At 70.1% G+C, this 55351-nt stretch carries 55 protein-coding genes, 1 rRNA gene, 1 pseudogene and 1 riboswitch (1 of these 58 cut by a window edge); of the genes and pseudogenes, 35 read left to right on the forward strand and 22 right to left on the reverse strand.

All coding sequences use genetic code 11. From position 1 onward, the window contains the following. The 11 genes from rrf to ABZ027_RS33225 all read left to right on the forward strand — a co-directional run. A 5S ribosomal RNA gene (gene rrf, locus ABZ027_RS33175) occupies positions 1-95 on the forward strand; the annotation flags it as partial. Positions 96-205: 110 nt separating this feature from the next. Beyond that, positions 206-814 (forward strand): CDP-alcohol phosphatidyltransferase family protein, encoded by a 609-nt coding sequence (locus ABZ027_RS33180; protein ID WP_356774845.1) that lies wholly within the window; start codon positions 206-208, stop codon positions 812-814. A 115-nt stretch (positions 815-929) separates the two neighbouring features. After that, positions 930-3425 carry a mannose-1-phosphate guanyltransferase gene (locus ABZ027_RS33185; protein WP_356774847.1) on the forward strand — a complete coding sequence of 832 codons (2496 nt, stop codon included), beginning with the start codon at positions 930-932 and terminating at the stop codon, positions 3423-3425. 167 nt (positions 3426-3592) lie between these two features. Continuing rightward, the gene (locus ABZ027_RS33190) at positions 3593-4429 is read left to right on the forward strand and encodes a DUF881 domain-containing protein (RefSeq protein ID WP_356774972.1); all 837 of its coding nucleotides are present in this window, start codon (positions 3593-3595) and stop codon (positions 4427-4429) included. Next, on the forward strand, positions 4426-4758 hold the full coding sequence (locus ABZ027_RS33195) for a small basic family protein (RefSeq protein WP_003988855.1): 333 nt from the start codon (positions 4426-4428) through the stop codon (positions 4756-4758). Before ABZ027_RS33190 ends, ABZ027_RS33195 begins: the two co-directional genes overlap by 4 nt. A 5-nt stretch (positions 4759-4763) precedes the next feature. Beyond that, entirely contained in the window at positions 4764-5600 is an 837-nt protein-coding gene (locus ABZ027_RS33200; protein WP_356774849.1) for a DUF881 domain-containing protein, read from the forward strand. A gap of 61 nt (positions 5601-5661) precedes the next feature. Then, positions 5662-6621, forward strand: a complete 960-nt coding sequence (locus ABZ027_RS33205; protein ID WP_356774851.1) for an FHA domain-containing protein — start codon at positions 5662-5664, stop codon at positions 6619-6621. A gap of 43 nt (positions 6622-6664) precedes the next feature. Continuing rightward, entirely contained in the window at positions 6665-7402 is a 738-nt protein-coding gene (locus tag ABZ027_RS33210) for a MerR family transcriptional regulator (RefSeq protein WP_356774853.1), read from the forward strand. An 85-nt stretch (positions 7403-7487) separates the two neighbouring features. Next, entirely contained in the window at positions 7488-7961 is a 474-nt protein-coding gene (locus ABZ027_RS33215) for a bifunctional nuclease family protein (protein WP_004002801.1), read from the forward strand. A gap of 258 nt (positions 7962-8219) precedes the next feature. Continuing rightward, on the forward strand, positions 8220-8864 hold the full coding sequence (locus tag ABZ027_RS33220) for a MerR family transcriptional regulator (RefSeq protein WP_356774855.1): 645 nt from the start codon (positions 8220-8222) through the stop codon (positions 8862-8864). 57 nt (positions 8865-8921) lie between these two features. After that, the gene (locus ABZ027_RS33225; RefSeq protein ID WP_356774857.1) at positions 8922-10319 is read left to right on the forward strand and encodes a DNA polymerase IV; all 1398 of its coding nucleotides are present in this window, start codon (positions 8922-8924) and stop codon (positions 10317-10319) included. 255 nt (positions 10320-10574) lie between these two features. Here ABZ027_RS33225 and ABZ027_RS33230 read toward each other — a convergent pair whose 3' ends face one another. After that, positions 10575-10949, reverse strand: coding sequence for a PRC-barrel domain-containing protein (locus ABZ027_RS33230; RefSeq protein ID WP_356774859.1), 375 nt, complete (start codon positions 10947-10949; stop codon positions 10575-10577). Between the two features lie 114 nt (positions 10950-11063). Next, positions 11064-11160, forward strand: a riboswitch (glycine riboswitch). A 176-nt stretch (positions 11161-11336) separates the two neighbouring features. Here ABZ027_RS33230 and gcvP point away from each other — a divergent pair. Beyond that, positions 11337-14222, forward strand: coding sequence for an aminomethyl-transferring glycine dehydrogenase (gene gcvP, locus ABZ027_RS33235; protein ID WP_356774861.1), 2886 nt, complete (start codon positions 11337-11339; stop codon positions 14220-14222). 120 nt (positions 14223-14342) lie between these two features. On the opposite strand, the gene ABZ027_RS33240 is transcribed toward gcvP, so the two are convergent. The 5 genes from ABZ027_RS33240 to ABZ027_RS33260 form a co-directional block, all read right to left on the reverse strand. After that, positions 14343-14762 (reverse strand): TOBE domain-containing protein, encoded by a 420-nt coding sequence (locus ABZ027_RS33240; RefSeq protein WP_356774863.1) that lies wholly within the window; start codon positions 14760-14762, stop codon positions 14343-14345. Between the two features lie 65 nt (positions 14763-14827). Next, positions 14828-15913: an ABC transporter ATP-binding protein gene (locus ABZ027_RS33245; RefSeq protein ID WP_356774865.1), complete on the reverse strand. Its 1086-nt coding sequence runs from the start codon at positions 15911-15913 to the stop codon at positions 14828-14830. A 147-nt stretch (positions 15914-16060) separates the two neighbouring features. Continuing rightward, on the reverse strand, positions 16061-16825 hold the full coding sequence (modB, locus tag ABZ027_RS33250; RefSeq protein ID WP_356774973.1) for a molybdate ABC transporter permease subunit: 765 nt from the start codon (positions 16823-16825) through the stop codon (positions 16061-16063). 83 nt (positions 16826-16908) lie between these two features. Continuing rightward, the gene (modA, locus tag ABZ027_RS33255; protein WP_356774867.1) at positions 16909-17733 is read right to left on the reverse strand and encodes a molybdate ABC transporter substrate-binding protein; all 825 of its coding nucleotides are present in this window, start codon (positions 17731-17733) and stop codon (positions 16909-16911) included. 174 nt (positions 17734-17907) lie between these two features. Further along, a complete protein-coding gene (locus ABZ027_RS33260; RefSeq protein WP_356774869.1) occupies positions 17908-18303 on the reverse strand; it encodes a helix-turn-helix transcriptional regulator in 396 nt (131 codons plus the stop codon). A gap of 101 nt (positions 18304-18404) precedes the next feature. Between ABZ027_RS33260 and ABZ027_RS33265 the strand changes: the two genes are divergently transcribed. Continuing rightward, on the forward strand, positions 18405-19013 hold the full coding sequence (locus ABZ027_RS33265; protein ID WP_356774871.1) for a DUF1707 domain-containing protein: 609 nt from the start codon (positions 18405-18407) through the stop codon (positions 19011-19013). Between the two features lie 42 nt (positions 19014-19055). Here ABZ027_RS33265 and ABZ027_RS33270 read toward each other — a convergent pair whose 3' ends face one another. Further along, positions 19056-21008, reverse strand: coding sequence for an amino acid transporter (locus tag ABZ027_RS33270; protein WP_356774873.1), 1953 nt, complete (start codon positions 21006-21008; stop codon positions 19056-19058). A gap of 609 nt (positions 21009-21617) precedes the next feature. Here ABZ027_RS33270 and ABZ027_RS33275 point away from each other — a divergent pair. From ABZ027_RS33275 to ABZ027_RS33290, 4 genes are all read left to right on the forward strand, one after another. Continuing rightward, positions 21618-22910, forward strand: a complete 1293-nt coding sequence (locus ABZ027_RS33275) for an extracellular solute-binding protein (protein WP_356774875.1) — start codon at positions 21618-21620, stop codon at positions 22908-22910. Between the two features lie 6 nt (positions 22911-22916). Further along, complete coding sequence (locus ABZ027_RS33280) at positions 22917-23915, forward strand: sugar ABC transporter permease (RefSeq protein WP_356774877.1); 999 nt, start codon at positions 22917-22919, stop codon at positions 23913-23915. A 113-nt stretch (positions 23916-24028) separates the two neighbouring features. Continuing rightward, entirely contained in the window at positions 24029-24793 is a 765-nt protein-coding gene (locus tag ABZ027_RS33285) for a carbohydrate ABC transporter permease (protein ID WP_356774975.1), read from the forward strand. Positions 24794-24882: 89 nt separating this feature from the next. After that, positions 24883-25965 (forward strand): endo-1,4-beta-xylanase, encoded by a 1083-nt coding sequence (locus tag ABZ027_RS33290; RefSeq protein WP_356774879.1) that lies wholly within the window; start codon positions 24883-24885, stop codon positions 25963-25965. Positions 25966-26030: 65 nt separating this feature from the next. Here ABZ027_RS33290 and ABZ027_RS33295 read toward each other — a convergent pair whose 3' ends face one another. The 3 genes from ABZ027_RS33295 to ABZ027_RS33305 form a co-directional block, all read right to left on the reverse strand. Further along, entirely contained in the window at positions 26031-27080 is a 1050-nt protein-coding gene (locus ABZ027_RS33295; RefSeq protein ID WP_356774881.1) for a LacI family DNA-binding transcriptional regulator, read from the reverse strand. 262 nt (positions 27081-27342) lie between these two features. Then, positions 27343-27546: a DUF5999 family protein gene (locus tag ABZ027_RS33300; RefSeq protein WP_356774883.1), complete on the reverse strand. Its 204-nt coding sequence runs from the start codon at positions 27544-27546 to the stop codon at positions 27343-27345. A 415-nt stretch (positions 27547-27961) separates the two neighbouring features. Then, complete coding sequence (locus ABZ027_RS33305; RefSeq protein ID WP_356774885.1) at positions 27962-28546, reverse strand: hypothetical protein; 585 nt, start codon at positions 28544-28546, stop codon at positions 27962-27964. A 559-nt stretch (positions 28547-29105) separates the two neighbouring features. Between ABZ027_RS33305 and ABZ027_RS33310 the strand changes: the two genes are divergently transcribed. Beyond that, on the forward strand, positions 29106-30623 hold the full coding sequence (locus ABZ027_RS33310; protein ID WP_356774887.1) for a glutamate-cysteine ligase family protein: 1518 nt from the start codon (positions 29106-29108) through the stop codon (positions 30621-30623). A gap of 382 nt (positions 30624-31005) precedes the next feature. Further along, positions 31006-31806, forward strand: coding sequence for a type II CAAX endopeptidase family protein (locus ABZ027_RS33315; protein ID WP_356774977.1), 801 nt, complete (start codon positions 31006-31008; stop codon positions 31804-31806). Between the two features lie 5 nt (positions 31807-31811). Here ABZ027_RS33315 and ABZ027_RS33320 read toward each other — a convergent pair whose 3' ends face one another. Then, positions 31812-32621 carry a PhzF family phenazine biosynthesis protein gene (locus ABZ027_RS33320; protein ID WP_356774889.1) on the reverse strand — a complete coding sequence of 270 codons (810 nt, stop codon included), beginning with the start codon at positions 32619-32621 and terminating at the stop codon, positions 31812-31814. Positions 32622-32838: 217 nt separating this feature from the next. Between ABZ027_RS33320 and ABZ027_RS33325 the strand changes: the two genes are divergently transcribed. Next, complete coding sequence (locus ABZ027_RS33325) at positions 32839-33474, forward strand: PadR family transcriptional regulator (protein WP_356774891.1); 636 nt, start codon at positions 32839-32841, stop codon at positions 33472-33474. Positions 33475-33548: 74 nt separating this feature from the next. Here ABZ027_RS33325 and ABZ027_RS33330 read toward each other — a convergent pair whose 3' ends face one another. Further along, the gene (locus ABZ027_RS33330) at positions 33549-33977 is read right to left on the reverse strand and encodes an SRPBCC family protein (protein ID WP_356774893.1); all 429 of its coding nucleotides are present in this window, start codon (positions 33975-33977) and stop codon (positions 33549-33551) included. Positions 33978-34245: 268 nt separating this feature from the next. Between ABZ027_RS33330 and ABZ027_RS33335 the strand changes: the two genes are divergently transcribed. From ABZ027_RS33335 to ABZ027_RS33345, 3 genes are all read left to right on the forward strand, one after another. Then, positions 34246-34782, forward strand: coding sequence for a Clp protease N-terminal domain-containing protein (locus ABZ027_RS33335; RefSeq protein ID WP_356774979.1), 537 nt, complete (start codon positions 34246-34248; stop codon positions 34780-34782). Positions 34783-34881: 99 nt separating this feature from the next. After that, on the forward strand, positions 34882-35886 hold the full coding sequence (locus tag ABZ027_RS33340) for an EamA family transporter (RefSeq protein WP_356774981.1): 1005 nt from the start codon (positions 34882-34884) through the stop codon (positions 35884-35886). A gap of 200 nt (positions 35887-36086) precedes the next feature. Next, on the forward strand, positions 36087-37049 hold the full coding sequence (locus ABZ027_RS33345) for an EamA family transporter (protein WP_356774895.1): 963 nt from the start codon (positions 36087-36089) through the stop codon (positions 37047-37049). Between the two features lie 75 nt (positions 37050-37124). Here ABZ027_RS33345 and ABZ027_RS33350 read toward each other — a convergent pair whose 3' ends face one another. Continuing rightward, positions 37125-37796 carry a pyridoxamine 5'-phosphate oxidase family protein gene (locus tag ABZ027_RS33350; RefSeq protein ID WP_356774897.1) on the reverse strand — a complete coding sequence of 224 codons (672 nt, stop codon included), beginning with the start codon at positions 37794-37796 and terminating at the stop codon, positions 37125-37127. Between the two features lie 35 nt (positions 37797-37831). Here ABZ027_RS33350 and ABZ027_RS33355 point away from each other — a divergent pair, with 35 nt between their 5' ends. After that, on the forward strand, positions 37832-39163 hold the full coding sequence (locus tag ABZ027_RS33355; RefSeq protein ID WP_356774899.1) for an aminotransferase class I/II-fold pyridoxal phosphate-dependent enzyme: 1332 nt from the start codon (positions 37832-37834) through the stop codon (positions 39161-39163). A gap of 257 nt (positions 39164-39420) precedes the next feature. Here the strand turns inward: ABZ027_RS33355 and ABZ027_RS33360 are convergent, their stop codons facing one another. After that, on the reverse strand, positions 39421-40386 hold the full coding sequence (locus ABZ027_RS33360) for a DMT family transporter (protein ID WP_356774901.1): 966 nt from the start codon (positions 40384-40386) through the stop codon (positions 39421-39423). 38 nt (positions 40387-40424) lie between these two features. Here ABZ027_RS33360 and ABZ027_RS33365 point away from each other — a divergent pair, with 38 nt between their 5' ends. After that, entirely contained in the window at positions 40425-41327 is a 903-nt protein-coding gene (locus ABZ027_RS33365; RefSeq protein ID WP_356774903.1) for a LysR family transcriptional regulator, read from the forward strand. 59 nt (positions 41328-41386) lie between these two features. On the opposite strand, the gene ABZ027_RS33370 is transcribed toward ABZ027_RS33365, so the two are convergent. Then, positions 41387-41854, reverse strand: a complete 468-nt coding sequence (locus ABZ027_RS33370) for a pyridoxamine 5'-phosphate oxidase family protein (protein WP_356774905.1) — start codon at positions 41852-41854, stop codon at positions 41387-41389. A gap of 135 nt (positions 41855-41989) precedes the next feature. On the opposite strand from ABZ027_RS33370, the gene ABZ027_RS33375 reads away from it, so the two are divergent. After that, on the forward strand, positions 41990-42640 hold the full coding sequence (locus ABZ027_RS33375; RefSeq protein ID WP_356774907.1) for an isochorismatase family protein: 651 nt from the start codon (positions 41990-41992) through the stop codon (positions 42638-42640). Here ABZ027_RS33375 and ABZ027_RS33380 read toward each other — a convergent pair. Continuing rightward, entirely contained in the window at positions 42627-43100 is a 474-nt protein-coding gene (locus ABZ027_RS33380; RefSeq protein WP_356774909.1) for a Rieske (2Fe-2S) protein, read from the reverse strand. The genes ABZ027_RS33375 and ABZ027_RS33380 overlap by 14 nt on opposite strands. 387 nt (positions 43101-43487) lie before the next feature. Further along, positions 43488-43895: pseudogene (locus ABZ027_RS33385) on the reverse strand (cytochrome c oxidase assembly protein); the annotation flags it as partial. A 20-nt stretch (positions 43896-43915) separates the two neighbouring features. Here ABZ027_RS33385 and ABZ027_RS33390 point away from each other — a divergent pair. Continuing rightward, positions 43916-44386: an SPW repeat protein gene (locus ABZ027_RS33390; RefSeq protein WP_356774911.1), complete on the forward strand. Its 471-nt coding sequence runs from the start codon at positions 43916-43918 to the stop codon at positions 44384-44386. A gap of 90 nt (positions 44387-44476) precedes the next feature. Here the strand turns inward: ABZ027_RS33390 and ABZ027_RS33395 are convergent, their stop codons facing one another. Next, the gene (locus ABZ027_RS33395) at positions 44477-45238 is read right to left on the reverse strand and encodes a ZIP family zinc transporter (protein ID WP_356774913.1); all 762 of its coding nucleotides are present in this window, start codon (positions 45236-45238) and stop codon (positions 44477-44479) included. Positions 45239-45408: 170 nt separating this feature from the next. On the opposite strand from ABZ027_RS33395, the gene ABZ027_RS33400 reads away from it, so the two are divergent. Together ABZ027_RS33400 and ABZ027_RS33405 are read left to right on the forward strand one after the other, a co-directional pair. Next, entirely contained in the window at positions 45409-46173 is a 765-nt protein-coding gene (locus ABZ027_RS33400) for a HipA family kinase (RefSeq protein WP_356774915.1), read from the forward strand. After that, entirely contained in the window at positions 46170-46586 is a 417-nt protein-coding gene (locus tag ABZ027_RS33405) for a DUF3037 domain-containing protein (protein WP_356774917.1), read from the forward strand. The genes ABZ027_RS33400 and ABZ027_RS33405 overlap by 4 nt, the downstream gene beginning before the upstream one ends. A gap of 98 nt (positions 46587-46684) precedes the next feature. On the opposite strand, the gene ABZ027_RS33410 is transcribed toward ABZ027_RS33405, so the two are convergent. Then, the gene (locus ABZ027_RS33410) at positions 46685-47101 is read right to left on the reverse strand and encodes an excalibur calcium-binding protein (RefSeq protein ID WP_356774919.1); all 417 of its coding nucleotides are present in this window, start codon (positions 47099-47101) and stop codon (positions 46685-46687) included. Between the two features lie 287 nt (positions 47102-47388). On the opposite strand from ABZ027_RS33410, the gene fabG reads away from it, so the two are divergent. The 5 genes from fabG to ABZ027_RS33435 all read left to right on the forward strand — a co-directional run bounded on the left by fabG (position 47389) and on the right by ABZ027_RS33435 (position 52168). Beyond that, entirely contained in the window at positions 47389-48150 is a 762-nt protein-coding gene (gene fabG, locus ABZ027_RS33415; RefSeq protein ID WP_356774921.1) for a 3-oxoacyl-ACP reductase FabG, read from the forward strand. 12 nt (positions 48151-48162) lie between these two features. Then, positions 48163-48921, forward strand: coding sequence for an SDR family oxidoreductase (locus tag ABZ027_RS33420; RefSeq protein ID WP_356774923.1), 759 nt, complete (start codon positions 48163-48165; stop codon positions 48919-48921). Between the two features lie 190 nt (positions 48922-49111). After that, positions 49112-50692 (forward strand): ABC transporter substrate-binding protein, encoded by a 1581-nt coding sequence (locus tag ABZ027_RS33425; protein WP_356774925.1) that lies wholly within the window; start codon positions 49112-49114, stop codon positions 50690-50692. Positions 50693-50798: 106 nt separating this feature from the next. Then, positions 50799-51482 (forward strand): uracil-DNA glycosylase, encoded by a 684-nt coding sequence (gene ung, locus ABZ027_RS33430; RefSeq protein WP_356774927.1) that lies wholly within the window; start codon positions 50799-50801, stop codon positions 51480-51482. A gap of 164 nt (positions 51483-51646) precedes the next feature. Continuing rightward, positions 51647-52168 carry a hypothetical protein gene (locus ABZ027_RS33435; RefSeq protein WP_356774929.1) on the forward strand — a complete coding sequence of 174 codons (522 nt, stop codon included), beginning with the start codon at positions 51647-51649 and terminating at the stop codon, positions 52166-52168. 20 nt (positions 52169-52188) lie between these two features. Here ABZ027_RS33435 and ABZ027_RS33440 read toward each other — a convergent pair whose 3' ends face one another. Both ABZ027_RS33440 and ABZ027_RS33445 read right to left on the reverse strand, forming a co-directional pair. Further along, complete coding sequence (locus ABZ027_RS33440) at positions 52189-52692, reverse strand: hypothetical protein (protein ID WP_356774931.1); 504 nt, start codon at positions 52690-52692, stop codon at positions 52189-52191. A 138-nt stretch (positions 52693-52830) separates the two neighbouring features. Beyond that, positions 52831-53343 (reverse strand): DinB family protein, encoded by a 513-nt coding sequence (locus tag ABZ027_RS33445; RefSeq protein WP_356774933.1) that lies wholly within the window; start codon positions 53341-53343, stop codon positions 52831-52833. 190 nt (positions 53344-53533) lie between these two features. On the opposite strand from ABZ027_RS33445, the gene ABZ027_RS33450 reads away from it, so the two are divergent. Then, positions 53534-54439 (forward strand): Gfo/Idh/MocA family oxidoreductase, encoded by a 906-nt coding sequence (locus tag ABZ027_RS33450; RefSeq protein ID WP_356774935.1) that lies wholly within the window; start codon positions 53534-53536, stop codon positions 54437-54439. Here the strand turns inward: ABZ027_RS33450 and lnt are convergent. Continuing rightward, on the reverse strand, positions 54363-55351 hold the 3' portion of the coding sequence (gene lnt / locus ABZ027_RS33455; RefSeq protein WP_356774937.1) for an apolipoprotein N-acyltransferase. 586 nt of this gene lie beyond the right edge of the window; the window shows 989 of its 1575 coding nt (coding positions 587-1575); its start codon lies beyond the right edge, outside the window; it ends in the stop codon at positions 54363-54365. The two genes, ABZ027_RS33450 and lnt, sit on opposite strands and share 77 nt — an antisense overlap.

Consider the following 55351-nt stretch of genomic DNA (forward strand, 5'->3'; position numbering starts at 1 on the left):
AAACGCCCGGTTACATTTCGAACCCGGAAGCTAAGCCTTACAGCGCCGATGGTACTGCAGGGGGGACCCTGTGGGAGAGTAGGACGCCGCCGAACTCCTTTTAGAGCTCTGGCTCTTGGGCATCCAAGCCCAAGAGCCAGAGCTTTTTTGCGTTGGGGTAAGGTCAGGGAGCATCGTTGGCACGTTTCCCACAGGAGGCCCCCGGGTGGAGGTCCAGGAGACCCGCGTACAGACGGACCGGGTCCTCACCATCCCCAACATCCTCAGCATGGCGCGTCTCGCCGGCGTGCCGCTGTTCCTGTGGCTGATTCTCAGGCCTGAGTTCGGTGGCCCCGAGAGTGACGGTTGGGCGCTCCTGGTGCTGGCTCTGAGCGGCGTGAGCGACTACCTGGACGGGAAGCTGGCCAGGCGATGGAACCAGATCAGCAGCCTCGGCCGACTCCTCGACCCCGCCGCCGACCGGCTCTACATTCTCTCGACTCTGGTCGGTCTCACCTGGCGCGAGATTCTGCCTATTTGGTTGACGGCTGCACTTCTGGCGCGAGAGCTGGTCCTGTTGGTGATGGTGGGCATCCTCAGGCGTCACGGCTATCCGCCGCCGCAGGTGAACTTCCTGGGCAAGGCCGCCACCTTCAACCTGATGTATGCGTTCCCGCTGCTTCTGCTCAGTGACGGAAGTGGCTGGCTCCCGTCACTCGCTGCTATTTTCGGATGGGCGTTCGCCGGATGGGGTACAACGCTGTACTGGTGGGCAGGAGTCCTCTACGTGGTACAAGTCCGCCGCCTGGTTCGTGCGGACGCCATGGTCGACTGAACTCGCCCGTAGCCGTGGCCGTATCGGCCCGATGGCCCGCGGTGGAAAAGTGCGGGACAATCTGGACGGGTGAAGTCGGCTAGACCGTCATCTCTTGGAGGAGGACGCTTCCGACATGAAGGCCGTCGTGATGGCCGGAGGCGAAGGCACACGCCTTCGCCCTATGACCTCAAGCATGCCCAAGCCGCTCCTGCCGGTGGCCAACCGGCCGATCATGGAGCACGTTCTGCGGCTGCTCAAAAGGCATGGGCTCAACGAGACCGTCGTCACCGTCCAGTTCCTGGCCTCCTTGGTCAAGAACTACTTCGGTGACGGTGAGGAGCTCGGTATGGAGCTCACCTATGCCAATGAGGAGAAGCCACTCGGTACCGCCGGAAGCGTCAAGAACGCCGAAGAGGCGTTGAAGGACGATGCTTTCCTAGTCATCTCCGGTGATGCCCTGACCGACTTCGATCTCACCGAGCTCGTCAATTTCCACAAGGAGAAGGGCGCGCTGGTCACCGTCTGTCTGACGCGCGTACCCAACCCCCTGGAATTCGGCATCACCATCGTCGACGAGGAAGGGAAGGTCGAGCGCTTCCTCGAGAAGCCGACCTGGGGGCAGGTTTTCTCCGACACGGTGAACACCGGTATCTACGTGATGGAGCCCGAGGTCTTCGACTACGTCGAACCCGATGTGCCCGTCGACTGGTCCGGCGATGTCTTCCCGCAGCTGATGAAGGAGGGCAAGCCGGTCTACGGCTACATCGCGGAGGGCTACTGGGAGGACGTCGGTACTCACGAGAGCTATGTGAAGGCGCAGGCCGACGTCCTGGAAGGCAAGGTCGACGTCGAAATCGACGGCTTCGAGATCTCCCCGGGGGTCTGGGTGGCCGAGGGTGCCGAGGTGCATCCCGAGGCCGATCTGCGTGGCCCCCTCTATATCGGGGACTACGCCAAGGTCGAGGCCGGTGCGGAAATCCGTGAGCACACCGTCGTCGGTTCGAACGTCGTCGTGAAGAGCGGGGCCTTTCTGCACAAGGCTGTCGTCCACGACAACGTGTACATCGGGCAGCACAGCAACCTGCGTGGCTGTGTCGTCGGAAAGAACACCGACATCATGCGTGCGGCCCGGATCGAGGACGGCGCGGTCATCGGGGACGAGTGCCTGATCGGCGAGGAGTCGATCGTTCAGGGCAACGTACGGGTCTACCCGTTCAAGACCATCGAGGCCGGTGCGTTCGTCAACACCTCCGTCATCTGGGAATCCAGGGGACAGGCCCACCTCTTCGGTGCGCGCGGTGTCTCCGGGATCCTCAACGTGGAGATCACCCCGGAGCTGGCGGTTCGTATCGCCGGCGCCTACGCCACCACCCTCAAGAAGGGCTCGACCGTCACCACGGCTCGAGACCACTCCCGTGGTGCCCGTGCACTCAAGCGGGCCGTCATCTCCGCCCTGCAGGCCAGCGCCATCGACGTACGGGACCTGGAGAACGTACCGCTGCCGGTCGCGCGGCAGCAGACCGCGCGGGGCAGTGCCGGCGGGATCATGATCCGGACCACGCCCGGGGTGCCGGATTCGGTGGACATCATGTTCTTCGACGGGCGCGGGGCCGACCTCTCGCAGGGCAGCCAACGGAAGTTGGACCGGGTGTTCGCACGCCAGGAGTACCGGCGGGCGTTCCCGGGTGAGATCGGGGACCTGCACTTCCCGGCGAGTGTCTTCGACTCGTACACCGGTTCGCTGCTGCGGAATGTCGACACGACGGGCATCGCCGAGTCGGGACTCAAGGTCGTCGTCGACGCATCGAACGGTAGCGCGGGACTTGTGCTTCCCAGCCTGCTGGGCAAGCTCGGAGTGGATTCGTTGACCGTCAATCCCGGTCTCGACGAGTCCAGGCCGACGGAGACGGCGGACATGCGTCGCTCGGGGCTGGTTCGTCTCGGTGAGATCGTGGCGTCCTCGCGTGCCGCGTTCGGAGTGCGCTTCGACCCGGTCGGCGAGCGGCTGTCCCTGGTGGACGAGAAGGGCCGCATCATCGAGGACGACCGGGCACTGCTGGTCCTGCTCGACCTCGTGGCCGCGGAGCGGCGCAGCGGCCGGGTGGCCCTGCCGGTGACCACCACGAGGATCGCCGAGCAGGTGGCGGCGTATCACGGAACGCAGGTGGAGTGGACGACGACCTCACCCGACGACCTCACCCGGGTCGGGCGCGACGACTCGACGATCTTCGGTGGTGACGGCAAGGGCGGCTTCATCGTCCCCGAGTTCAGCAGTGTCTTCGACGGAACGGCGGCTTTCGTACGGCTGATCGGCCTGGTGGGGCGGACGCAGCTGACACTGAGCCAGATCGACGCGCGGATCCCGCGGGCACACGTCCTCAAGCGGGATCTGGCGACTCCCTGGGCCGTCAAGGGACTTGTGATGCGGCGCGTCGTCGAGGCGGCCGGAGATCGTTTCGTGGACACCACCGACGGGGTGCGGGTGGTGGAGACCGACGGTCGTTGGGTGATGGTTCTGCCGGACCCGGCCGAAGCCGTCACGCATCTGTGGGCGGAAGGACCTGACGACGCCTCCGCGCAGGCCCTGCTCGACGAGTGGGCGGCGGTCGTGGACAGCGCAGGGCGCTGAGACGCATAACACACCCGCGTGCCGGACAAGTGTCCCCAAGGGGGCCTGTCCGGCACGCCGGTGGGGCCATTCGGAGGTAGTGGTCGCGACGTGCGACGATGTGCGGCATGCCGCAGCAGCCCCCCGTTCGGAGCACTCCCACGCGCGCGTCGCGTCCGGACGCGTCCATGTCGCTGCTCACCAACGTCATGGATCACAGCCTCGACGAAGGGTACGCCGAGGCCGCAGCGCGCAAGAAGGCCGAGGGTACGGGTGGCATGCCCAAGACCCTCCGGGCGAAGCTCGGGCTCGCTGTGGGCCTGGTGCTCGCGGCCCTGGTCGTGACCGTCGGAGCGGCGCAGGCGCGGGTGGCGGCGCCCGTGGTCGCCAAGGAGCGCGAGGAACTGGTCGACCGGATCGACCGGGAGACCGAGGCCGCGGACAAGCTTGAGGACAAAGTCGACAAGTTGCGCGGGGACGTGAGCACGCGGCAGCGTGAAGCGCTCAAGAAGAGTGGCGAGAGCGACCAGGCCGAACTCATGGGCCTCCTGTCGGGAGCCACCGAGGTGCACGGTCCGGGCGTCAAACTGGTCGTGGACGACGCCAAGGAAGCAACCACGGGAGGCGACGGCGACCCCCGCGAGACCACGAGGTTCTCCGACACCGGGCGCGTGCGTGACCGCGACATGCAGCGCGTGGTCAACGGGCTGTGGGCGTCGGGCGCCGAGGCCGTCTCCATCAACGGACAGCGGCTGACCGCCCTGTCGGCGATCCGCGCCGCGGGTGACGCGATACTGGTCGACAACAAGCCGCTCGTGCCGCCGTATACGGTGCTTGCCGTGGGGGACGGGAAGCGGTTGAGCAGCAGGTTCCAGAACAGCGCCGACGGGCTGTATCTGCACGCCCTGCAGGAGAACTTCGGCATCCGGACCGCCATCTCCGTGGAGGAGGACCTCCGGCTGCCCGCCGCACCGAGTGTGATCGTACGTACCGCACAGCCGAGAACTGAGAAGGGCACATCGTGATCGCCGTACTGGGCCTCGTCGTGGGAGTCGTGGCCGGCCTGTTGGTCCGGCCCGAGGTTCCGGCGGTCGTCGAGCCTTATCTGCCGATCGCCGTCGTGGCGGCACTGGACGCCGTCTTTGGAGGCCTGCGGGCCATGCTCGACGGGATCTTCGACGACAAGGTCTTCGTCGTGTCGTTCCTGTCGAACGTCGTCGTGGCCGCGCTGATCGTGTTCCTGGGCGACAAGTTGGGTGTGGGCGCCCAACTGTCGACCGGTGTCGTCGTCGTGCTCGGGATCCGTATCTTCTCGAACGCCGCGGCGATCCGCAGGCACGTCTTCCGGGCGTGAGGCCGATGAGCAACCAGGACGAGACTCCCGACAACCGGCTGCGCAAGGAACTCCCCGAGGAGGCGCCCGCTGGGGCCGCGCCGCCGGCGGCCGAAGAAGACGCTCAGGGGCAGCAGCGGCTGACCGGCCGCCAGCGACTGGCGAACGGGCTGTGGCCGCCGCGCGTCACCCGGGCCCAACTCATCGTGGCCGTCCTGCTGTTCGGGCTGGGCTTCGGCCTGGCCGTTCAGGTCGCGTCGAACAGTGACAGCGACAGCGCGCTGCGCGGCGCCCGCCAAGAAGATCTTGTGCGCATCCTCGATGAACTGGACGACCGTACTCAGCGTCTTGAAGACGAGAAGCAGGGCCTCGAGAACCAGCGTGACGAGCTGGAGAACAGCTCGGACCAGGCCGAGGAGGCCCGCAAGCAGACGATCGAGAAGGAGAGGGAGCTCGGGATCCTCGCGGGCACGGTGGCCGCGCAGGGGCCCGGCATCACGATGACCATCGATGACACGAAGGGGACGGTCGAGGCGGACATGCTGCTCGACGCGATCCAGGAGCTGCGTGCGGCCGGCGCGGAGGCGATCCAGGTGAACGGCGTGCGCGTCGTCGCGGGGACCTATCTGACGGATTCCGGCAAGGGCGTGAGCGTCGACGGGAACAAGATCAACGCTCCTTTTCGTTTCAAGGTCATCGGCAAGCCGCAGGACCTCGAACCGGCGCTCAACATTCCAGGAGGCGTGGTGCAGACTCTCGAGAAGGAGCACGCCACCGCGACCGTCGAGCGGTCGGACAAGATCGTCGTGGACGCCTTGCGAGCTGCGAAGCGGCCTGACTACGCTCGGTCGTCCTCGCAGTGAACCGCAGGTGCATGGGGGACGTCCGGCCAGGGCATGAGGTTGCGGGGGGTCGGCGCACCGAATGGGTGGTGCGTGGTGGAAACTGTCAGGTGGATACGGACGTTGTGAGGGTGTCCGGGTCGACCGGTGTGTTCAATCAGGGTTCGTCCTGCCCCACGGGCGGGTCTGTTTCGGTCAAGGGGAATCGCCCGTGAAGTTGTTTGCGAAGTTGTTCGGCAAGAGCGCGCGAGAGGGCAGCGACAATGCGACCGCCCGCCATCGCGCACAGCCTGACGCGGAGGGCCAGCGCCCCCTGTACCGGGACCAGGTCGGTGGCCCCGGTGGTGACGTTCGCGGAGGTCAGGGCGCGCCGTCTGTTGACCCTGCCCAGGCCGGAGGCATAGGTTTCGGACAACCGTCGACCTCAAGTACGGGTGGAGGGTTTTCCGGCGACCCGTACGCTTCCCAAGCCCCTGGGGGGCAGCCTCGGCAGGAGGATCCGTCCATGTCGGCCCTGGTGTGTACGAGGTGCGGTAACCGCAACCCGGAGAACAGCCGCTTCTGCTCCAACTGCGGTGCGCCGCTGCGGCCCGGTGCGACGCCCGAGCGGCCCTCCGAGACCACGTCCACGATCTCCATCTCCGGGCTCGAGGCCTACGACTCCGAGGCCACCGGCCAGACGCAGATGCCCATGCTCTCCCCGGAAGCACAGGCGGCCGTCGACGCGCTGCCGCTCGGCTCCGCGCTGCTGGTGGTACGCCGTGGCCCGAACTCGGGCAGTCGCTTCCTTCTGGACGGCGACCTGACCACGGCCGGCCGTCATCCGCAGAGCGACATCTTCCTGGACGACGTGACGGTCTCTCGTCGGCACGTGGAGTTCCGCCGCGGCCCGGACGGCTCGTTCACGGTGGCCGACGTGGGCAGCCTGAACGGCACGTATGTGAACCGCGAGCGGATCGACCAGGTCGCTCTGAACAACGGTGACGAGGTGCAGATCGGCAAGTACCGGCTGGTCTTCTACGCGAGCCAGCGGGGCTACTGACCCTCCTCCGGACGTTGTCCGGGGGGACCCCCAGGGAAGGTCCATGCTTCATACACGGAGCGGCGGTGCCGGGCACGGCACCGCCGCCACGGACAGTGGGCTGATGAGCATCGGCACGGTGCTGAACGTGCTGCGCGACGAGTTTCCCGAAGTGACCATCTCCAAGATCCGTTTCCTGGAGTCTGAGGGGCTCATCGAGCCGCAGCGGACACCCTCGGGGTATCGCAAGTTCACCGCCGGCGACGTCGAGCGCCTGGGACAGGTCCTGAGGATGCAGCGGGACCACTATCTGCCGCTCAAGGTCATCAAGGACCACCTGGACGCCGTGGAGCGCGGTGAGGCCGTACAGCTGCCGGTTCTGGGGCGTCCGCGGGACGGTGAGGCCGCCCCTGAGGCTCTCGATGGGCCCACGGCTGCCCGCGTCGGACGGGCCGAGCTGCTCGCCGCCGCGGAGATCGGTGAGCAGGATCTGCACGAGTGGGAGTCGTACGGGCTCATCGCCCCGATGCAGGACGGGGCGTACGACGCCGAGGCCGTCACGGTGGCCTCGCTCGTCGCCGAACTGGGCCGGTTCGGGATCGAGCCGCGACACCTGCGCGTGATGAAGGCCGCCGCCGACCGCGAGGCCGGTCTGGTGGACCAGGTGGTGGCGCCGCTGAAACGCCATCGCAACCCGCAGACCAGGGCACACGCCGAAGCCCGCGCGAAGGAACTGGCGGGACTCACGGTGAAGCTGCACGCCGCGTTGGTGCAGATCGCCCTCGGGGTGCGGCTGCCCTGAAGTGGGCTGCGTGGTGGAGGCCGGATCGGCCACCCGTTTCCTGCCCGACTACCCAAACGTCCCGGGCACGGCCTAGGGTTGCTGTGTGAACGAGCTCGATGTCGTAGGTGTCCGGGTGGAAATGCCCTCCAACCAACCGATCGTGCTCCTGCGCGAAGTGGGAGGCGATCGCTACCTCCCCATTTGGATCGGACCGGGGGAGGCGACGGCGATCGCCTTCGCGCAGCAGGGCATGGCCCCCGCTCGACCGCTGACCCACGACCTGTTCAAGGACGTGCTGGAGGCCGTCGGCCAGGAGCTCACCGAGGTGCGCATCACGGATCTGCGTGAGGGCGTCTTCTACGCGGAGCTGGTGTTCGCCAGTGGGGTGGAGGTGAGTGCTCGGCCGTCCGACGCCATAGCGTTGGCCCTGCGCACCGGTACGCCGATCTACGGCAGCGACGGGGTGCTCGACGACGCGGGGATCGCGATTCCCGACGAGCAGGAGGACGAAGTGGAGAAGTTCCGCGAGTTCCTCGACCAGATCTCGCCCGAGGACTTCGGCACCAGCAGCCAGTGAACAACGACGGGCCCGGCGGATGAGCACTCCCGCCGGGCCCGCCCACGACCGTTGACGCCTCGCACGCCGCCAATTGCAGACGGTCGGCGCAGCCTCCCAGGGACCGCTCCGAGCGCATTCGGCTAGCCTTTCCCCGCGGCGGGGCACGGGAAACCACTCTTAGGGTGATTATCACTCGGCGTGCCGAGTGTGGCGATCGTTGACGCGCCCCTGGTGACTGCCTACCGTCGAGAGGGCAGGTCAAGGACGGAGGTCGGCGTGAGAAGCAGCGGCGACGGTATGGCTGGGGGTGCCCCCGGACGGAGTCTCGGGGCGAGCGGTCCGTACCCGCTTCACAGCAACGCGGCCGATCACGCTCCGCAGCGACCGACGGCCGTGCCGAGCAGCGGAGGGACGACGTCCATGGCGTCCGAGCAGATCGGCTACCGCGGTCCGACGGCCTGTGCGGCCGCCGGCATCACCTACCGGCAACTGGACTACTGGGCCCGCACCGGTCTCGTGGAGCCGAGCGTGCGGCCCGCCTACGGGTCCGGGACGCAGCGTCTGTACAGCTTCCGGGACGTCGTCATCCTGAAGATCGTCAAGCGCTTCCTGGACACCGGTGTGTCGCTGCAGAACATCCGCACGGCGGTCCAGCATCTGCGCGAGCGTGGATTTCGCGATCTGGAGCGCATGACCCTGATGAGCGACGGCGCCACGGTCTACGAGTGCACCACGCCCGACGAGGTCCACGCACTGCTCCAGGGCGGCCAGGGTGTCTTCGGGATCGCAGTCGGTGTGGTGTGGCGGGACGTGGAGAGTGCCCTCTCACAGCTGCATGGCGAGCGGGTGGACACCGGGGAGACGCTGGTCGGACACAACCCCGCGGACGAGCTGGCACGGCGCCGCAACCGGGCGGTCTGAGCGCCGTCCCCGCTCTTGGGTGGGGCATTGTCAGTGGCGTAGGGCAGCATCGGAGATGTGAGAACCGCGCCCACGATCCTGCATCTCGACATGGACGCCTTCTTCGCCTCGGCGGAGCAGGCCTCCAAGCCGAGTCTGCGGGGGAAAGCCGTCGTGGTGGGCGGGCTGGGGCCGCGTGGGGTGGTGGCCACGGCGTCGTACGAGGCACGGATCTTCGGGGTGCACTCGGCGCTGCCCATGGCCCAGGCGAGACGGCTCGCGCCGAACGCCGCGTATCTCGTGCCGCGCTTCGCGTTCTACCGGTCGATCAGCGATCAGGTGATGGAACTGTTGAGAGCGCTGTCGCCGTTGGTGGAGCCGCTGAGTCTGGATGAGGCGTTCGTGGATCTGGAGGCCGGGGGAGCGGCCTGGGACGAGGAGTCGGCGCGGCTGGCCGGGGTGAAGCTCCGGGCGGACATACGGGCTGTGACGGGGCTGACGGGATCGGTGGGGCTGGCCGCCTCCAAGATGCTGGCGAAGATCGCCTCGGAGCAGGCCAAGCCGGACGGACTGGTGCTGATCAAGCCGGGGACCGAGCGGGAGCTGCTCGGGCCGATGCCGGTGCGGACGCTGCCGGGGGTGGGCCCCGCGACGGGGGACCACCTGCGGCGTGTGGGGATCCACACCGTGGAGGAGATCGCCGAGGCGGGTGAGGACGAGTTGGTGCGGCTGCTGGGCAAGGCGCACGGGCACTCGCTGTACGCGATGGCGCTGGCGCTCGACGAGCGGCCCGTGGTGGCGGAGCGGGAGACGAAGTCGGTGTCGGTGGAAGACACGTACGACGTCGACATCCATGACCGGGTCCGGGTGGGGATGGAGGTGCAGCGGCTGGCGGAGCGGTGTGTGCGGCGGCTGCGGGAGGCGGGGCTGTCCGGCCGGACCATCGTGCTCAAGGTGCGACGGTTCGACTTCTCCACGCTCACCCGGTCCGAGACGTTGCGGGGGCCGACGGACGATCCGGGGGTGGTGCGGGAGGCGGCCGCGCGACTGTTGGACTCCGTGGACACGACCGGGGGTGTGCGGTTGCTCGGAGTGGGGGTCAGTGGGTTGGCCGACTACACGCAGGAGGATCTGTTCGCGCAGGCGGCGGGAGAGCGGATGGACTCCGGTGCGGTCGAGGAGGCGGATGACACGCCCGTCGAGGAACCGAAGGCGCCGACTGAGCGGCGGTGGCCCTCGGGACACGATGTGCGGCACACCGTGTACGGACACGGGTGGGTGCAGGGAAGCGGTCTCGGGCGGGTGACAGTGCGGTTCGAGACGCCCGACTCGGGGCCTGGGCGGGTGCGGACGTTCCGGATCGAGGATCCCGATCTTGAGCCGGCGGAGCCGTTGCCGTTGGTGCGGGCGCTCTCCGAGGCGGGTGAGGCTCAGCTGGGCGGGGCCTCGGTGGGCGGGCCAACGGGGTCGGGGTGAGTGCGGGGGTGGCGGGTCTGGGTGGAGTGTGGGTGGGGTGTGTGCTGGTTTCGGGCGCGAGGGGACGGGCTGGTGAGCCGTACGGGTCGGCTACCGGCGGCCCGGCTGTAAGTGCGCCGGGCTGATCGGGGTGCGTCGTGGGGGTGGCGCGGTGGGCGGATCGGCTGGGCCTGGGCCGGATGTGTCGGCCGCCGAGGTCGGTCATCCGGATGGGGGAGGTGTCGGTGGGGAGGGTGGGGACGACGACGTGGAGGGTCAGGACTCGTCCGTGTTTGCCAGCGTGCCGAAGTCGTGGTCCGGGAGCGGAGGAGGAGGGGCGGACAGGTCGAGACCGTAGTGGTGGTAGAGCTGCAGTTCCTGCTCGGGGGAGAGGTGGCGGCCCACGCCGAAGTCCGGGGCGTCCTTGATCAGGGCCCGGTCGAAGGGGACGCGCAAGGTGCCCTCGATCAGTTCGCTGGGCTCCAGGGGGACGAAGGCGTCCCTGCTGAACAGACCTGTCCGTATGGCCGCCCACTCCGGTACGCCGGTCGCGTCGTCGAGGTAGATCTCGTCGATCGTGCCGATCTTGGTGCCGTTGCGGTCGAACGCCTTGCGGCCGATCAGGTTGCGCGGATCGATGTCGGTCTGCACGGGTCCTCCATTTGGTCGCAACTCATCCGTAAGCACCACAAAAGAGCACAATCAGGGAGGCGGCCACTCGAACGCTCAAGCGCTGATCTCGCTGGTACGCTGGCAAACGGCTGCTGACCCCGTGCGGGAGAGTCCTTCGGGCGACATCCGGAGGCGCCGAAGGAGCAAATCCTCCCCGGAATCTCTCAGGCCCCCGTACCGCATGGGTGAGGTCACTCTGGAAAGCAGGGCGGGTGTCGACGGCTTCCGCTCTCACCGACGGTGAAAGTCGGCCACCCTCGGGTGGTCCGGTGAAGCTCTCAGGTTGAGATGACAGAGGGGGAGGCCGTTCGGGTACCCGTGCCGTGGTGCCCCACGAAGGTCGTGTCAGACCAGGAGGCCTCCGCAATGATCGCTCACCGCAGTCCGCTCTCCGAACTGGAGCAGGGAATTCCGTTCGAACAGCGTCACATCGGACCTGACCAGGAAGCTCGGGCGAAGATGCTCGCCCATGTCGGGTACGGCTCGCTGGACGAGCTCACCGCCGCCGCGGTGCCGGACGTGATCAAGAACGCCGACGCGCTCGATCTGCCGGGTGCGCGTACCGAGGCCGAGGTGCTGGCCGAGCTGCGTTCGCTGGCCGACCGGAACCAGGTTCTCGACTCCATGGTCGGCCTCGGGTACTACGGGACGTTCACGCCGCCCGTGATCCTGCGCAACGTGATGGAGAACCCGGCCTGGTACACGGCGTACACGCCCTACCAGCCGGAGATCTCCCAGGGGCGTCTGGAGGCTCTGCTCAACTTCCAGACCATGGTCGCCGAGCTCACCGGCCTGCCGACCTCCGGTGCCTCGCTGCTCGACGAGGGCACCGCGGCGGCCGAGGCGCTGGCACTGTCGCGGCGCATGGGCAGGAACAAGAAGGGTCTCTTCCTGGTCGACGCGGACACGCTGCCGCAGACCGTAGCCGTGATCCGGACGCGGGCCGAGCCGACCGGCGTCGAGGTCGTGGTCGCGGACCTCGGTGACGGCATTCCGGCCGAGATCGCCGGGCGTGAGATCAACGGTGTGCTGCTGCAGTACCCGGGCGCCTCCGGTGCCGTACGCGACATCAAGCCGCTGATCGAGCAGGCCCACGAACTCGGCGCGCTGGTGACGGTCGCCGCCGATCTGCTGGCGCTGACGCTGCTGAAGCCCCCGGGTGAGCTCGGTGCGGACATCGCCGTCGGGACGACCCAGCGGTTCGGGGTACCGATGGGCTTCGGCGGACCGCACGCCGGATACATGGCGGTCCGTGAGAAGTTCGCGCGCAGCCTGCCGGGGCGGCTCGTGGGCGTGTCCGTCGACGCCGACGGGAACAAGGCCTACCGGCTCGCCCTGCAGACGCGGGAGCAGCACATCCGGCGCGAGAAGGCGACCAGCAACATCTGCACCGCGCAGGTGCTGCTCGCCGTGATGGCCGGCATGTACGCCGTCTACCACGGGCCCGAGGGCCTCAGGGGCATCGCACGGCGCACCCACCGGTACGCCACGATCCTCGCCGCGGGCCTGACGGCCGGCGGGATCGAGGTCGTGCACGGCTCCTACTTCGACACCCTGACCGCCCGGGTGCCGTCACGGGCGGCCGAGGTCGTCGCGGCCGCGCGCGAGAACGGCGTCAACCTCCGGCTCGTCGACGCCGACCTGGTGTCGATCGCGTGCGACGAGACCACCTCGCGGACTCAACTGGCCGCCGTGTGGGCCGCGTTCGGGGTCGAGGGGGACATCGAGGCGCTGGACGCGGCCGCCGAGGACTCCCTTCCGGCCGCGCTGCGGCGTACCGACGCGTACCTCACACACCCCGTCTTCCACCAGCACCGCTCCGAGACCGCGATGCTCCGCTACCTGCGTCGGCTGGCCGACCGGGACTACGCCCTCGACCGCGGCATGATCCCGTTGGGCTCCTGCACCATGAAGCTCAACGCCACCACCGAGATGGAGCCGGTCACCTGGCCCGAGTTCGGTCAGCTGCACCCCTTCGCGCCCGCCGAGCAGGCCGAGGGCTATCTCGTCCTCATCCGCGAGCTGGAGGAGCGTCTCGCCGAGGTCACCGGCTACGACACGGTCTCGCTGCAGCCCAACGCCGGTTCGCAGGGCGAGCTGGCGGGACTGCTCGCCGTACGCGGATATCACCGGGCCAACGGGGACGAGCAGCGGACCGTGTGTCTGATCCCGTCGTCGGCGCACGGCACCAACGCCGCCAGTGCCGTGATGGCCGGGATGAAGGTCGTCGTGGTGAAGACCGCCGAGGACGGCGAGATCGACGTCGAGGATCTGCGGGCGAAGATCGAGCAGCACCGGGACGAGCTGGCGGTGCTGATGATCACGTACCCCTCCACGCACGGTGTGTTCGAGGAGCATGTCGCGGACATCTGCGCGCAGGTGCACGAGGCCGGCGGCCAGGTGTACGTCGACGGCGCCAACCTCAACGCCCTGGTGGGGCTGGCCAAGCCGGGACACTTCGGCGGGGACGTCTCGCACCTGAACCTGCACAAGACGTTCTGCATCCCGCACGGCGGCGGCGGTCCGGGCGTCGGCCCGGTCGGGGTGCGCGCGCACCTGGCGCCGTACCTGCCGAACCACCCCCTGCAGCCCGCGGCCGGCCCGGAGACCGGTGTCGGGCCCGTCTCGGCCGCGCCCTGGGGCTCCGCCGGGATCCTGCCGATCTCGTGGGCGTACGTGCGGCTCATGGGCGGTGAGGGACTCAAGCGGGCCACGCAGGTGGCCGTGCTCTCCGCGAACTACATCGCCAAGCGGCTGGAACCGCACTTCCCGGTGCTCTACACCGGTCCGGGCGGCCTGGTCGCGCACGAGTGCATCATCGACCTGCGGCCCCTGACCAAGGCGACCGGCGTGAGTGTCGACGACGTCGCCAAGCGGCTCATCGACTACGGGTTCCACGCGCCGACGATGTCCTTCCCGGTGGCCGGGACGCTGATGATCGAGCCGACCGAGTCCGAGGACCTGAACGAACTCGACCGGTTTTGCGAGGCGATGATCGCCATTCGTGCGGAGATCGAGAAGGTCGGCTCGGGCGAGTGGCCCGCGGACGACAATCCGCTGCGGAACGCGCCGCACACCGCGGGCGCGCTCGGCGGGGCGTGGGAGCACGCGTACACGCGTGAGGAGGCCGTCTTCCCGTCCGGTGTGTCGGTGGCGGACAAGTACTGGCCGCCGGTGCGCCGCATCGACCAGGCCTTCGGTGACCGGAACCTGGTCTGCTCCTGCCCGCCGCTGGACGCGTACGAGGACTGACTGGACGCGTACGAGGACTGATCTGACGTAGGCGGGAAGGGCTCCGGCCGGTCGTGCACCGGGCGGAGCCCTTTCGCGTCACGTAAGCCCTCCCGATGCGTGCGGTGCGACGCGGTGAGGTCACACGGTCGCCAGGGAGACCTCGGTCGACTTGATCAGGGCGACGACCGGGATGCCGGTCGTGAGACCGAGGTCCGTGACGGCGTCCTTGGTGATCACCGCGATCAGGTCGGCGCCCTCGACGCTGATCCGGACGGCTGCCATGGCGCCGCCGGTCGCGATGTCACTGATCATGCCGGGCAGCTGGTTGCGGATGGACAGGCCGTCGACCGGCGCGGTGGCCAGGGACACCTCCGTCGACTTCACCAGGGCCTGTACGGCCGTTCCCGCGGCGAGGCCCAGCTCCTCGGCGGCTTCCCGGGTGATCGCGGCGGTGAGGTTCTGGCCGCCGGTGAGACGGATTTTGACCATGGCCATCACCTCTCCCGGGGTGCTGGCGGTGACGGTGCCGGAGAGCTGGTTGCGGATGGACAGGCTCATTAAAGGCCTCACTGGGATGGGGTGGGGATGGGGCCGGGGAAGCCCACCGTAGCCGCCTGGAGGTCTTATGCCGGGTATGCGTGTGTCTGGGTTGCCTTGACGGTCGCCCAGACCGATGCGCCGGGGTGCAGGTCGAGTTCGGCCGCGGCGACCGTGGTGAGGTCGGCGGTGAGGGGGAGTTCGCCGGTGAGGTCCGCTCGGATCTGGTCGCCGTGGGTCTCCAGGCCGGCCACTTCGCAGCGCCAGAGGTTGCGTGCGCTGGAACCCGTGGGCTTTTCCCGGTAGAGGGTGACGGCGCTCGGCGGGAACGCCACGAACACGGGTCCGGCGAGATCCTCGGTGGTGGTGAGGGCGGAGCCGGCGTCGAGACGGACCGTGTGGCCTTCGGCGTGCCCCTTGTAGAGGTTCAGGCCGACCAGTTGCGCGATGTAGTCCGTACGGGGGTGGCGGGCGATGTCGGCGGGAGCGCCCTCCTGGACGACCTGGCCGTGTTCGATGACGACGAGTCGGTCCGCGAGCACCATGGCGTCCAGCGGGTCGTGCGTGACCAGTACGGCGACCGCCTCGAACTCGGCCAGGTGACGGCGGAGTTGGGCGCGTACCTCCAGGCGGGTGCGGGCATCCAGGGCGGCGAGCGGCTCGTCGAGGAGGAGCAGGCGCGGTTGGGTGGCCAGGGCGCGGGCGACGGCGACCCGCTGGGCCTGGCCGCCGGAGAGCCTGCGGGGCTTGGCGGCCGCTTGTTCGGCCAGGCCCATGCGCTCCAGCCACTCCGCCGCCTGCGCGCGGGACTCCGCTTTGGTGGCGCCCTGACAGCGCGGGCCGAAGGCCACGTTGTCGAGGGCGGACAGGTGCGGGAAGAGCAGGTAGTCCTGGAAGACCACGCCGACCGGGCGGGACTCGGGCGGCGTACGGTCCATCGCGGCACCGTCGAGGCGCAGATGGCCGCCCGTGAGGGGGACGAGACCGGCGAGTGCACGCAGGGCGGTGGTCTTGCCGGCGCCGTTCGGACCGAGCAGGGCGACCACGTCACCGGGGGCGGCATTGAGGGGGACGTCCAGGCGGAAGGTGCCGCGTTCCACGACGAGACGGGAGTCGAGGCCCGCGTCGTGTCCGTCCTCGGTGACGGGGTCGGCTGAGGTGGCGTCGGTCATGAGGGGGCGTCCAGCTCGGTCTTGGGGAGCGGGTGGGGTTGGTTCGGCTCGGGGGTGGTGGGCTTCGCTGCGGGCCGGTGGGTGGTTCGGCTTCGGCTTGCGGCCGATGGCATGGGAGTGCGGTACGCGGTGGCGTTCGGCATCGGCTCAGGAGGTGGTCATCCAGCGGTCCCGCAGGCCCGCCAGTACGGCGATGGAGACGGCCAGCAGGACCAGGCTGAGGGCGATCGCGGCCGCCGGGTCGTTCTGCAGGGCCAGGTAGACCGCGAGTGGCATGGTCTGGGTTCGGCCCGGGAAGTTGCCGGCGAAGGTGATCGTCGCCCCGAACTCACCCAGCGCCCGCGCCCAGGCCAGGACCGAGCCCGCGGCGATGCCCGGCGCGATCAGCGGGAGCGTGACCCGGCGGAACGCGGTGAAGCGGGAGGCGCCCAGGGTGGTGGCCGCCTCCTCGTAGCGCGGGTCGGCGGCGCGCAAAGTGCCCTCGACGCTGATGACGAGGAACGGCATGGCCACGAACGTCTCCGCGAGGACGACGCCCGTCGTGGTGAACGGGAGCGTGATGCCGAACCAGGCGTCCAGCCACTGGCCCACGACTCCGTTGCGGCCGAGGGCGAGCAGCAGAGCCACACCGCCGACCACCGGGGGCAGGACCAGGGGCAGGGTGACCAGGGCGCGGACCAGGCCGCGGCCGGGGAAGTCGGTGCGGGCCAGCAGCCAGGCCAGTGGGACGCCGATGACCAGGCTCAGCGCGGTCGCCGTCGTGGCGCACAGCAGTGACAGGCGCAGGGCCTGCCAGACCTCGGCGCTGGTCAGCTGGTCGGGGAGGGTGCGCCACGGGGCACGGATCAGCAGGGCGACGAGGGGGAGGAGCAGGAACGCCAGACCCGCCAGGGCGGGGAGGAGCAGGGGCAGCGGGACGCCGGGGCCTCGTCGGTGAGGCCAGGACGCGTCGTTGCTTCTTCCGGTGCGGTGGGGCGCCGCCTGGTCCGGGCTGGTCACGGCTTCAGGAATCCGGCCCCGGTCAGGGCCTTCTGCCCGTCGGCGGACCTGACCAGCTCGATGAACGCCTTCGCCGTTGCCGGGTTCTGGGCGTTCTTGAGGAGGGTGATCGGGTAGTCGTTGATGGCTTCGGCCGACTCGGGGAAGTCCACCCCCCGCACCTTGTCGCCCGCCGCGTGCACGTCGGTCTTGTAGACGACGGCGGCGTCGGCCTCCTTCAGCTCGACCTTGGTCAGGGCGGCCTTGACGTCCTGCTCGTAGGAGACCGGGGTGACCTTCAGCTTGGCGGCGTCCAGTGCCTTCTGGGCGGCGGCGCCGCACGGTACCTCCTTGTCGCACAGGACGACCTTCAGCTTCGGGTCGGTGAGGTCCTTCAGTGTGGCGATCTTGTCGGGGTTGCCCGGCAGGGTGGCGATCTCCAGCTGGTTGCGGACGAAGGTGCTCGGGGTGCCGGCGGCGTCCTTCGCGTCGGTGACGACGGCCATCGTCTTGGGGCTGGCGGAGGCGAAGACGTCGGCCGGCGCGCCGCTGGTGATGCTCGCGGCGAGGGTGTCGCTGCCGCCGAAGTTGAAGGTGACCTTCGTACCCGGGTGATCCTTCTCGAACTGCCTGCCCAGCGTCGTGAAGCTCTCCTTGAGTGAGGCGGCGGCGAAGACGGTCACCTGACCGGACAGCTTCCCCGACGAGGACGCCGAGGAGCCGGAGCCTGAGGCGCCCGCGTCCGAGTCGGACGAGGAGCAGGCGGACAGTGCCAGCAGCACGGCGACTCCCGCACCGGCCACCTGCAGCGTACGGCGGGTCCGACGTACGGAACGGGTCATCACGGGTCCACTCCCTGGGTCTGTCTGGAGAAGAGTCGGCGGACCCTTCCGATGCAACAGATCATACGTCCGCATGTGCGAGCGAAAGCCCCGTGGCTCTTCGCATGTGCGAGCTCAGGTGGCCGTCGAGGGGCGCATGTGCGCTTCGTCTACAGGACTGCGCCGTCCGGTGGTTCAGACGCGGTCGATGTGCACGTTCGTCGACTTCACGCGGGCGGTGGCCTCCATGCCGATCTCCAGACCGAGTTCCTCGACGGCCTCCCGGGTGAGGAGGGAGACGAGTCGGTGCGGGCCGGCCTGGATCTCGACCTGGGCGGCGACATCGCCGAGCTTGATGGCGGTGACGATGCCGGGGAAGGCGTTGCGGGCGGACGTGTACGGCGTGTCCTCCTCGCCGCCCCCGGCCTTGGCGAGTTCCACCGAGAAGGCGGCCAGGTCCCGCCCGTCGACGAGCCGCCTGCCGCTGTCGTCGCGGTGGGTGGCCACCCGGCCGGCGTCCGCCCAGCGTCGCGCGGTGTCGGGGCTCACGCCGAGCAGCCGTGCTGCCTGGCCGATTGTGTAGGACTGCATGCCGGTCACGATAGGGCGCGGGTGGGGAACCGCGGGTGGGGGGTTGGCCGTTGGGTATAACGCGATATAGCTTTAGTGTGACGAGGGAGGGGTGGGGGCGCATGGCAGGTGGGTCAGCTCAGGAGAGCGGGGATCCTGGTGTCGCCGCGGAGCTCGGGCTGAGGGCCTCGCACGAGGACCGGGACCAGGTCGTGGACGTGCTGCGGGTCGCTGCGGGGGACGGGCGGCTGACCGCGGAGGAACTCGACGAGCGGGTGGGCGCCGCGCTGACCGCGCGCACGATGGGAGAGCTGGCCGTGCTGACGGCGGATCTGCCGACGGCGGTCACCGCGCGTCGGGGCTCCGCCGAGGTCAAGGACGTCGTGCGGATCGAACAGGAAGGTGCCTCGACGCGGCGCGGCGAGGGCTGGGTGGTACCGCGGCGGATGGAGATCCGTTCGGCTTGGGGCGAGGTGGTGCTCGACTTCACCGACGCCGTGATCACATACGACACGCTGCGCCTCGACGTCGACATCCGCGGGGGCTCCCTGAAGCTGCTCACCCGGCCCGGCGTCGTGGTGGACACGGACGCCCTGGTGACCAACTACGCCAAGATCAAGGCGCGGCGGTCGGCTGAGCCGACGGTACCTGTGATGCTGCGGGTGGAGGTGGTCGGTGAGCTGACCTACGGGCAGGTCGTGGTGCGTCCGCCGGGGAGGTTCGGGAGGTAGCGGGGGGCGAGGACAGGGTGCGTGAGGGCGGACGCCCGCACCTCAGCCGGTGTGGACGCGGGGTCGGCGGGCGCGGTCCGGTTCGGCCTCGCGCAGGACCTCTCGGGTGACCGGGGCGACCTCGCCCTGTCCGAAGAGGAAGAATCGCAGGAAGTTGGCGAAGGGGTTGCCCTCGGTCCACTCGAAGTAGATGTGCGGGGTGCACCTGGTCGCGTCCCGGACGTGCAGGAGCAGGGCGGCCAGGGCGTTCGGTATGGAGGAGGACTCCAGCGTCAGGACCCGGTAGCGGTTGTGCAGGACCTCGCCGCGTACCGTCAGGCCCGCCTCGAACTCGGACGGGTCGAGGACCGTGACCTCGACGAAGACGAAGTCCTCACCGGGGATGTCGTTGTCCTGCTGGATCTGCTCGATCTTGTCGCGGTACTCGGCCTTGTCGCGCTGGTCGGGCTGGTTGGCGATGAACCGTATCTTGCGGCTGGACATGTCACGGATGAAACGTTCCGCCATGCTGTCGAGCGTCACGCTGGTCACGCGGAGCTCGAAGGCGCGGGCCAGCCGGGAGAGCAGGGACACCAGGATGATGCCGGCGATGAAGCAGGCGCCGATCTTGACGCCGTCGGGGCGCTCGATGACGTTCATGACGGTCGTGTAGAGGAAGATCGCCGAGATGACCGCGAAGCCGACCGTCCAGCCTTGCTGGCCGGCCTTGCGGGCGGCGATGGTCACCGCGATCGCCGCCGAGCTGATGAGGACCAGCACACCCGTGGCGTAGGCGCCTCCCTGCGCGTCGACGTCCGCGTCGAAGATCCAGGTGACCAGGAAGGCGATCAGGGTGAAGACGATGACCATCGGGCGCACCGCGCGGGCCCAGTGCGGGGCCATGCCGTAGCGGGGCAGATAGCGGGGCATCAGGTTGAGCAGCCCGGCCATCGCGGAGGCACCGGCGAACCAGAGGATGGCGATGGTCGAGACGTCGTAGACCGTGCCGAACGCGTTGCCCAGGTAGTTGTGGGCGAGGTAGGCGAGTGCGCGTCCGTTGGCGTCGCCGCCCGGCTCGAACTCCTTCTTCGGGATCAGCAGGGTGGTGATGAAGCTGGTGGCGATCAGAAAGCCGCTCATGACCAGGGCCGCGGTGGTGAGCAGCTTCTTCGTGTCCCGGATCCGCCCGGTCGGCCGTGCGTCGGTGTCGTCCGGGTCGCCCTGGACGTGCGGCATGACGGCGACGCCGGTCTCGAAGCCGGAGAGGCCGAGGGCCAGTTTGGGGAAGACGAGCAGGGCCACGCCGACCATGGCGAAGACGTTGCCGTGCTCGGCGGTCAGGGCGCTGGACCAGTCGGTGACCACATGGCCCGCGCTGATGACGTGCCACAGACCGACGAGCACGACGACGAGGTTCAGGGTGAGGTAGATGCCGACGAGGGCGACCGCGACCCCGATCGCCTCCAGGAAGCCCTTCAGGAACACCGCGCCGAGCAGCGCCACGAGGGCGAGGGTGATCAGCATCTTCTGGTCGTGCAGGGTGCTCGTCAGGTGCGGGTTCTCGATCAGGTGGGTCGAGGCGTCCGCCGCGGAGAGGGTGATGGTGATCAGGAAGTCGGTGGCGGCGAAGCCGAGCAGGGTCAGGACGAACAGCTTGCCCTGCCAGAAGGACAGCAGCCGCTCCAGCATCGCGATCGAGCCCTCGCCGCGGGGGCTCTCCTCGGCCACTCGCCGGTACACGGGCAGAGCGCCGGCGAGCGTGACGATCACCAGCACGATGGTCGCTACGGGTGACAGCAGGCCGGCCGCGAGGGCCGCGATGCCTGGCTGGTAACCGAGGGTGGAGAAGTAGTCGACACCGGTCAGGCACATCACCCGCCACCAGCGCTGGCCCTTGTGCGCGGGTTCCGGTTCGGCATGGGGGCCCTGGTGGCCGCCGCCCTTTCCCATGTCGGACAGCCCCTCCAGCATCCAGGTCCGCAGACGACTGGGAGGTGGGTGTTCGGTGGTGGCCATCGAGGGTGCTCCTGAGGTGCGGCTCAGCGTGTGGATCCGGCCATCACGCGTACGGCGGGATCAGCGTAAGCAGAGAGTGACACCCGGGCCTGCGGATCAGGACGCCGGGGGCGTCAAGCTTCCGTTAAGACTGGCGGGGTGAGCGGCGGGCTTCGATCTGGTCCGGGGGCAGTTGATCTCGCCCCGTCTGCCCCTCGACACGTCTCGGCCCCGTCTTCGCGGAGAGCGAGGCCGGGCAAGGTACCGGCTCCGGCGAGCAGCTGAGCTAGATCGCGAAAGTTTCGGATGATCTGGCGAACGTTACGGAACGGTGTGGTGGCTGGCCGCCACGAGCGGCCCGCCGGTAGGCCGCGCGTCGGCCCGGTGTGCGCGGCTGACCGGGCGCCGACGGCCCGGCAGGTTCACCGACGCACCGTCGGCTGGTGAACGAATGGCTCCCCGGGGCGAGTTGGCCGGAGGTTCCGCCGCGATTCCCCGTGTACAAGGGGTTGCCACCGTTTGGCAGCTGTCTCTAGGGTGCGGCAACGACGAACCTTTCTGGATTATCTCCGAAACTTTCGGTCCAGCGGACGGGCGTGGATGCGCCCTCCCGTACCCAAGGAGCGCATGATGGGCGACCCGGCACTGTCCCGCCGCGGCTTCCTGGCGGCCTCCGCCGCGGCCGGTCTGAGCATGACGGCACTGAGCGGCTGCGGCGGCGACTCGGACGGGGGGTCGTCGGGGACGACCACCATCGAGTGGTGGAACATCTCCACCACTGAACCGGCGAAGGGCGTCTGGGCGTCCCTCGCCAAGAAGTTCGAGGCACAGAATCCCAAGGTCAAGCTGAAGATCGTCCAGTTGGAGAACGACGCCTACAAGTCGAAGATGACGGCGCTGATCGCTTCCGGGAAGCTGCCCGACATCTTCCACACCTGGGGCGGAGGCGTCCTGAAGCAACAGGTCGACGCCGGGCTGGTCGAGGACCTCACCGACACGACCAAGCCGTGGGCCGACGGTCTGCTGAAGGCCGCCAAGGCGCCGTACCTGCTCGACGACAAGGTGTACGGCATTCCGTTCGACATCGGCATGGTCGGCTTCTGGTACAACAAGGCGCTCTTCAAGCAGGCCGGGATCAGCACACCCCCGACCACCTGGAGCGACTTCCTCGCCGCTGTGGGCAAGCTCAAGGCCAAGGGCATCACCCCCATCGCACTCGCGGGCAAGGAGAAGTGGCCCGGTATGTACTACTGGGCCTACCTCGCCATGCGCACGGCCGGCGCGGACGCCGTGCAGAAGGCGTACGACGACAAGGACTTCACCGGAGCCGACTTCGTCGCGGCGGGCGAGCACCTCAAGGAACTCGTGGACCTTAACCCCTTCCAGAAGGGGTTCCTCAACGCCGCCTACAACAGCCCCACCGGTCAGGCCGCGGCCGTCGGCAACGGCAAGGCTGCGATGGAACTCATGGGTCAGTGGGCACCGGCGGTGCAGGCCGACGCGGGCAAGGGCCTCGGCGACGACCTCGGCTTCTTCCCCTTCCCCGCTGTGGCGGGCGGCAAGGGCAGCATCACCGAGGTGTTCGGCGGGGGCGGCGGGCACGCGCTGCGCAGGGGCGCTCCGCAGGCGGCCGTCGACTTCCTGAAGTTCTTCGCCTCCGAGGCGACCGAACTGGAACTGGTCAAGAAGACCAACACGCTGCCGGTGATCCCGGGCGCCGAGAACGCCATCACCGACCCCAACTTCAAGGCCGTACAAGCGCAGTTGAACGCCGCCACGGGCTTCCAGCTCTACCTCGACCAGGCGTACGCCCCCGCTGTCGGTCAGGAGGTCAACGACAGCGTGGCCGCGCTCATCGCCGGTTCCAAGTCCCCCGAGCAGGTCGCCCAGTCGATCACGAAGGCCACGAAGGAAGAGCAGTAGCCGGCGATGACCTCCACGTTCCTTCCGGACAAGCGGACGGGCCCTGACGTCGATCTCCCGCCTCCGGCCGCGACCGCGGCCCGGGACCGAACCCGGCGGCGCGTGCTCCACTGGCTCACCGCGACGGCCTTCCAACTGCCCGCCCTGGTGCTGTTCATCGGGCTCGTGCTGCTGCCGATGCTGTTCGCCCTGTACGCGGCCTTCTTCCGGTGGGGCGGCTTCGGCATGCCCTCCGACTACGTCGGCGTCGACAACTTCGACCGGCTCTTCGACGACCCGGTGTTCCTGGGCGACCTGTGGCGCTGTCTGGTCCTGATCCTGTTGTCGCTGGCTCTCCAGCTACCGTTCGCGCTCGGCATGGCGGTGTTGCTGAACCAGCGGGTGCGGGGCCGGGCGGTCTACCGGATGCTGTTCTTCGCGCCGTACATCCTGTCGGAGGCCATCACCGGCGTGCTGTTCAGCATGATCTTCGCCCCGGACGACGGTCTCGCCGACCAGGTCCTGGGCGGCGTGGGCCTGGACGGGCTCGGCAGCACCTGGTTCGCCGACCCCTCCACCGTGATGGCGACCCTCTTCCTCGTCATGACCTGGAAGTTCTTCGGCTTCCACATGATGCTCTACCTGGCCGGACTGCAGTCCATCCCGGCCGAGTTGACCGAGGCGGCGCTCATCGACGGCGCGAACGCCTGGCAGCGTTTCCGCAACGTCACCCTGCCGCTGCTCGCACCGACCCTGCGTATCAGCGTGTTCCTGTCCGTCATCGGCTCTATCCAGCTGTTCGACCTGGTGTGGGTGATCACGCAGGGTGGCCCCGACCACCACTCCGAGACCATGGCCGTGACCATGTTCCAGTTCGGCTTCAAGCGTTACCAGGTCGGCTACGCCAGCGCGATCAGCGTGGTCATGTTCGGCATCAGCCTCGTCTTCGCCCTCGCCTACCAGCGGTTCGTGCTCCGCCGCGACCTCGAAGGGGCCACCACGACCATGCGAGGAGGCGGGAAGTGACCCTCATCCAGAAGACACCGGCACGGAACGCGTCGGCGCTAAGGACGTCCAGCAGGACGTCCCGCGGCAAGACGCTCCCCATCCACGTCGTCCTCGTCACGGTCGGCGCGGTGATGGCCGTACCCCTGCTCTACGCGGTCCTCTCCGGCTTCAAGTCCACCGACCAGCTCTCCCGCAACCCGATCGGGCTGCCCGACCCGTGGGTGACCTCCAACTACACCGGAATCCTCGGCTCGGGCTCGTTCTGGCAGCTGGTCGGCAGCAGCACCGTCATCGCGATCGGGACGACCGTCATCGTCGTCGCGGCCTCCGCGCTCGCCGCTTTCTCCTTCGCCCGGTTCGCCTTCCGGGGCCGGGAGTTGCTGTTCACGCTGTTCACCCTGGGGCTGATGTTCCCCTTCGCGGTGGCGGCCCTGCCGCTGTTCCTGCTGCTGCGGTCCCTGGGCCTGCTGGACAACCCGCTCGGCGTGATCCTGCCGCAGGCCGCGTTCGGACTGCCGATGACGATCATCATCCTGCGGGGGTTCTTCCAGCAGATCCCCGGCGAGCTGGAGGAGGCGGCCACGCTCGACGGGTGCGGCCCGTTCGGGTTCTTCTGGCGCGTCCTGCTGCCCATGGCCCGGCCCGCGCTCGGCACCGTCTCCGTCCTCGCCGTGGTCGCCAGCTGGAACAACTTCTTCCTGCCGCTGCTGGTGTTCACCGACTCCACGTGGTGGACCATCCCGATCGGCGTACAGCAGTTCCAGGGTCAGTACTCCGCGGAGTACGCCAGGGTCTTCGCCTACCTGGTGCTGGCCATGGTCCCCGCCCTCGCCTTCTACTCGGTCGCCGAGCGCCAACTCGTCGGCGGCCTCACCGCGGGCGCCACGAAGGGATGAGCGGCACCCGCGACCGTACGTCTCACCCTCCCCGGCCCCGGACTTCGGCCCGGCCGGGGGCACCCCGTCCGCACGTGAGGAGTCGCACCATGCGCAGTACGACCACTCGCTCCCGCACCCGACTCAGACTCGCCGGCGCCCTCGCGGCCCTCGTGGTCGCCGCGGGTGTCGCCACCGGCCCGGCGGCCCAGGCAGGCGAACAGCACGGCAGGCAGCACGGCAAGCAGCCGACCCTCGCCGACCTCGCCCAGCGCCACGGCCGCTACTTCGGCAGCGCCACCGACAACCCCGAACTCACCGACGAGCCGTACAAGGCCGTCCTCGGCAGCGAGTTCGACATGATCACACCCGGCAACGGGATGAAGTGGTACGCCACCGAACCCCAGCAGGGGGTCTTCGACTGGTCCAAGGGCGACGAGATCGTGAACCTCGCCCGCGCCAACCACCAGCGGGTGCGCGGCCACACCCTGGTCTGGCACAGCCAGCTGCCCGGCTGGCTCACCGGCCGCACCTGGACAGCGCCCGAGCTGAGGGCCGTACTGAAGAAGCACATCCAGGCGGAGGTCCGCCACTACCGGGGCAAGGTCTACGCCTGGGACGTGGTCAACGAGGCCTTCAACGAGGACGGCACGTACCGCGAGACCGTCTTCTACAACACGCTCGGCCCCGGCTACATCGCCGACGCCCTGCGCTGGGCCCACCAGGCCGACCCGAAGGCCAAGCTCTACCTCAACGACTACAACATCGAGGCGGTCGGCCCGAAGAGCGACGCCTACTACAAGCTGGCCCAGGACCTCAAGGCCCAGGGTGTCCCGCTGGACGGCATCGGTCTCCAGGCGCACCTGGCCCTTCAGTACGGGTATCCGACCACCCTTGAGGACAACCTCCGCCGCTTCTCACGGCTCCGGCTGGACACCGCGCTCACCGAGGTAGACATCCGCATGTTCGTGCCCGCGGACGAGGCGAAGCTGGCCACGCAGGCCGAGTGGTACCGGGACCTGACCGAGGCCTGCCTCGCGGTGCGCCGCTGCGTCGGCATCACGCTCTGGGACTACACGGACAAATACTCCTGGATCCCGGCGGTCTTCGAGGGCCAGGGCGCGGCGCTGCCGTGGGACGAGCAACTGGCCCCGAAGCCGGCGTACTTCGCGATCCGGAAGGCGCTGAGGTAGGGCGACGCCGGCTCAGGAACCCGTTCCCGGGCGCCTACGAGGGGGGCGCCCGGGAACGTCCACAACTACGCTTCGGCCATCGGCGCCGTGCTGGCCCTGACCACCAGCTCGGTGCCGAGCTCCACCCTCGGGGAATCCGGCTGTTCGTCGCGGGTCAACCGCAGCACCGTACGGACCGCCAACTTGCCCATGTCGGCGAGCGGTTGGCGCACGGTGGTCAGCGGCGGAGCCGACCAGCGGACTTCCGGAAGATCGTCGAAACCGACCACGCTCATGTCCTCCGGCACCCGCAGCCCCCGCCGTCGCAGCGCCTCGATGGCGCCGAGGGCCATCTGGTCGCTGGCCGCGAACACGGCGGTCGGCGGCTCGGGCAGCTCCAGCAGGACGTTGCAGCTGGTGAACCCGGACTCCGGGTGGAAGTCGCCGGGGACGACGAGCGAGTCGTCCACCGTGAGGCCCGCGCCCTCCAGCGCCGCGCGGTAGCCGTCGAAGCGGGCCCGGGAGCACAGCAGCCGGGGCGGGCCGGCGATCAGAGCGATCCTGCGGTGCCCCAGCGACAACAGGTGCTCGGTGGCCGCCATGCCGCCCGACCAGTTGGCGGCGCCGACGGTCGGCACATCGAGGGCGGGGGAGCCCGCCGGGTCGACGACCACCAGCGGGACGCCGAGGATGCGCAGTTCCGCGTGCAGCACGGGCTCCAGCGCCGAGGTGACGAGGATGACGCCGTCGGAGGCACGGGCCCGCAGATTGCGCAGCCACTCCCGGGCGTCGCCGGCGCGTCCGTGGATCGCGGACACCACGGTGCCGACCCCGGCCGCGTGGGCGACCTCCTCGACGCCCCGGATGATCTCCACCGCCCACGGGCTGTCGAGGTCGTCGAAGACGAGGTCCAGCAGGGCCGCCCGGGTGCCGGGGGCGGCGGGGCGCCTGCGGTAGCCGTGCTGTCGCAGCAGGTCCTCGACCCGGGCCCGGGTCCGCGGCGAGACGTCGGACCGGCCGTTCACCACGCGCGACACGGTCGGCACCGAGACCCCGGCCTGCCGGGCGATCTCCGTGATCGTGACCTTGCCCCGCGCCTGCGGCGCCGTCCCGGCGTCGGCCTCCCCTGCTGTCACGTCCCACCTCCGTCGACGGTGGCCCCGTCGGCCCTCAGCGCACCGGACGAACCCACGAAACTTCCAGAAGTCTTCCGGAAAGAGGTGGACCGTGGGAAGAGTTCGCCCCGGAACGCGCGCGGACGGCGCCCGCGGGATCGCAGCACGCACGAGAGGCTACGGGGAGTGACCGGCCCCGGACATGGGTCGGGGCCGGCGCAGTCGAGGCTGCGAGCCGGCCCCTCACGTACTCCGGGCGGAGCGGTGGACCGCCCGGTCAGGCTCAGGCGACGTTCAGTACCTGGCCGGCCAGCGGACGGTGCGGGGCGATGACCCGGCCGTCCGGCAGGAGCTCACCGGTGTCCTCGAAGAGCAGGACGCCGTTGCACAGCAGGCTCCATCCCTGTTCCGGGTGGTGCGCCGCGAGGCGGGCGGATTCCCGGTCGGCGGAGTCTGCTGTCGGGCACGGTGGCTGGTGCTGGCACATTGATGGGATCTTTCGCTCTGTCGTGACGGATGAGATGGATGTCGTGTCTGTCTCGCGGCTTGAAGCGTCGTTCATGGCCGCCCCCCGTTGGATAAGTCGGTCCGAACCCAGTGTTGCCCCACGGACGTCAATCCGCAGGGATTTCGCGGCACCGCTTCTCACAGGTTGATGACGCATCACTCGCCCGGACGGTTCACCCCAACTGCACTGTCACTTCGGGTGGTTCGCCGTAGTCGGATGGGACTGGGCCGGACGTGGCCACGCTCCGGCTGGGCTCTTACGAGGCGCAAAGTGCTCGCATGAGCGAAAGGGCTCCGGGTGAATCCCCGCACGAGCGTAAGGGCTCCGGAAACGGCGTCGTGCCCCGCCACGCGGAATTCGGGGCGGGGCACAGACGTCGCCGAGACGCCGAAGGTCAGGCGGGAGAGCTGAGCAGAGGTGCGGGAGTGACCCGATGGGTGAGCACCGGGAGCAGGTCGGCCACCCGGTATGGGCGGTAGGCCGCGATGCCGGGCGGGGCGGGCGCCAGCGGGACCAGCAGATCGGTGGCGGCGGGCTGACCGGTCGCGCCGTCGGCGGCGCAGTCGCCGTGCAGCCAGAGCGTCAGCATGTAGAGGCCGGGGATCGACAGCAGTCGTGCCTGGCAGGGCTGCTGGATGGTCTCCGCCTGACGCAGCGCCTGTTCGGTGGAGGTGATGTACGGGCCCTCGAAGAAGTGGGAGAACGCCCATCCGTCGGGCGTCAGCATGGTCTCGGCCGCCGCGACCGCGCGGTCGCCGCAGCGGATCAGGAAACGCCAGCCGGCCAGCCGGGTGGCGGGGGCGCCGGCCGCGTCGATCCCGTCCAGGACGTGCACGGGCAGCGGCAGCTCGGGCGTGGCCGGGCCCTGGGCGTTCAGCAAGGAGGGAGTGCGGGCCTCGCGGACCGCGGTGGGAGAACCGAGGGCGGTGAGGACCGAACGCAGGGCCGGCGCGGGAGCCGGGGGGACATGCAGGGGCATGGTGGGTCGCCTCTCATTCGACAGGCACAGTGGCGCGAGGGCGGGGCGTGGCGGGGCGTGGCGGACGACGGTGTCAGCTCGCGAGGCAGGAGAGGCGGGGGTCCTGGTCCGGTGAAACCGGGGCTGAGGCCTGCCGTACATCACCTGACGGCAGGATCGAGGGCCGCGGGCGCCAGCCTTCTACCTTGTTCGCGAGTTTATACGACATATGTTCCTACGGTGTTTCATCTAACCGTTTCTCGCGGGTACGGCAAGGTTTCATTCGGTCGGCGATTCGCGGGAAACATCCCGATTCCCGGATGGGTGCACGACGGTGACCTCGGGAAATGCCCGGGCGGCGGACGGCTCATTGTCGTCGGCGTTTTTCACGAGTTTCTGAGGGAACTCGAAACCGCACCGTGCATCATGCCCGGCGAATGTGCCACCGGTCACATCCGCAAGAGTAGCGGCTGTCAGGACCGTCCGGGACGTTATCGATCGTCTCGGCGGGGCATCATCCCACCTGACCCGGACATCGGCGGCCGGCTCGTCGGCCCGCCCAATCGAGGAGGACGCTCCGATGGGGGAGAAGGTCGCGGCAGGCCAGTTCGACCTGTCCGATCGCCAGCGCTACCGCGACAAGCTCCGACAGTGCCTGACGGGGCTCGAGCGACTCCTGGCCGACAAGCGGTTCGATCGGCCCAAGAACCTCATGGGGCTGGAGATCGAATTGAATCTCACCGGTTCGGACGGCATGCCGAAAATGCTCAACGCGCAGGTGCTTGAACGCATCGCAAGCCGAGATTTCCAAACAGAACTCGCCATGTTCAACCTGGAAGTCAACATTGCCCCACACCGTTTGGGTGGGCGGGTATTCGACCGGCTCGCCGAGGAACTCCGCACCTCCCTGGCATATGCCGACCGAAAAGCGGGCGAGCTCGACGCGGGAATCGTGATGATCGGCATTCTGCCGACTCTGGACCGGGACGACCTGGTCTCCTCCAACCTCTCCGACGTCGACCGCTACGCCCTGCTCAACGAGCAGATCGTGGCCGCCCGCGGTGAGGACTTCACCCTCGACATCGACGGCGTGGAGCGTCTGACCTGCACCTCCAAGTCCATCGCACCCGAAGCCGCCTGCACCTCCGTGCAGCTTCACCTGCAGGTCACCCCGGACCGCTTCGCCGATGTGTGGAACGCCGCCCAGGCCGTCGCCGCCGCGCAGATCGCCGTGGGCGCCAACTCGCCCTTCCTGTTCGGCCGCGAACTGTGGCGCGAGTCCCGCCCGCCGCTGTTCCAGCAGTCCACGGACACCCGGCCGCCCGAACTCCAGGCCCAGGGCGTACGCCCGCGCACCTGGTTCGGTGAGCGCTGGATCTCCTCCGCCTACGACCTCTTCGAGGAGAACCTGCGCTACTACCCGGCCCTGCTGCCGATCTGCGACGAGGAGGACCCGCTCGCCGTCCTGGACGCGGGAGGTGTCCCGAAACTCGCCGAACTCGTCCTGCACAACGGCACCGTCTACCGCTGGAACCGTCCGGTCTACGGCATCGCCGACGGGGTCCCGCACCTGCGCGTCGAGAACCGCGTGCTGCCCGCCGGTCCCTCCATCACCGACGTCATCGCCAACGCGGCCTTCTACTACGGCGTGGTCCGGGCCCTCGCCGAGGAGTCCCGGCCCGTGTGGACCAGGCTGCCGTTCGAGGCCGCCGCCGCCAACTTCGACGCCGCGTGCCGGGACGGCATCGACGCCCGTTTCACCTGGCCCCGGCGCGGTCGCTACAGCGGTACGGCCGAGATCGACGCGGTGAGCCTCGTACGCGACGAACTGCTGCCGCTCGCCGAGGCCGGGTTGGAGGCATGGGGAGTCGAACCCGCCGACCGCGACCTGTATCTCGGGGTGATCGAGGAGCGGTGCCGGCGTCGGGTCAACGGTGCGTCCTGGCAGTCCGCGACGTTCCACCGGGCCCTGGAGGGCGGGCTGTCCAGGGAGGCCGCGCTGGCCGCGACGACCCGTCGGTACCGTGAGCTGATGCACGAAGGCGAGCCGGTGCACACCTGGCCGGTGGGCCTGCCGGAACCGGCGCCGCTGGGCTGAGGACGAGACACCGGGCCGAGGGCCGGGAGCTTCAGCCCCGGCCCTCGGCCCGGGGACCGTCCGTCGGCCGTCGGCGCCCATGGGGCTGAGTTGGGCACCCCCACCCGCCCCTCCCCTCGCGCCCGCCTCCAGCGAGCCCCGTGACCTTCTACGTGTCCGCCTGTCGCGCGGCGGCGGCGCGTGGCCGGGGGCGCTGCCGCCCGCCCCATACTGATCAGGCAAGCTGTGACGTCCCACGACGGTGGCGCCTGTCCATGTCGCCTTGCTGAATGACGAACCCGACTGAGTAACGTGCCGGGATCCGGCCGCACGGCAGGCAGGAAGGCCAGCCCTGGCCAAGCGGCGGTGGGGATGCGGCGGGATGACTCAACTGGAGGCAGGCGTGCAGTCGGAGGCGGGCCCGGTGGCCGATTCTCTTCCCCCGGAGCGGCTCTCGCGACGGATCTTCCGCGACGAGACCCTGCTCGTTCTGGGGCTCTCGCTCGGCGCGAGTGGTGTGTCCGCCCTGATCAGCTTTGTCGGATCGGTCACCAAACCGGGTGGTCTGAAGGATCAGGCGGCCACCCTCAACGCCTCGGCCGCGCCGGGCCGCCCCTGGCTCGATCTCGCCTGGCAGTTGTTCGGGATCACCTCGGCGCTGGTTCCCGTGGCGCTGGTCGCGCACTTCCTGCTGCGGGAGGGGCACAGCCTGAGAACTCTCGGCTTCGACCGCACGCGGCCATGGCCGGACCTGGGCCGGGGCGCCGCGGTCGCGGCGGTGATCGGCGGTAGTGGTATCGCCTTCTACCTGGCCGCACGCGGTCTCGGCTTCAACCTCACGGTGGTGCCGGAGGCGCTGCCCGACGTGTGGTGGAAGTACCCGGTGCTGATCCTTTCGGCGATGCAGAACGCGATCCTCGAAGAGGTCATCGTCGTCGGCTATCTCCTGCGCCGCCTGGGCCAGCTGGGCTGGACGCCGGGCACGGCCCTGGTGGCCAGTTCCGTGCTCCGCGGCTCCTACCACCTCTACCAGGGCATCGGCGGCTTCATCGGCAACATGGTGATGGGCGTGGTGTTCGTCTACCTGTACCGCCGCTGGGGCCGGGTGGGTCCCCTGGTGGTGGCGCACTCCCTGCTCGACATCGGCGCGTTCGTCGGCTACGCCCTGCTGGCCGGGAAGGTGGGCTGGCTGCCGACGGGGTGAGCCACTCAGGCGAGCAGGTCCCCCTCGATGACGGTGACCGCGTGGCCGCTCAGCAGGGTGCGGTCGCCGCGCAGTTCGGTGTGGACGCGGCCGGAACGGGGCGAGGCCTGCAGGCCGGTGAGCTCGGCGCGGCCGAGGCGCTGGGACCAGTACGGGGCGAGGGCGGTGTGCGCGCTTCCGGTGACCGGGTCCTCGTCGATGCCGACGTTCGGGAAGAAGCAGCGGGAGACGAAGTCGTAGCCGCAGCTGGGGTCTTCGGCGGCCGCGGTGGCGATGACGCCGCGCGCGGAGAGGGCGCCCAGTGACCTGATGTCCGGCGTCAGGGCGCGGACCGTCTTCTCGTCGGCGACCTCGACCAGCAGGTCGCCGATGTCCGGGCCGGTGTCGAAGACGGCGAGCGGCTCGGCGCCCAGGGCCTCGGACACTCGGTCCGGGAGGGCTACGGGAGTGAGCGGCGCGGTCGGGAAGTCCAGGGTGATCGAGCCGTCCTCGCGGGGCGTGGCGATCAGGACCCCGCTGCGGGTGGCGAACCGTACCGGGCCCTGGTGGGCGCCGGTGGTGTGCAGGACATGCGCCGTGGCGAGGGTGGCATGGCCGCACATGTCGACCTCGGTGGCCGGGGTGAACCAGCGCAGCGCCCAGTCGGCCCGACCGCCCTCGGGCAGCCGGTGGGCGAACGCGGTCTCGGCGTGATTGACCTCCAGGGCCACCTGCTGGAGCCGCTCGTCCTCCGGGAAGGCGTCGAGGAGCAGGACCCCGGCCGGGTTGCCGGTGAAGGGGCGGTCGGTGAAGGCGTCAACGATTCGGATGCGCATGCCTCGACGCTAGAGGTGGGGCGAAGCCCCGTCCCAAGGCCAATTCCCGGACGGTGGCCCGATTTTCGCGGCCGGCTCCGCCGGGCGATCACTCGTGCACCGCGTCCATGTCGTAGAGATCAGCGATTGGCCCCGCCATCGAGGGGTTGTCATCGGAACACTCCCGATATATCGTTGAGGCATCGCGACAGATCAACGATGGAATGGAGTGATTGCGATGCGTACCCACGGATTCGAGCGTGGACATGGACGTCGACAGGATGGTCCGGGCCGTCGTGGCCGGGACGGCTTCGACGGGCGGCGGGCTGCTTTCGGGCCCTTCGGGCCGGGTGGTCCCGGCGGCCCCGGCTTCGGTGGGCCCGGCTTCGGGCCGGGCCCCTGGGGGCCGAGGGGGCGGGGCGGACCCCGAGGGAGGGCCCGGCGCGGTGATGTGCGCGCGTCGATCCTCGCCCTGCTGAAGGACCGGCCGATGCACGGTTACGAGATGATCCAGGAGATCGCCGAACGCAGCGGCGGGGCGTGGAAGCCCAGTCCGGGCTCGGTGTATCCCACCCTCCAGCTGCTGGAGGACGAGGGATTGATCGTCAGTGAGTCGGAGGGCGGCAAGAAGCTGTTCGCCCTGACCGAGGCCGGTCGCACCGCGGCCGACGAGGGACCCGACGCGCCCTGGGAGGAAGCCTCCCGCGGCGTCGACTGGGAAGCACTCGGTGAGATCCGTCAGGCCGGCTTCGGTCTGATGGAGGCCTTCGGGCAGGTCTGGAAGACGGGCAGCAAGGAGCAGCGCGAGAAGGCGCTGGCCATCATCAACGAGTCCCGCAAGAAGCTGTACCTGATCCTCGCCGACGAGGACTGACCGTCGTACGGCGGAACGGGGCGCCCCGTGGAGGAATCCGCAGGGCGCCTTCGTGCCCCCGACAGGCGCCGCCGTCAGGTCACCAGGCCCGCCAGTTTGCGCAGTGACTCGTTCAGGGCGGCCGTGGCCGAGTCCTTCAGCTTGCCCGCCATCAGGGAGACCGCGGCGCCGGTGAACTCGCCGTCGATGCGTACGGTCGTGGCGTCGCCCTCCGGCGTCAGGGTGTAGCGGTTGGCGACGGTCACCGACATCGGGCCCTTGCCGCGGACGGCGAACAGTCGAGCCGGCTCCAGCTCCTCGATGGTCCACTCGATCTCGGCCGGGAACCCCATGAGCTTCATGTTCTCCTGGAAGGTCCCGCCCACGGCGAGGGTCTCCGGGCCGCCCTTGGGGAAGCTGGTGTGGGTCGCGTTCCACTCGCCGTACGCGGACCAGTCGGTCATCCGGGCCCAGACCTTCTCCGCGGGTGCCTCGATACGTGCCTCCGCGCTGACTTCGGCCATGCGACCACCCCTTCGTGTCGGGCTACGGTGTCGCGGAACGTAGCCGTGGGGCCCGCAACATTCAATACTGATGAGCCGTCAGGAAAATGTGCGGTGAGTCGTGCGGCGTTCGGGACGCGATGCAAGGCGGCGCGCGCCGTCGGGGAAGAACGGCGCGATCTCATCCGTGAGGAGGAGATTCCGGCGTGCCGGGTCCCCTTCCCGTGGGACGTGAAGATGCTTCCTTTCGCGGATGCCCCGAGGGGGAGGGGCTGATGGGATGGCGGATGTGCAACCGCGTATCCCCCGGCAGTCGGCCCACGAGCCCGACAGCCGGCCCCGGGTCCACCCGGACGACGATGTCAGGCTCAGTGCCGAGCTGGCAGCGGTGGTCTCCGGCGCCCGCCGCAGGGCGGTCAGGGACGGGGACCGGCAGATCGACACCGCCCATCTGCTGCACTCGCTCCTGGAGTCGGACCCCGAGGTGCGGTCCGTCTTCGACGGTGAACCACGCCTCGCCCGCCTGATGGGCTACCTCGTACAGCGCAGCATCGGCTACGGGCTGCGCTGGCAGGGCAGCGTCGAGGACTCCGGTGCCGTACCCGTGGTCAGCGGCGTGGAGGGCTACTCGCCGCTGGCGGGCGCAGCGTTGGAGGACGCCTGCGCGCGGGCCGGCCGCCGCGGCGGCCCCGTCCTCGGCATCGACCTGCTCGTCGCGATCCTCGTCGACCCCGAGGCGCGGGCCGTCGAGGTACTGGACCGCGCCGGGATCGACGCGAACCTGGTGTTCGTCCGGGCCGACAGTCGCTTCCGGCCGGCTGTCTGAACGGGTCTGTCGCGCGACCGGAGGGCCGTGGCGCGTCTCGTTCCAGTCGGTGAGACAGGTGTGAATGGGCGTGACGCTCATGTCATCGGCTGCCATCATGTGCCGGTGCACACGTCTGGGAGCAGTCAGGGCCACCGAGGCAGGGGCGTCGGTCTCGGTCTCGCGGTGGCGTCCGCGGTCGCCTTCGGCGGATCCGGCGTCGCGGCCAAACCGTTGATCGAGGCGGGACTCGACCCGCTCGACGTGGTGTGGCTGAGAGTGGCGGGCGCCGCCCTGCTGATGCTGCCGGTCGCGGTCCGCCACCGCGCCCTGCCGCGTCGCCGTCCGGCCCTGCTCGCCGGGTTCGGTCTGCTCGCCGTGGCCGGTGTCCAGGCCTGCTACTTCGCCGCGCTGTCCCGGATCCCCGTCGGGGTCGCGCTGCTCGTCGAGTACCTCGCGCCGGCGCTCGTGCTCGGCTGGGTGCGGTTCGTGCAGCGGCGGCCGGTGACGCGGGCCGCCGCGCTCGGGGTGGTCCTCGCGGTCGGCGGGCTCGCCTGTGTCGTCGAGGTCTGGTCCGGCCTGAGCTTCGATGTTCTCGGCCTGCTGCTCGCACTCGGGGCCGCCTGCTGCCAGGTCGGCTACTTCGTGCTGTCCGACCAGGGCAGCGATTCCGGCGGCCAGGCACCCGACCCGCTCGGGGTCATCGCGTACGGCCTCCTGGTCGGCACCGCCGTGCTGACCGTCGTCGCGCGCCCGTGGGGCATGGACTGGTCCGTCCTCGCGCGCACCACGGACATGGACGGTACCCCGGTCGCGGCCGGTGTACTGCTGGGCTGGATCGTGTTCGTCGCCACGGTCCTCGCGTACGTCACCGGCGTGCTGGCGGTGCGGCGGCTCTCCCCGCAGGTCGCCGTCGTCGTCGCCTGCCTGGAAGCGGTCGTCGCGACCGTGCTCGCCTGGATCCTGCTCGGTGAGCACCTCTCGGCGCCGCAGATCGTCGGTGGTGTGGTCGTGCTGGCCGGCGCGTTCATCGCGCAGTCGTCCGCACCCGTCGAGAACTCCGCCGAACCGGTGGCCGGCGGGGACGGAGAAAAGAAATTGTCGGCCACCAGGCCGGCTGCCTAGGCTGGCGATCATGCATTCCCGCGCACGCGTTCTGCCGCCGCCCGCCGCCTGAGGCGGGCCGCCGAAACGCACGCCCGGCGTTCTGCCGGGCGTCACGGTGCTGCCCGCGGACGAAGTCCATGGACCCCGCCGAGCGGGCGTCCTTCCCGAACTTTGTGCGCACGGGCCACCGCGCTCGGGCGCGTCTGCGGAGAGAACGCGTGTCGAATACTGTTGTCGGCCTGCCCGTCGGGCGAGGCCTTTCCTATCTGATCGTCGCCGGTGTCGCCTGGGGCACCGCGGGCGCGGCCGCCTCCCTGGCCTACCGGGCCAGTGACATCGGTCCGCTCGCCCTGTCCTTCTGGCGCTGCGCGGCCGGGCTCGTCCTGCTGGCGGTCGCCCGCCTACTGTGTCCGCGTGCCCGGACCGGCGTGGCCGAACCGCTGGGACGCAGGGCGCTCAGGGCCGGCGCCACGGGTGTCGGGCTGGCCGTGTTCCAGACGGCCTACTTCGCGGCCGTCGCCGCCACCGGACTCGCCGTGGCCACCGTCGTCTCCCTCGGCGCTGGTCCTGTCCTCATCGCGCTGGGCGCCCGCCTGACTCTGGGGGAGCGGCTCGGGCGGGGCGGGATCGTCGCCGTCGCCGGGGCGCTCGCCGGGCTCGGAATGCTCACCCTCGGCGCCGGGGGTGCGACCGTACGGCCGTCAGGGGTCCTGTTGGGACTGCTGTCGGCTGCCGGGTACTGCCTGACGACCCTGCTCACCCGCCGATGGGGTCGCGACGGGCGGGTGGACGCCGCCAGTACGTCCGTGGCGGCGTTCGCGGTCACCAGCCTGTGCCTGCTGCCGTTCGCCCTCGCCGAGGGCATGGTGCCGCACACCGCCGATCTCGGTCGGCTGCTGTGGCTGCTGGCGTACATCGCGGCCGTTCCCACGGCCCTCGCCTACGCCCTCTACTTCGCTGCCGCCGCCGTTGTCCGTCCCGCCACCGTGTCCGTGATCATGCTGCTGGAACCGGCGAGCGCGGCGGTGCTGGCCGTGGCCCTGCTGGGGGAGCGGCTCACCCTCGGGACCCTCGTCGGCACCCTGTTGATGCTCGGCTCGGTCGCGGGACTCGCGGTGGCGGAGACGCGGGGGACGGTGCAGGCGCGGGGCGCGGCGGATGAGGGGGCCGCGCGCGCCTGACGGCAAGAGGTGCTTCCAGCATGGGGACGCCGGGCCTGTGCACGTCAGGCATGCGGGACAGGCCCCCCGTTCACCTCACTGCAAGTAGTCCGGCACTTCGGTGCCTGGGGCCAGAGCGGCGTCCGCGACCGGGGTGTCGTAGCCCTTGCGCAGCGGGACGACGCCGGCCCAGTAGGGGAGGGCCAGGTCCTCGGGCTCGTCGTTGACACCGCCGGTGCGCAGCTTGGCGGAGACCTCGTTCAGGTCGAGGCGGATCACCGCGGTGGCGGCCAGTTCCTTCTTGTTGGCGGGGCGGGAGTCGGCGGCCCGGCCCGCCACGACGTGGTCGACCAGCGCGTTCAGAGCGGCCTGCTTCTCCTCGGGGTCCGTCACGTCGTGGGCGACGCCGTGCACCATCACGGAGCGGTAGTTGAGCGAGTGGTGGAAGGCCGAGCGGGCCAGGATCAGCGCGTCGACGTGGGTGACGGTCAGGCACACCGGCAGGCCCGGGTCGGCCTGCCCCGTCATCCGGAGCGGACGCGAGCCCGTCGAGCCGTGCACGTAGAGCCGCTCGCCGACCCGGGCGTACATCGTGGGCAGGACGATCGGCGCGCCGTCGCGAAGGAAGCCGAGATGGCAGACGAAGCCCTCGTCGAGTATCGCGTGCACGACCTCCGCGTCGTACGAGGCCCGGTCGGCGGAGCGCGTGGGGACGGTGCGTTCGGTGGGGGTGTAGGCGGTGGCCGTCGACTGAGGGCTCTCCTGCATGGCGTTCTCCATTGCACTAGTGCATAATTGAGTTTGTGCTAGGAGAATATCGGATCGCAGGCCGACGTGCGGCGGAGATTTCGGCGAGCATCGAGCGCGCGGTGGGGGCCGGAGAGCTGGAACCTGGTCAACTTCTCCCACCGATCAGGGAGTTGGCGACGGGGCTGGGAGTGAACCCGAACACCGTCGCGGCCGCCTACCGCATCCTTCGCGAGCGTGGAGTCATCGAGACCGCCGGGCGCAGAGGCAGTCGGGTGCGGCCCAGGCCGGCCACCACCGGGCGCCAGGAGATCAGGGCGGACGCCCCGGCGGGCGTGCGGGACGTGGCCGACGGCAATCCGGACCCGGCGCTGCTGCCGTCCCTGGCGAAGGCGTTCGCGGCGGCCGGCGAACAGGGGGACCGGGAGCCGGTCCTCTACGGAGAGGCGCCCGTCGAACCGGGGCTGGAACGGCTTACGCGGTCCCATCTGGACGCCGACGGCGTGCCGGACGGGCCTCTCGCCGTCCTCTCCGGCTCACTCGACGCGATCGAGCGTGTGCTGGCGGTCCATCTCAAACCCGGGGACACCGTCGCCGTGGAGGATCCCGGCTGGGGCAGCCTGCTCGACCTCGTCCCGGCCCTCGGGCTGCGCACGGCCCCGGTGGGCCTCGACGACGAGGGGCCGGTGCCCGACGACGTACGGCGTGCCCTGGAGGCCGGGGCGCGCGCGCTGATCGTCACCGACCGGGCGCAGAACCCCACGGGTGCCTCGGTGACCGCCACGCGCGCGCGTGCCCTGCGGGCCGTTCTGAGTGAGTACCCGGAGGCCCTGCTGATCGAGGACGACCACGGCAACGGAATCGTCGACCTCCCCCTGCACCCCTTGGCCGGCGCCACCCACTCCTGGGTCTTCGTGCGCTCGGTCGCCAAGGCGTACGGCCCCGACCTGCGGCTCGCCGTGCTCACGGGGGATCCGGTGACGCTCGACCGGGTGCGCGGCCGGCAGCGGCTCGGCGCGGGCTGGGTCCCGCGGGTCCTCCAGCGGGCGCTGCTGCGGCTGTGGACCGACGGCGCGCTGGACCCGGCGGCGGTCGCGGCGGCCTACCGAGGGCGCCGCGACCTGCTGATCGACGCGCTCGCGGAGCGCGGGGTACGGGCCCACGGGCGCTCCGGTCTGAACGTGTGGATCCCGGTGCCCGACGAGACCGGAACCGTCTCCCGACTCCTGCACGCCGGTTGGGCGGTCTCGGCCGGCGCGCGTTTCCGGCTGAACTCGCCCCCGGGCATCCGGGTCACCGTGGCGACTCTCACCCCGGAGGAGACCGGGCCGCTGGCGGACGCGATCGCCTCCGCCGTCAGCCCGGGGCCGGCCCGCAGCTACGTCTAGGGCCTGTCGTTTGGATCAGGCCGCAGGAAACTGACGGTGCTGGTCGATGCCGGTGAGCGGGGTCATGGGGGTCCCCCCGCGCGAGCGAAGCCGAGCGTGGGGGAGTCGGCAACCGACGACAACGCGGGTGGGGGTCCCTCCCGCTCGACCGCAGCCGAGCGTGGGGGAGTGCGTGCCAGACCCCGCGTCTGCGGCGTGATCCAAACGACAGGCCCTAGCGGGAGGGGCCCGGGCCCGGGCCGGGTCGGTGTGTCGCTTCAGGGCCTGGTCCTCGGTCTCGCCCGGGTGAGTGCCGCGCCCGCCAGCACGATCGCCGCGCCGACCGGCGTCGACCAGCTCAGCGACTCGCCGAGGATCGCGACACCGGCAGCCGTCGCGATGACCGGGATGAAGTAGGTGACCATCTGCGCGGTCGTCGGGCCGACCTCGGCGACCAGGCCGTACTGGACGAGCACGGCGAGTCCCGTGCCGAGGGCGCCCAACGCGGCCGTCGCCAGCAGCGGGACGACCGGGAAGTGGCTCGGTGCGCTGGTGAACAGGGGGGTGACGACCGCCAGTTGCAGCGTGGCGAGCAGCAACTGGGCGCCGGTCAGCGACAGGTTCGAGTGGCTGGAGCCGGCCAGGGTGCGACGGACGTAGATCCAGCCGATCGGGTAGCTGAGGGAGGCCACCAGGGCCATCGCCGTGCCCGTGGCGTCCAGGCCGTGGAAGCCCTGCCAGGCGCCGAGCACTGTCAGTACGCCCAGGAACCCGATGCCGAGACCCGCCACCCGGGTCCTGGTCGGCCGGTCCTCGGAAAGGGCGACCAGGGAGAGCGCCATGCCCCACAGCGGTGAGGTCGCGTTGCAGATGCCGGCGAGGGTGGATGGGATCGTCAGCTCCGCGTAGGCGAACAGGGAGAAGGGCAGCGCGTTGAGGAGGAAGGCGGCGACTGTCAGATGCGTCCAGGTGCGCGTGCCCCGCGGAAGCCGCTGCCGCCTGACCGCCATCGCCGCGGCGAGCACCGCCGTGCCGAACACCAGACGGCCGAGGGTGACCTGGAAGGGGGCGTAGCCCTCCGTGCCGACCTTGATGAGCAGGAAACTGAAACCCCAGATCAGCGAAAGGGCGCCGAAGCGCAGCCGCCAGTCCAGGGTGAGGCCGGAGACGGTCGGAGCGGGCGTCGAGGTGGGGGTGACGGTGGTCATGGCTGCAACGATGGCGCGCGTGATCTCGTAGCACAAGCAAGATATTCAGCGAGGTACCTCGTAGTATTGCTTATATGTTGAACCTGGAGCGCTTGCGCACCCTCGACGCCCTCGCCCGGCACGGCTCGGTCAGCGGCGCGGCCGAGGGGCTGCACATCACGACCTCGGCCGTCTCGCAGCAGATGTCCAAGCTGGAGCGCGAGATCGGCCAGCAGCTGCTGGCCAAGAACGGTCGGGGGGTGCGGCTCACGGACGCGGGCCGACTGCTCGCCGAGCACGCGGCGCGCATCCTGTCGCAGGTCGAACTCGCCCAGTCCGATCTGGAGGCCCAGCGCGGACAGGTCGTCGGTGAGCTGCGGCTGGTCGCCTTCCCCACCGCACTGCGGGGGCTGTTCCCCGACGCGCTCGCCGCGCTGCGCACCGACCATCCGGCGCTGCGCGTGCGATCGCGGGAGCTGGAGCCGGAGGCGGGGGTGAACGCCGTGCTCCGGGGCGACGCCGACATGGCGGTCGTCCTGGACTGGTACAACAAACCGCTGCCCATGCCCCAGGGGCTCGCCAAGGCGTCGATCCTCGACGATCCCGTGGAGATCGCTGTGGCCGAGGGGCACCCGCTCGCCGACCGGGACGAGATCGACCTGGAGGACTTCGCGGAGGATGAGTGGGTCGCCTGGCCCGAGGGCGAGTTCTGTCACGAGTGGCTGCTCTACACGCTGCGCGCGAAGGGCATCGAGCCTCTGATCGCCCACAGCGCCGAGGAGCACCACACCCAACTCGCCCTGGTCGCCGCCGGGCTGGGCGTCTGCGTGGCGCCCCGCCTCGGCCGCGACCCGATGCCGAAGGGGGTGCGGGTGGTGCGGCTGCGGCATCGCGTCCACCGGTACATCTACGCGGTGTGGCGCGCGGACGCCGACCGCCGCCCGTCCATCCGGGCGGGGGTCGAGGCGCTGCGGACGGCGGCGTCGAAAGTCGCCTGAGGTTCCCCGCCGAACGGGCCGAAGGGACGCCCCGCCGGACTACGTGGGGTCCTGCCGGACTACGCCGGACCCAGCTTCCGGAAGTCCCAGGAGACGATCTTCTCCGGCGTCAGCCGCACCCATGCGTGCCGGCCGTCGTGCGGCATCTCCTCCAGGCGGAAGTTCTTGCGGGCGAACAAGGTCTCCGGGAGGTCGAGCTCCGCGCACAGCTCCCCGGTGCGCGGTGCCTCGCCCACGAAGTCCACTGCCCCGGACAGCTCCACGCCGCGCAGCTCCTCGTACTCCTCACCCGTGTCGACGACTATCGCGACCCGCGGATCGCGCCGCAGATCGGTCCACCGCTTGCTGCGCACCACCGAGTACAGCCACATCGAGGTGCCGTCCCAGGCGAACCAGAGCGTACTCACGTGCGGGGCGCCGTTCACGGAGACGGTCGCCACGCGGCAGGTGCGCTGACTGGTCAGGAACTCGTCCAGCTCACCCGGCGTCATCATGATCTTCCGGCCCCTGCGCTGAGTGACGGTCATGTCCTCCCCCTCTTTCTCCCACGTCGTGTCAGAGGAGATCCTCTGACATCACGTCAGAAAAGGATGGGTCGTCTTCCGTCCCCGCGCAATGGTGGCTAGTCTCACCCGCCACACCGTCGGCCACCAGGGGGAGCCGTGCCGTCGTACGACCAGCTCAGCGAACTCCTCGATCCGGCGACCACGGTCCTGCTCACCGTCGAGTGCCAGCAGGGCGTCGTCGGACCCGCCAGCGCCCTGCCCGAGCTCGCCGAGGAGGCACGCTCCTCGGGCGCCCTCGCCAACGTCGCCCTGCTGGTCGCCGCCGCGCACGAGAGCGGCGTCCAGGTGATCCACGCGATCGCCGAACGCCGCCCGGACGGCCGGGGCGCCAGCCGCAACGCCCGGCTCTTCCGCGCCGCCGAACGGCTGCCCGTCCAGCAGGTGGCGGGCACCCCGGCGGTCCGGGTGGCGGCCCCGATCGAGGTCACCGAGCAGGATCTCGTCGTACGACGGCTGCACGGGCTGTCACCGATGCAGGGCACCGACGCCGACGCGCTGCTGCGCAACCTGGGCTGCCGGACGCTGGTGGTGACCGGCGTGTCGGCCAACGTGGCCATACCCAACACCGTCTTCGACGCCGTCAACCGCGGCTACACCGCCGTCGTGCCGACGGACGGCATCGCCGGGGTGCCCTCCGACTACACCCCGGCGATGATCCGCAACACCCTCGCGTTGGTCGCCACGCTCACCAGCACGGACGAGGTGCTGTCCTGCTGGAGACGCCGCCCCCGGATCAGGCCAGCTTGATCGAGTCCCCGTCCACGCTGATCTGCTTGGCGGCCAGCGGCTCGGTCGCGGGGCCCTTCTTCACGCTGCCGTCGGTGACGGAGAACTGGCTGCCGTGGCAGGAGCAGGACAGCACGTCGCCCTTGAGGTCCGTCATCGGACACTTGCGGTGTGTGCAGATGGTCGAGAACGCCTTGTAGTCGCCCGCCTTGGGTTGCGAGACGACCACCTTCTCGTCGCTGAAGACCTTGCCGCCGCCCTCCGGTATGTCGGCGGTCTTCGCGAGCGCGGTGCCGCCGCCGGCTCCCGGATCGGCGGCGGTGCCTCCGGTGCCTGCGGCACCCTGCTCGGTGGGCGAGCCGGACGCGTCGTCGTCCGACCCGCAGGCGGTCAGCGCGACGGCGAGCCCCGCCGCGCCCAGACTCGCCACGACGGTACGGCGGCTGGGGGCCGGGACGGGGTGGTGCGATTCGCTGGCCATGCTGACGTTCCCTTCAACGAATACTCGTGAACTGCCCACAGGTACGGGCCCGGAGCGCCGGTTGTTCAGCCACACCCCGGCAACCTGCGGCGATGCTCGCGGAAGCCACCGCGACCCGCCGTGTCACGCCCTTGCGCGAGGGCGGCTCACAGCCGGGGCTCGTCGAGGTGAACGATCACGGGACGTACATGAGGCGGGCCCCGTCGTGCAGGTCGGCCACGGCGAAGCCGGTGCCCGGCGGCGGACGGGCCTACAGCGTCTTCGCCAGGACCGCGTGGGAGGCACCGGCGGCCGGCAGGGAGCCACCGCGCACGGCGACACTCCAGCGGCGCGCACCGGATCGAGCTGACACACGGCGAAGGTGAACAGCAGCCCCGCGGCCAGCAGGTGGGCGTGGACAAGGCTGTGCAGGAGTGGGCTGTGCCGCGTGGCCGCGAACAGCTCCGTCCGGTACAGCAGCCACCGGCCGCCCGCGTCCAGCAGCGCCGCCAGCGGCGGGAAGCCGAGTCCGCCGACGGAACGGGAGTGCATGAGGTCCAGCAGACCCCGACGCGTCCGGCCGGGACCGAGGCTCCGCAGAACGAGGTCGGCGAGGGCAGCACCGGCACCCGGTACCCGCCCTGTTCGCGAGCGCACGGTCAGGGGCTGGTCACCGGTACCCGGGCGCTTTGTGAGGGGGTATCCCGCCAGGCACGCCCCTTGTTTTTCGGGCCGAACTCTCACAACTCGCGCTGGCGCGGGATGGTGGACGCTTGGTGGGTACTCGGCACATACCGGGATATATGCACCATGCATCCCCAAAGCAGGAGGAGATCATGACCGATCAGACTCATAGGACCATGGAGTCACACCCGGACATTCTGGAGATGCGGGAGCGCCACGCCCGGGCCGAGCGAGCGGTGACGACCCAGCAGGGGCAGGCCGTCGAGGCGCTGGCCCTCATCACCGGGGTGTACCTGTCCGCATCCCCCTGGATCGCCGGCTTCAACGGCTTCAGCACCCTGGCCGTGAACAACCTGATCACCGGCATCGCGTACGCGCTGCTCCTGGGCGGGTTCGGACTGGCCTACGAGCGCACTCACGCCCGCGCCTGGGCCGCCGCGATGATCGGCGTCTGGACCATCATCTCGCCATGGGTGGTGGCCGGGAACGTGGACACCACACGCACCATGGTCAACAACATCATCGTCGGAGCCGTCGCCCTGCTGCTCGCGCTCGTGACCAGCGCGACGGCGGGCGTCACGGACCGGGGCGGCCGTGGCCGCTCGACCCGGATGGCCGGCTGACACGGCTCTGCGAGCGCACAGGTTGTCGACAAGGACGGCGGCCGCGGATCACGCGGTCGCCGTCCTACCGTGTCATCGGGTGCCCGGCGGTCACGTGTGGGAGAGGGCGAAGGAGACGAGGAAGCCGCTCACGGTGATCAGCCCGATGGCGAGGTGCGCGTCCTCGAACGCCTCGGGGATCATCGTGTCGGCGATCATGGCGAGGATCGCCCCGGCGGCCACCGCGGTCACCGCGGCGATCACGGAGGGGGAGAAGGAGCCGACCACCGTGTAACCGAGGACGGCCGACACCGTGCTCGCGGCGGCGATCGCCGCCCAGACGCCGAACACGTACCCCTTGGCGCGGCCGGCCTTCTTCATCCCCGCCGAACTGGACAGCCCCTCGGGAACGTTGCTGATGAACACCGCGGCCACCGTCACCAGACTGACCGCGCCGCCGTCGAGAAGGCTGACGCCGATGACCGCGGACTCCGGCACCCCGTCGAGCAGGGCGCCCAGCGCGAGCGCCGCCCCGGACCCGCCCTGCTCGTCCTCCGAGGGCTGTGCCTCGGCACCCCGGTGGCCGGAGCGCTTGCGGTGGCGCGCACCCCGGCGGGCCAGCCACACGTTGCCCGCTGTGTAGGCCGAGGCGCCGATGATGGTGCCGACGACGGCGGGGGCGAGCCCCGCCTCCTCGTACGCCTCCCCGACCAGCTCGAAGGAGACCGCCGACAACAGCACACCGGCGCCGAAGGCCATCACCGTCGCGATCACCTTCTGCGGCACCCGCAGCCCGTACCCCAACGCGGCACCGAGCAGGAGCGCCGAACCCGCCACCAATCCCCACAGTCCAGCCTGTACAACCTCAGCCATGCCGACGCGTCTACCCGCTGCGGATGTGGATCAACGGACGATCGGTAACCGGTAACCGGCAACCGGGAACTCGGTGCTGGAGTTGTCGCGTCGCGGTGCCCCTCCTCGGCCGGCTGTCACGCTCGGTTACTATGCTCACTTCATGCCGGAGGCTGGGAGCGCCTGGGAAAATGCTGACTGAAGTCACCGCCACCCGCTACATCACCCCCCTGCGTGAGGGCGGCTCACTGCCGGGGCTCGTCGAGGCCGACGACCACGGGACCTACGTCATGAAGTTCACCGGCGCCGGGCAGGGCCGCAAGACGCTGGTCGCCGAGGTGGTGTGCGGGGAACTCGCCCGACGCCTCGGCTTCCGGGTGCCCCGGCTGGTGACCATCGACCTCGACCCGGACCTCGGCCTCGGCGAACCCGACCCGGAGGTGCAGGGTCTGCTCAAGTCCAGCGGCGGCACCAACCTCGGCATGGACTTCCTCTCCGGCGCCGTCGGCTACGATCCCCTCGCCTTCCCGGTGAGCCCCGAGGAGGCCGGGCGGATCGTGTGGTTCGACGCCCTGGTGAACAACGTCGACCGCTCCTGGCGCAACCCCAACCTGCTGCGGTGGCAGGGCGAGGTGTGGCTCATCGACCACGGCGCGACCATGATCTGGCACCACAACTGGCCCGGCGCCGAAGCCTCCGCGGCCCGTCCGTACGACGCCACGGACCATGTGCTGAGCTCTTTCTCACCGGATGTCGCCGGGGCCGCCGCCGCGCTGGCGCCACTGGTCACCGAGGAACTCCTCACCGAGGTCACCGCTCGGATCCCGGATGTGTGGCTCACGGACGAGCCCGGTTTCGCGACGCCGGACGACCTCCGGCGGGCCTACGCGCGACCCCTTCTCGCGCGGGCCGCCGTCGTCCACGACCGCGTCGAGGTCACCGGAGGATCCAAGTGAACGAACGCCACATCATCAAGGGCGGCCGCCGCGACGACCGCGAGGTCTTCGAGTACGCGCTGCTGCGGATCGTGCCCCGCGTCGAGCGCGGCGAATGCGTCAACGCCGGGGTGCTCGTGTACTGCCGGGCCAAGGCGTACGTCGGCGTGCGCACCCACCTCGACGAGACGAGGCTGCTGGCTCTCGACCCGGACGTGGACGTGCCCGGCGTTCGGGCCGCACTGCGTGCCGTCGAGGGGATCTGCGCGGGCGGTCAGGCCGCGGGTCAGGCCGCCTCCGATGACGCCGGCCGCCGCTTCCGCTGGCTGATCGCTCCCCGGTCGACGATCGTCCAGCCCGGCCCGGTACACACCGGCCTGACCGTCGACCCGGCCGCGGAGGCCGACCGACTCCTCGGCCTGCTGGTGCGGTGACAAGCCCGCGGCACCGGCCGTGAAAAAACGCGTCACCGCCCTCGGTCCGCGACACCGCTGTGAACCCGCGTCACCGCCCTCGGTCCGCGACACCGCCCTCAGCCCCGGCGCCGCCTCACCACGATGCCGGCCGCGAGGACCCCGCCGGCCACGAAGGCCAGCCCGATCCCGGTGTCCCAGCCGCTCGGCCCGGAACCGGAGCCACCGCCCAGGCCGCCGCGCACGCCACCCGTCGGGGTGACGGCCGTCGGGGTCGCGAAACCGCGCGGGCGGCTGGTCGCGGAGATGACGGGCGCGCCGCGGCGGGGCAGCGCCTCGCAGGCGATGCCGTCGTCGGGGCCCTGGTCCTCGTCCAGCCGGTTCGGGTCGCTTGGATCGGTGTTGAACACTGCCTGGGCCTCCTCCTGAAAGGTGAAGTCGGAGCAGTCCAGATCCTGGGCGTGAGCGGTGGCGGCCGACGGCACGATCGTGGCGAGCGCGATCAGCGTGCCTATGGCACCGGTACGACGACGCATGGAGCGCCTCCTTTCCGGCCACGAGTGGCCCGCGGCTTCGACGCTATGGGCCACATGGCGCACAGGCGTGCGGTGCGGGCCCGAACGGGTGCTTCCGGGGGCGTCGGTGCGGGACGATGGGGGGCGCGCGGGGCCCGCCGAGGGGTCGGCCACGCGGGTGATGGATCACACGTGACCGAACTGCCGTTGACACCGCGTGCCAGGGCTTCTAGCGTCACGTCTGCTGAAGGTACTAAGCGGTCGCTCACTTGATGGGCGTCCTTCTCGAGGGCGAGGAGAACCAGCACATGTCCACCACTGAGCAGCGGGTCGCCGTGGTCACCGGCGGAGCGCGCGGCATCGGTGCCGCCACCGCCGTACGACTGGCCGCCGAGGGTCGCGCGGTCGCCGTGATCGACCTCGACGAGGCGGCCTGCAAGGACACCGTCGAGAAGATCACCGCGGCGGGAGGCAGGGCGATCGCGGTCGGCGCGGACGTCTCCGACGAGGCTCAGGTCGAGGCGGCCGTCGCGCGCGTCGCCGCAGAGCTCGGCGCCCCGACGATCCTGGTCAACAACGCGGGCGTGCTCCGCGACAACCTGCTGTTCAAGATGAGCGTCTCCGACTGGGACACCGTCCTGAACGTGCACCTGCGCGGCTCCTTCCTGATGACCAAGGCCGTGCAGAAGCACATGGTGGACGCGGGCTTCGGCCGGGTCGTCAACCTGTCCTCGTCCTCCGCGCTCGGCAACCGGGGCCAGGCCAACTACTCCGCCGCCAAGGCCGGTCTGCAGGGCTTCACCAAGACCCTGGCCATCGAGCTCGGCAAGTTCGGCATCACCGCCAACGCCGTCGCGCCCGGTTTCATCGCCACCGACATGACCGCCGCGACCGCCGCCCGGGTCGGCATGGACTTCGAGGAGTTCAAGGCCGCGGCCGCCACCCAGATCCCGGTGGCCCGGGTCGGCGAGCCCGACGACATCGCCAACGCCATCGCCTTCTTCACGAACGAGGCCGCCGGCTTCGTCTCCGGACAGGTGCTGTACGTGGCCGGCGGACCGCTCGACTAGGGGCCCGGGAACATGACTTCGGTGGAACTCTCCGGCAAGGTCGCGCTCGTCACGGGCGCCAGCCGCGGCATCGGTTACGGCGTCGCGGAGGCGCTCGTCGCGCGCGGCGACCGCGTCTGCATCACCGGGCGCAACGAGGACGCCCTCAAGGAGGCCGTCGAGCAGCTCGGCGCCGACCGGGTCATAGGCGTCGCGGGCAAGGCGCACGACCTGGACCATCAGGCGGCCGCCGTCGAGCGCACGATGGAGGCCTTCGGCCGCGTCGACTTCCTGGTCAACAACGCCGGTACGAACCCGGTGTTCGGGCCGATCGCTGACCTCGACCTGGACGTCGCCCGCAAGGTGTTCGAGACCAACGTGGTCTCGGCGCTCGGCTTCGCGCAGAAGACCTGGCACGCCTGGCAGAAGGACAACGGCGGTGCGATCGTCAACGTCGCGTCCGTCGCGGGCGTCTCCGCCTCGCCCTTCATCGGCGCCTACGGCATCAGCAAGGCCGCGATGATCAACCTGACCCTCCAGCTGGCGCACGAGTACGCGCCCAAGGTGCGGGTCAACGCGATCGCCCCGGCCGTCGTGAAGACCCAGTTCGCGAAGGCCCTGTACGAGGGCCGGGAGGCGGAGGCCGCCGCGGCCTACCCCCTGGGCCGGCTCGGGGTGCCCTCCGACATCGGCGGCACCGCCGCCTTCCTCACCTCGGACCAGTCGGACTGGATCACCGGCCAGACCCTCGTCGTAGACGGCGGCATCTTCCTGAACGCCGGTGTGAGCTGACCTTCGGCACCGTGGCACGGGCGCTCGTCGACACAGACGGCGCCCGTGTCGGCGTATCGGAGCGTCACCGGACGATGACAACGTCGTCATCGAATCTTCGGTCGAGAAGAGGTTTACGAGGAGGTTGAGCGGGCGGAACGCTGCGGTATGGTCTGCCGACCCTTGGTACGGCAGATCGAGGAGCGTGCGCGTGTTCAACCGGAACCGAGGCCTGCGGCAGGTGGCGGCCATCGCATCCATATCGTCCCTGGCCGGCGGCTGCGGTGTCCTGTCGTCCGACTCCTCCGACGACGCCGGGCCGATCGTGGTGGGCACCACCAGCGCACCCAGCACCCTGGACCCCGCCGCTTCCTGGGACGGCTCCTGGGAACTGTTCCGCAACATCTACCAGACGCTGCTGGCCTACCCGAACGGCGCCACCACGCCCCGGCCGGACGCCGCCGAGAGCTGCGCGTTCACCGACAGGTCCAACCAGACGTACCGCTGCGAGCTGCGCGCGGACATGGAGTTCTCCGACGGGCACCCGCTGGACGCCCGGGCGGTGAAGTACTCGATCGACCGCATCAAGGCCATCAAGGCACCCAGCGGCCCCGCCGGACTCCTGGGCAGCCTGGACAGGGTGCAGGCGCTGGGGGAGCGCGAGGTCGTCTTCCACCTGAACCAGCCCGACGCCACGTTCCCGTTCGTGCTCGCCACTCCGGCCATGTCGATCGTCGACCCCGAGGACTACCCGGCCAGATCCCTCCGTGAGGACGGCGAGGTGTCCGGGTCCGGGCCGTACGCCCTCAAGTCCTACGAGGAGGGCGAGAAGGCCGAGCTCGTCGGCAACAAGAGCTACAAGGGCTTCGCAAAGCGCGAGAACGACGCGGTGACGATCCGCTACTTCCAGGACTCGTCGTCCATGGTCGAGGCGCTGCGGGACCAGCGGATCGACGTCACCTACCGCGGCCTCGCCGCCGACGACGTCGTCTCCCTCGAGAGCGACAAGGACGAGGACCTCCAGCTGGTCGAGGGCTCCGGCACCGACATCAGCTACCTGGTGTTCAACCCGAAGGACCCGTGGGCGAACAAGCGCGCCGTGCGCAGGGCCGTCGCCCAGCTCGTCGACCGCGCCGCGATCGCGCACAAGGTCTACAAGGACACCGTGGACCCGCTGTACTCGATGGTCCCCAAGGGCCTCACCGGCCACACCACCGGGTTCTTCGACGACTTCGGCAACCCCAGTACCTCCAAGGCCCGCCAGATCCTCTCCGAGGCCGGCATCACCGAACGCGTCCCGCTCACCCTCTGGTACACGACCGACCGCTACGGCTCCGAGACCGCCCTGCAGTTCCAGGAGCTCAAGCGGCAGCTGGACGATTCGGGCCTCTTCACGATCACCCTGAAGAGCCGCCCCTGGAAGACCTACCGCGGGGGATACGAGAAGGGCGAGTACCCGGTGTTCGGGCGCGGCTGGTTCCCCGACTTCCCCGACGCGGACAACTTCATCGCCCCGTTCGTGGGGAAGGAGAACGCGCTCGGCACGCCCTACCCGGCCCCCAAGATCACCGACGTGCTGCTGCCCCACTCGCGCGGCGAGAGCAACCGGGCCGACGTGGAGAAGGACTTCGAGGAGGCCCAGCAGATCCTCGTCGACGACGCGCGGCTGCTGCCGCTGTGGCAGGGCCGGCAGTACGTGGCGGCCAGCGCGGACATCTCGGGGGCGGAGCGGGCACTGGACCCGTCGACGATCATGACCGTGTGGCATCTGTACCGGAAGACCAGCTGGTAGGGGCGGTTTCGTCGCCCCTGACGGCGATTGTCAGTGCGCGCCTGTAGGTTCGGTGGCCTGGACGTGACCGCACGTCGTAGTGACCGCACACCGTAAGGACGTTGACGTGACCGACACCGCCATGCTGCCCGAGTCCTGGCGCGGGGTTCTGGGCGACGAGCTGCAACAGCCCTACTTCAAGGAGCTGACGGAGTTCGTCGAGGAGGAGCGGGGGCGGGGCCCGGTGTACCCGCCGCGCGAAGAGGTCTTCGCCGCGCTGGACGCGACGCCGTACGAGCGGGTGAAGGTCCTGATCCTCGGCCAGGACCCCTACCACGGCGAGGGCCAGGGGCACGGCCTGTGCTTCTCGGTGCGGCCCGGTGTGAAGACCCCGCCGTCGCTGCGCAACATCTACAAGGAGATGCAGGCGGAGCTGGGTCTGCCCGTTCCGGACAACGGCTATCTGATGCCCTGGGCCCAGCAGGGTGTCCTGCTGCTCAACGCGGTGCTCACGGTCCGTGCCGGGGAGGCGAACTCGCACAAGGGCAAGGGGTGGGAGAAGTTCACGGACGCGGTGATCCGCGCGGTGGCCGACCGGCCCGACCCGGCGGTCTTCGTGCTGTGGGGCAACTACGCGCAGAAGAAGCTGCCGCTGATCGACGAGACCCGGCACGTGGTGGTCAAGGGCGCGCATCCCTCCCCGCTGTCGGCGAAGAAGTTCTTCGGCTCCCAGCCGTTCACGCAGATCAACGAGGCGGTGGCCCGGCAGGGGCACGAGGCGATCGACTGGCGCGTCCCGAACCTGGGCTGACCGGTACGGGACGGTCGCTCATCTCCGAGGCGATCTTCTCCGGACCTGCCGTCGCGGCCGCCGCGCCGGTTGCGGCCGGCTCAGGCCCGGTGCCGCCTGACCGGGATTGTCGGTGCCTGCGGTTAGCGTCGGGAGGGACAGCCGACGAGTGGGCGGAGGACGTGATGGCGGAGCGACGGGGACAGGCGGCCACGGACGCCGTGATGACCCGGATCGGGCAGGTCGTCATCCTGCATCACGCCGGCGATCGCGAGGAGGCCCGGCACCGCTTCCTGGATCTGTGGGCCGAGATCGGGGAGGACGGCGACCCGCTGCACCGCTGCACCCTGGCGCACTACCTGGCCGACACCCAGGACGATCCGTTCGACGAACTCGCCTGGGACCTGCGGGCGTTGACGGCCGCCGAGGAGTTGACGGACGACCGGCTCGCCGACCACGAGGGGGCGCTCGCGGTGCGGGCGCTCTACCCCTCGCTGCACCTGAACCTGGCGTCGGACTACCTGAAACTCGGCCGCTCCGAAACCGCCCGCACCCATCTGCGGCGGGCCCGAAGAGCGTCCGAGGCGCTGGCCGACGACAGCTACGGCGACGGGGTGCGGGCGGCGATCAGCCGACTGGAATTGCGGTTGGGGGAGGGGGACCCGGGCGGAGGCGGAACATGGGGGCCGCCCCGGCAGCGGCCCTGAGCCAGGTGCCGACGGGATGCTCAACGCCCGTAGGTCTGTTGGCAGATCGTCGACTCCGGACTGCCCGGCTGCCAGCCGCCGTACTTCTTGCCGAGGGCGCAGACGTCCTGTGGGCCCTGGGGGACCGTCCGGGGCACGTCGGGGATCTCCACGCGAGGTGCCCGGGGTTGCCCGACGGCCGGGTGGCGGGGGCGGAGGTGGCCGGGATCGGGGTGGCGGGGTTCAGGGCGCGCGGGGCGGACCGGTCGCGTGCGGGGCGGCTGCTCCTGCGGTGTCCGTGCCGGGGCCGTCGACGGGGGCGCGGCCGGTTCCGGGCGGCGGGACGGGCCGATCATTTCCAGGGCCTCCCGGGCCGGCGCCTGCACGACCTGCGGCTGCTCCCGACCGTCGGGCCGGGGCGCCGCCGGCCGGGCGGGCACCGCCGGGGGGCCGGAGACGGGCGGGCGCTGGACCGTCACACAACCCGCGAGGGCCGAGACAGCCACGGTGACCAGGAGCGTTGCGGTGGTCGTCGTTCGATGCACGCGCGCAACTCTGCTGGGTCCGGCGGCCTTTGGACAGCGGACAAGCGGAGGATGCCCCGCACGGGTGATCTCCGGCCCCATAAGGCGGGTTCGAGCCCGCCGCCGCTGACTTCCGCGTGCGGCGCGGCGCCCTCTGCGTCAGTCTCCCGTCGCGCCGTCGAGGCGCTCGCGGACCAGGTCGGCGTGGCCGTTGTGGCGGGCGTACTCCTCGATCATGTGGGTGTAGATCCAGCGGAGATTGAAGGGCTCGTCCCTGGATCGGCTCTTGCCCCGGGAGAGATCGTCCAGGGCGAAGCCGGCCGCGTTGCGCCGGGCGATCTCTATCTCGGCCTGCCAGGTGGCGTAGGCCTCGTCCCAGGTGTCCGCCTCGGTGAGATGGAACTCGCCGTCCGGGTCCTCGTCGGTGAAGTAGATGGGGCCGGGATCGTCGGCGACGAGTACGTTGCGGAACCAGCCGCGCTCGACCTCCGCCATGTGCCGCACCAGCCCCATCAGGGACAGCTCGGACGGGGCCACCGAAGCGGTCCGCAGCTGGGCGTCGGTCAGACCCTCGCACTTCCACGCCAGGGTCTGCCGGTGGTAGTCCAGCCAGCCCTCCAGCATGGTGCGTTCGTCGGCGTTCTGGGCGGGTTCACTGCGGGGTGTAGTCATGCACGCATCATCACCTGATCCGCCCGCTCCCACCACGCGTTTTCGGGGCCGCCCTCGCCGGCGCGACCCACCCGACGGCCTGGCCCCCGCTCCAGGCCGTGCGCTGTCGACGCACCGCCGGTCGGCGGCCGCAGCCGCCGCCCGTATGCTGCCGGGGAGGCACGCGCAGGCAAGCAGTGAGGGAGTCCCCGTGAAGGTCGGCTGCATCGGACTGGGCGACATCGCGCAGAAGGCCTACCTGCCCGTGCTCGGCGGGCAGCCAGAGGTCGAACTGCACCTGCAGACCCGTACCCCCGCGACGCTCGCCCGGGTCGCCGACGGCCTCCACGTTCCCGCGGCCCAACGCCATGCCGACCTGGACTCCCTGCTCGGCGAGGATCTCGACGCCGCCTTCGTGCACGCACCGACCGCCGTGCACCCCGAGATCGTGACGCGGCTGCTGGCGGCGGGTGTGCCGACGTACGTCGACAAGCCGCTGGCGTACGAATTCGCCGACTCCCAGCGGCTGGTGGCCCTCGCGGAGGAACGGAACGTCGGCCTGGCCGTCGGGTTCAACCGGCGCCACGCGCCCGGATACGCGCAGTGCGCCGATCATCCGCGCGAGCTGATCCTCATGCAGAAGAACCGGATCGGGCTCCCGGAGGAACCGCGCGCGATGATCCTCGACGACTTCATCCACGTCGTGGACACGCTCCGCTTCCTGGTGCCCGGCCCGGTCGACGACGTCACCGTCCGCGCCCGGGTCGAGGACGGGCTGCTGCACCACGTCGTGCTCCAGCTCGCCGGGGACGGCTTCACCGCGCTCGGGGTGATGAACCGGCTCAGCGGCTCGGCCGAGGAGATCCTCGAGGTGTCCGGTCAGGACACCAAGCGTCAGGTGTTCAACCTCGCCGAGGTGATCGACCACAAGGGCCAGCCGACCGTGCGGCGGCGCGGGGACTGGGTGCCGGTGGCCCGGCAGCGCGGCATCGAGCAGGCGGTGCTCACCTTCCTCGACGCCGTCCGCGCCGGCCAGGTGCTCAGCGCCCGGGACGCGCTGGCGACTCATGAGCTGTGCGAGCGGGTGGTACGCGCGGTTCAGGAGCGGGGCGCCTGATCCGCAGCGTCCGCACCCCCTCGGTGACGGCCCACACGGCGAGCACCACCAGCGCCCCGTGCACCGGCCAGTCGCCGAGACGGACGTACGGGGTGACGCCCTTCGTCAGCGGTACGTCGTACACCTGGGCGGCGCTGCTGTCGGTCCCGAGCCACGAGCCGACAGGCCGGCCGCTCGCGTCGTAGACGGCGGACACGCCCGTCAGCGTGGCGTGCACCATGGGGCGCCCCGTCTCTGCGGCGCGCAGCGCGGCCAGCGAGGCGTGCTGCTTCGGGGCCCAGCTGTGCTGGAACGACGATGTCGACGACTGGCCGACCAGTACGTCGGCGCCGTCCTCGGCGAGATGGCGGGTCATGTCGGGGAAGGCGGTCTCGAAGCACACCATCGGGCCGATCCGCAGCCCGTGCCCGACGTTCATCACCTCCTGCCGGGACCCCTGCCTGCGGTCCTCGCCCGCCGCCTTGCCGACGGAGGTCACCCAGCCGAGCAGCTTGCGCGCCGGGATGTACTCGCCGAAGGGGACCAGCCGCATCTTGTCGTAGCGGTCCCCGGTGGGACCGTCCGCACCGACGAGGACGGAACTCTTGTAGATGCCGGGTTTGTCGGAGCGCCGGGCGTCCACGTTGACCAGGATGTCGGCGCCGGTCTCACGGGAGAGGACAGCGATCCGCCGGGCGAGATCGGGACGGTCGTCCAGGTCGTAACCGACGCTGCTCTCGCCCCACACGATCAGGTCGACGTCCTGCCCGACCAGCCGCCGGGTCAGCCGTTCCTCCAGGTCGAACCTGCGGTCGGCGCTCTTGGCGCCGTCCACCACACCCGCCTGGACGACCGCGATCCTGGACCGGCCGTCGGTGTCGGGACGCGGTGACCAGACCCAGGCCGCCGACGCCGCGGCGGCCGTGGCCACGA

Origin of the sequence: Streptomyces sp. NPDC006332 (genome assembly GCF_040612855.1) — a bacterium.
GTDB lineage: Bacteria > Actinomycetota > Actinomycetes > Streptomycetales > Streptomycetaceae > Streptomyces.

What these genes read in the sequence shown, in the direction of transcription:
- ABZ027_RS33185 (WP_356774847.1), top strand. Translation starts at nt 930, where the DNA reads ATGAAGGCCGTCGTGATGGCCGGAGGCGAAGGCACACGCCTTCGCCCT.
- ABZ027_RS33190 (WP_356774972.1), top strand. Translation starts at nt 3,593, where the DNA reads ATGTCGCTGCTCACCAACGTCATGGATCACAGCCTCGACGAAGGGTAC.
- ABZ027_RS33200 (WP_356774849.1), top strand. Translation starts at nt 4,764, where the DNA reads ATGAGCAACCAGGACGAGACTCCCGACAACCGGCTGCGCAAGGAACTC.
- ABZ027_RS33205 (WP_356774851.1), top strand. Translation starts at nt 5,662, where the DNA reads ATGGGTGGTGCGTGGTGGAAACTGTCAGGTGGATACGGACGTTGTGAG.
- ABZ027_RS33210 (WP_356774853.1), top strand. Translation starts at nt 6,665, where the DNA reads ATGCTTCATACACGGAGCGGCGGTGCCGGGCACGGCACCGCCGCCACG.
- gcvP (WP_356774861.1), top strand. Translation starts at nt 11,337, where the DNA reads ATGATCGCTCACCGCAGTCCGCTCTCCGAACTGGAGCAGGGAATTCCG.
- ABZ027_RS33240 (WP_356774863.1), bottom strand. Translation starts at nt 14,762, where the DNA reads ATGAGCCTGTCCATCCGCAACCAGCTCTCCGGCACCGTCACCGCCAGC.
- ABZ027_RS33245 (WP_356774865.1), bottom strand. Translation starts at nt 15,913, where the DNA reads ATGACCGACGCCACCTCAGCCGACCCCGTCACCGAGGACGGACACGAC.
- modA (WP_356774867.1), bottom strand. Translation starts at nt 17,733, where the DNA reads ATGACCCGTTCCGTACGTCGGACCCGCCGTACGCTGCAGGTGGCCGGT.
- ABZ027_RS33260 (WP_356774869.1), bottom strand. Translation starts at nt 18,303, where the DNA reads ATGCAGTCCTACACAATCGGCCAGGCAGCACGGCTGCTCGGCGTGAGC.
- ABZ027_RS33265 (WP_356774871.1), top strand. Translation starts at nt 18,405, where the DNA reads ATGGCAGGTGGGTCAGCTCAGGAGAGCGGGGATCCTGGTGTCGCCGCG.
- ABZ027_RS33270 (WP_356774873.1), bottom strand. Translation starts at nt 21,008, where the DNA reads ATGGCCACCACCGAACACCCACCTCCCAGTCGTCTGCGGACCTGGATG.
- ABZ027_RS33275 (WP_356774875.1), top strand. Translation starts at nt 21,618, where the DNA reads ATGGGCGACCCGGCACTGTCCCGCCGCGGCTTCCTGGCGGCCTCCGCC.
- ABZ027_RS33280 (WP_356774877.1), top strand. Translation starts at nt 22,917, where the DNA reads ATGACCTCCACGTTCCTTCCGGACAAGCGGACGGGCCCTGACGTCGAT.
- ABZ027_RS33285 (WP_356774975.1), top strand. Translation starts at nt 24,029, where the DNA reads ATGGCCGTACCCCTGCTCTACGCGGTCCTCTCCGGCTTCAAGTCCACC.
- ABZ027_RS33290 (WP_356774879.1), top strand. Translation starts at nt 24,883, where the DNA reads ATGCGCAGTACGACCACTCGCTCCCGCACCCGACTCAGACTCGCCGGC.
- ABZ027_RS33300 (WP_356774883.1), bottom strand. Translation starts at nt 27,546, where the DNA reads ATGTGCCAGCACCAGCCACCGTGCCCGACAGCAGACTCCGCCGACCGG.
- ABZ027_RS33305 (WP_356774885.1), bottom strand. Translation starts at nt 28,546, where the DNA reads ATGCCCCTGCATGTCCCCCCGGCTCCCGCGCCGGCCCTGCGTTCGGTC.
- ABZ027_RS33310 (WP_356774887.1), top strand. Translation starts at nt 29,106, where the DNA reads ATGGGGGAGAAGGTCGCGGCAGGCCAGTTCGACCTGTCCGATCGCCAG.
- ABZ027_RS33320 (WP_356774889.1), bottom strand. Translation starts at nt 32,621, where the DNA reads ATGCGCATCCGAATCGTTGACGCCTTCACCGACCGCCCCTTCACCGGC.
- ABZ027_RS33325 (WP_356774891.1), top strand. Translation starts at nt 32,839, where the DNA reads ATGCGTACCCACGGATTCGAGCGTGGACATGGACGTCGACAGGATGGT.
- ABZ027_RS33330 (WP_356774893.1), bottom strand. Translation starts at nt 33,977, where the DNA reads ATGGCCGAAGTCAGCGCGGAGGCACGTATCGAGGCACCCGCGGAGAAG.
- ABZ027_RS33350 (WP_356774897.1), bottom strand. Translation starts at nt 37,796, where the DNA reads ATGCAGGAGAGCCCTCAGTCGACGGCCACCGCCTACACCCCCACCGAA.
- ABZ027_RS33365 (WP_356774903.1), top strand. Translation starts at nt 40,425, where the DNA reads ATGTTGAACCTGGAGCGCTTGCGCACCCTCGACGCCCTCGCCCGGCAC.
- ABZ027_RS33370 (WP_356774905.1), bottom strand. Translation starts at nt 41,854, where the DNA reads ATGACCGTCACTCAGCGCAGGGGCCGGAAGATCATGATGACGCCGGGT.
- ABZ027_RS33380 (WP_356774909.1), bottom strand. Translation starts at nt 43,100, where the DNA reads ATGGCCAGCGAATCGCACCACCCCGTCCCGGCCCCCAGCCGCCGTACC.
- ABZ027_RS33390 (WP_356774911.1), top strand. Translation starts at nt 43,916, where the DNA reads ATGACCGATCAGACTCATAGGACCATGGAGTCACACCCGGACATTCTG.
- ABZ027_RS33395 (WP_356774913.1), bottom strand. Translation starts at nt 45,238, where the DNA reads ATGGCTGAGGTTGTACAGGCTGGACTGTGGGGATTGGTGGCGGGTTCG.
- ABZ027_RS33400 (WP_356774915.1), top strand. Translation starts at nt 45,409, where the DNA reads ATGCTGACTGAAGTCACCGCCACCCGCTACATCACCCCCCTGCGTGAG.
- ABZ027_RS33410 (WP_356774919.1), bottom strand. Translation starts at nt 47,101, where the DNA reads ATGCGTCGTCGTACCGGTGCCATAGGCACGCTGATCGCGCTCGCCACG.
- fabG (WP_356774921.1), top strand. Translation starts at nt 47,389, where the DNA reads ATGTCCACCACTGAGCAGCGGGTCGCCGTGGTCACCGGCGGAGCGCGC.
- ABZ027_RS33420 (WP_356774923.1), top strand. Translation starts at nt 48,163, where the DNA reads ATGACTTCGGTGGAACTCTCCGGCAAGGTCGCGCTCGTCACGGGCGCC.
- ABZ027_RS33435 (WP_356774929.1), top strand. Translation starts at nt 51,647, where the DNA reads ATGGCGGAGCGACGGGGACAGGCGGCCACGGACGCCGTGATGACCCGG.
- ABZ027_RS33445 (WP_356774933.1), bottom strand. Translation starts at nt 53,343, where the DNA reads ATGACTACACCCCGCAGTGAACCCGCCCAGAACGCCGACGAACGCACC.